This window comes from Nocardia acidivorans NBRC 108247 (assembly GCF_001625085.1).
Taxonomy (GTDB): Bacteria; Actinomycetota; Actinomycetes; order Mycobacteriales; family Mycobacteriaceae; genus Nocardia; species Nocardia acidivorans.
This window is the reverse complement of the sequence record NZ_BDAW01000051.1, coordinates 1-56694: the sequence shown is the minus strand read 5'-3', so window position 1 is coordinate 56694 and position 56694 is coordinate 1. Positions and strand designations below refer to the sequence as shown.

Sequence of the window (56694 nt, the reverse complement as noted above, 5' to 3'; positions counted from 1 at the left end):
GGGCGGGTGGATTGCGCTGGGGGGCAAGGGGTACGGGGTGGGGCGTGGTTAGTGTGGGGTATGGGACCTACGCGGGAGCAGGTTGTCGCGCATTTGATCGCGACGGGGATGGCGGGGCAGGTGGCTACGCCGCGCGAGAACAATTTGGATCATTATCAGCGGTTGGCCTATCGGGATCCGGACTATATGTTCGGGTTGAATCCGGGGCGGGAGTGGGATCAGGACGCGATTCTGGCGCTGATGGCGCGGAAGGTGGGGGTGGATCCGCGCGCGAGTTTTCGGTACGGGGCGGACACCATTGATCCGGAATTGACGGTGGCGGCGCTGGATCGGTACGCGGCGCGGTTCGACAAGGCGTTGCGGGAGAAGCAGCGGGTGTTGTTCGCCACCGGGCATCCTCGGACGCTGGCTCGGCTTTATCAGCGGTTGGCGGCGGCGCTGGTCGAAGCCGGTGGGACCGGGCTCGAGGCGGGAGCGGGCTCGGGGTATGACGGGTATACGCGGCGCGGCTGGCAGCAGCTCGAGGTCGGCTTCTCGCTCGGGGTGGCGACGCTCGGGGATGCGGGCGGGGCGGTGCACACGCATTCGGATCGGCCGATTCGGCTGGTGCTGGCGGCGCTGGAGAAGGCGGGTGAGGGAATGCCGGATCTCGTTGTCGCGGACCATGGTTGGTGCGGGGGCGCGGCGTTCGCGGGGGTCGACGCCATCGGTTTCGCCGACTGCAATGATCCGGCGCTGTTCGTCGGCGAGGAGGAAGGCACGGTCGCTGTCGCGGTGCCCCTGGATGACGGGATAGATCCCGAACGGTACGACCTGCTCGGCGAATACATTCTCGGCAGCGGACTAGCGTAGGCGCACAACGGCTTCGGCGGAGCCACGCTCCCCTCGATACGGCGCGCCCCCGATACACACGATGCCCGTCGGTTCCGCCCCGCCGGGTAGCGCGGGTAATTGCCTTCGGCCGCAGGCTCTTATGATCGGCGTCGAAGAGCGCTGCGGCCTGTAGCGATAGTCCGGTTGTCAGTGGGTGATCACCTCGTGACGGGTGCTGCGGTGGGAGCGGCGGTATTCGCTCGGGGACAGACCCACTTCGCGGCCGAAGTGGGTGCGGAGGTTGGCGGCGGTGCCGAGGCCGCAGCGGTCGGCCACCATGTCGACCGGTAAGTCGGTGGCTTCCAAGAGTTCTCGGGCGCGGATGACGCGTTGGGTGAGGAGCCATTGCAGCGGGGTGCCGCCGAGTTCGGCGTGGAAGCGGCGGGCCAGGGTGCGTTCACTGGTGTTGGCGTGCCGGGCCAGGTCGGCGACGGTGAGTGGTTGGTCCAGGCGGTGGATGGCCCACTGCAGGGTGGCGGACAGACCGGAGTCGGCGGGGTAGGTGGGGACGGGGGATTCCAGGTATTGGGCTTGGCCGCCCGCTCGGTGCGGGGGGACGACCAGATAGCGGGCGGCGGCATTCGCCGCGCCGGCGCCCAGATCCTTGCGAATCAGGTGGATGCACAGGTCCATTCCGGCCATGGTGCCCGCGCTGGTGAGGATGCGGCCGTCGTCGATGTACAGGACGGTGGGGTCGATTTCCAAGTGCGGGAAGCGTTCTCGCATCGCGGTGATATGCCGCCAGTGCGTGGTCATGCGGCGGCCGTCCAGCAGGCCCGCCTCGGCGAGCACGAACGCGCCGGTGCACAGCGAGGCAATGCGGGCACCGGCCTCGTAGGCGGCGCGGACCGCGGCCACCAGGTCGGCGGGCGGGGCTCGGTGCACGCTCGGGGTGGACGGGACGATCACCGTATCAGCCCGGATCAGATCGTCGTAGTCGTGAGCGGTCAAGGCCACGAAGGGATCTCGCAGTTCGGCCGTATCGGCACCGCGGGGACCGCAGAGCTGGAAGCGATACCAGGTATCCGGGTCGACACCCAGCGGAGGCTCGTAGAACACCTGGTATGGAATCGCGACCTCGAAGATCGGCATACCCGGAGCCACCGCGACCGCGATGGTCCCGGCCGAGGTGGGCGTTTCGAGCGGTGCGGCGGTGTCGCGGCGCTCGGATGCTGCGGGGTGGTACGGCTCCATATTTTCACGCTAACCCCGGTCTTGTCAGAAATCTAGCGCATCATGGCATTTCTGCCACTGGTTAGGTGAATGTCTACGTCAGATAGTCGAACTCATGACTATGACGACGGAAAACGAAGCAGGTCAGCGGCTCGAGGCCGCACCGGACGGGCGGCGATGGCGGGTGCTGGCGATTGCCGGGGTCGCCCAGTATCTGGCCATACTCGATCTCTTCGCGGTCACGGTCGCCTTTCCGACGCTGCGGGAGTCGTTCGACAGTTCCACGAGCGCGGTGTCCTGGACGTTGAACGCGTACACGATCGTCATGGCGGCGCTGCTGGTGCCAGCGGGGCGGCTGGCCGACGACACCGGGCGCAAGCGCGGCTTCCTCATCGGCATAGCGCTTTTCGGGCTGGCGTCGATCGCCTGCGGGGCCGCGCCGAATCTGACGGTCTTGGTCATCGCCCGCATCGCGCAGGCGGTGGCGGCGGCGCTGCTGGTGCCGACCGGGCTCGGGCTGGTGCTGCCGAGCTTTCCACGGCGGGAGCACGCGACCGTCATGGGCATCTGGACGGCGATCGCGGCGGCGGGCGCGGCCAGTGGGCCGGTGCTGGGCGGATTGCTGTTGCAGGCCGGGTGGCGGTGGATCTTCTTTCTGAATGTGCCGTTCACGGTCGCGGCGTTCGCACTGGGTCTCCGGGTGCTGCCGGATATCGCTCCGGGTGTGCGGCGGCGGCTGGATCCCCTTGGCGCACTGTTGATTCTGGGTGCGACGGCAGGCTTCACCACCGTCTTCGTCCAGGCCGCGGAATGGGGTTATACGGGACCGGCGACGCTCGGCATGCTGGCGGTTTCCCTGGCGCTCGCGGTGTGGTTCGGCTGGCATATCGGGCATCACCCGGATCCGGTGGTGAGCCCGGTGGTGCTGCGGCACAAGCTGTTCCGCACCGCGACGCTCGGAGTGTTCTGCTACTACCTGGCTTTCGCGGCCATGATCCTGGAGATCACGCTGTTCCTCACCGAACGCCTGCACTACTCGGTACTGGCCGCCAGCCTCGGAGTCGCACCGCTGCCGATCAGTTGCCTTCTCATGTCACCGTTCTCGGGCCGGTTCGTCGCCCGATTCGGTGCCCGCACTTCGGCCGCGCTGGGCGGGGCCTGTCTGGCGGTCGGCTGCGCGTGGTGGATGCTGGCCAGTGGATTCACCGACTCCTACGTGGTGATCATCCTGCCCGGCGGCATCCTGGCCGGTGCCAGTACGGCGTTGTTGCAGCCGCCACTGTTCGGATCGGCCGCACTGCTGCCCGCCGACCAAACCTCGCTGGGCTCAGGCACTCTCATGATGGCGAGGCAGACGAGCTCGGCCCTCGGCGTGGCCGTCCTGACCGCCATCCTCGGCGCGGGCACGCATCACACCCTGGGCGAATACCGCGCGGGCTGGCTCTTCATGACGATCGCCGGCATAGCGGCCATGTTCGCCGGACTGGCCTACCGCCCCGATCGCGTGCGGGTCTGGACCGACGAGAAGAGCCCGGCCGCAATGGAATTGCGGCCGGGCTCTGTCGGTAGCGGGTTACTTGTCGCCGAACAGGCGGCGATGGTCGCGTTCCTCGGCCTCGGCGGCGGCGATGCGACGCTGCTCCTCGGCGGCCAGGTGCACCGAGGTGCGGCTCCAGACCACGCGGATCCAGTGGAAGGTCAGCACCATGATCGCGATGGTGGACAGGATCAGGCCGATACCCGGGCCCGCGCCATGGTAATTGCCCAGGCCGGGGGTGTTGCGATGCCAGATCGAGAAGACGCCGAACACGCTGCCGACGGCCGATCCGGCGACCGCGATCCAGGCCAGCACCCAGCGCCGGGTGGTCAGCGCGAGCAGTGAGAAGCCGATGCCGAAGACCACCACGAACCATTCGAACACCCGCGAGGGCAGTCCGATGTGCTCGGTCCGCGCGGCAGCGTCGTACAGGATCACATCGAATCCGCGCGCCTTGCCCGCATGCGGCAGCACCAGCGAGAACAGCAGCGCGAAGACCGCACCGGCGACCACCAGGGCGCGCACACCCGGATCGATCTCACCCGCGATCTTGCGCTCGACGGCCTCCAGATCGGCCCGGAACTGCTCGAAGTCCTGACTGTCCTCGGCCGACTTCATCTTCTCCTCATTCGCCTCGGGCACGCCAGCACGCGCCGAATCTGATTGTGCGGCCGGATCTTCCGGATGCGCCTCCGGCACACCACCGCGCACCGAACTTGATCGTGGGGCCGCCCCGCCCGGCGCGGACTCCGCGCCGCCCTGCCCACCCGCGACGGTCTCGCCGTCCACCGGCGTGCCGCGCGTCTCGTGGCCCGAATCCGCCCGCTCAGCACCCTCGGACCCGCCGCCCGTCGCTGCGGGATCTGGAACAGGGTCGCGGGGATCGCGGGCATCGTCGGGGCCGGTCGGCTGCTGCTCGGTCATTTGTGGTGATCCTGAGTCATGCGGGAGTGGTGTCGCCCCATCATGCACCGCCCCGATTTCCGACTACTACGCGGTGTCGGATCAGAGCCGTGCCGGACCCGCTCACGGCAGGAAACGCGCTCCGCCGCCGCCCCGCGCAGCGACCCATCCGACAGTATGGATTGTGCTCGCGCCGCGGAAACCGGGGTCGGGCGCGGCCGAGCACCGACGGGTGGAGCGGCCGTCGCGCGCCGCAAGTGACCCATCCGAATGCCGCCTGGACTGTGCTCACGCATCACGGAAAGCGGGGTCGTGCACGGCCGAGCACCGACGGGCCGATGCGCCGTCACGCGCTGCATTCGGTGCCGCAGCCCGCGGCGGCGGTCTCGACGACGAGGGGTTTGCCGATGCTCGGCAGGCCGAGGCCGACGCCGATGGGCGCGGTCTTGGGGGTGATGCCGCGTTCGTGGGCATCGCCCGCGCGGGTGCGGCGGTGGGATTGGATGGGCGCGTCGGCGATGAGGTGGTGCGGAGCCGCTTCGGTGACCGCGACGGTGACAATGTCCCCGGGGCGGATCTCGGAGCCGGGCGGGAGATCGGCGGGCGGGCGGAAGTGCACCAGGCGGCCGTCCCGGGCGCGGCCGCTCATGCGGGCGGTGGCGGCGTTCTTCTTGCCCGCGCCCTCGGCGACCAGGAGTTCGACGGTGGTGCCGATGAGTTCCTGATTGGCCTCGAGCGAGACCTGCTCCTGGAGCGCGATGAGGCGCATATAGCGCTCCTGCACCACTTCCTTGGGCAGCTGATCGGGCATCTCCGCGGCGGGCGTGCCGGGGCGGATGGAGTACTGGAAGGTGAAGGCACTGGTGAAGCGCGCCTGCCGGACCACATCCAGGGTGGCCTGGAAATCCTCTTCGGTCTCCCCCGGGAAGCCGACGATGATGTCGGTGGTGATGGCCGCGTGCGGCATGGCCGCGCGCACCTTCTCGATGATGCCGAGAAACTTGGTGCTCCGGTACGACCGCTTCATGGCCTTGAGCACGCGATCCGAACCCGATTGCAGCGGCATATGCAGCTGCGGGCAGACGTTCGGCGTCTCGGCCATGGCCACGATGACGTCATCGGTGAACTCCGCGGGATGCGGGGAGGTGAAGCGCACGCGCTCCAGGCCCTCGATGGCACCGCAGGCGCGCAGCAGCTTCGCGAAGGCTCCGCGATCGCGCTCCTCGGAGGGATCGGCGAAGGAGACGCCGTACGCGTTGACGTTCTGCCCGAGCAGCGTCACCTCCATGACGCCCTGGTCGACCAGCGCCTGCACCTCGGCGAGCACATCACCGGGCCGCCGATCGACCTCTTTACCGCGCAGCGACGGCACAATGCAGAACGTGCAGGTGTTGTTGCAGCCCACCGAGATCGACACCCATCCGGCGTACGCGGATTCGCGCTTGGCGGGCAGCGTGGACGGGAACGCCTCCAGCGATTCGATGATCTCGACCTGGGCTTCGGCATTGTGGCGGGCCCGCTCCAGCAGCACCGGCAGCGCTCCGATGTTGTGGGTGCCGAACACCACATCCACGTACGGCGCCTTCTTGACCACGGTGTCGCGGTCCTTCTGCGCCAGGCAGCCGCCCACGGCGATCTGCATCCCGGGCCGCTCGGCCTTGATGGGCGCGAGGTGGCTGAGCGTGCCGTACAGCTTGTTGTCGGCGTTCTCGCGCACCGCGCAGGTATTGAAGACGACCAGGTCGGCGGTGTCACCGGTGCCGGCCTTCACATAACCGGCGTCTTCGAGCAGGCCCGAAAGTCGTTCGGAGTCGTGCACATTCATCTGGCAGCCGTAGGTGCGCACCTCATAGGTGCGCACATCTTGCTCGGCTACCGCGCCACGTGCTGAAATCTGCCCCAACGAATTCACCCAATCAGGGTAATGGCTGGGCTCTCGGGCCCATAAACCCCGTCCCGTCGCGGTGACCTGCGTCTCCGCGATCACTGCGGCGTCAATCCCGGGTTACAGGAGCATGTCGAGTGGAGGCACAGTACCGGTGCTGGGACCAAAGACGAGCATTTCGGGCACAGTCCCTCTAAGGTCACAGGTCATGACCGACGCGCCTGTATCCATCAGCAAGTCCGCGCCGATGATCTCGATGCGGAGTGTGGACAAGCACTTCGGCTCGCTGCACGTGCTGCGTGACATCAATCTCGAAGTGCCCACCGGGCAGGTCGTGATCGTGGTGGGACCATCCGGCTCCGGCAAGTCGACCCTGTGCCGCACCATCAATCGGCTGGAGACCATCGACTCCGGGGAAATCGCCATCGACGGGGTGAACCTGCCCGATGAGGGCAAGGCCCTGGCCAAACTGCGCGCCGATGTGGGGATGGTGTTCCAGTCCTTCAATCTGTTCGCGCACAAGACGATTGTCGAGAACGTCATGCTCGCGCCGGTGAAGGTGCGCGGCACCGACAAGACGCGGGCGCGGGCGCACGCCATGGAATTGCTCGAACGAGTCGGTATCGCCGATCAGGCGGACAAGTATCCGGCGCAGTTGTCCGGTGGGCAGCAGCAGCGGGTGGCGATCGCCCGCGCGCTGGCTATGAATCCGAAGGTGATGCTCTTCGACGAGCCCACCTCCGCACTCGACCCGGAGATGGTCTCCGAGGTGCTCGAGGTGATGGTGCAGCTGGCCAAGGACGGTATGACGATGGTCGTGGTCACGCACGAGATGGGCTTCGCGCGCCGCGCGGGCAATCGCGTGCTGTTCATGGCCGATGGGCAGATCGTCGAGGACACCGACCCGGACGCCTTCTTCACCGCACCCAAATCCGATCGCGCCAAGGATTTCCTGGGCAAGATCCTGAGCCACTGATCCATTCGCTACAGAGCCTGATTTCCCTACACGAGAAGGACTCCCGATGCGTTTCAACAAAGTTCTCCAGGTCGCGGCCGGGGCACTCGCCCTGGCCGTCGTCGCCACCGGATGCGGTGGGGGCAGCGACAAGTCGGCCGGTGACAATGCGGCCAGCGGCAAGCTCACCGTCGGCATCAAGTACGACCAGCCGGGTCTGGGCCTGCACAACAAGGACGGCTCGTTCAGCGGTTTCGATGTGGATGTGGCCAAGTACATCGGCACGAAGCTGGGCGTGAAGCCGGAGAACATCACCTTCAAGGAAGCGCCGTCGGCGCAGCGCGAAACGCTCATCCAGAACGGGCAGGTCGATTTCATCGCCGCGACCTACTCGATCACCGATAAGCGCAAGGAGAAGATCGATTTCGCGGGCCCGTACTACCTCACCGGGCAGTCGCTGCTGGTGCGTTCGGACAATACCGATATCACCGGTGTGGAATCGCTCAACGGCAATAAGAAGCTGTGCTCGGTGAAGGGTTCGACCCCGGCGCAGAACATCAAGGACAAGTACGCCAAGGATGTGCAACTGCAGGAGTACGACACGTACTCGCTGTGCGTCGAGGCGCTCAAGTCCGGTTCCGTGGACGCGCTGACCACCGATGACATCATTCTGCGCGGTTACGCGGCGCAGTCGCCGGGCGCGCTGAAGGTGGTCGGCAAGCCGTTCACCACCGAGAAGTACGGCATCGGCGTCAAGAAGGGCGACACCGAGATCCGCAACAAGATCAATGACGCCATCGAGGCCATGATCGCGGACGGCTCCTGGAAGGCGGCGCTCGAAAAGAACTTCGCCGGAACCGGTTTCGAGGCGCCCGCGCCGCCGCAGGTGGACCGGTACTGAGTTGAGCCGACGTGCCGGGCGGTGAATCCGCCCGGCACGCTTTGTATTTCGCTGAGAAGTACTGTGAACGGAGGGACGCGCGCGCCGTGTTCAACTTGATCTCGGACTACCACACCCAGCTGCTGGACTCGTTCTGGGTGACCATCAAACTGACGCTGTACTCGGCGGTGCTGGCGCTGGTTCTGGGCACGATCGTGGCCGGAATGCGGGTCGCACCGGTACCGGTCGCGCGGTGGCTCGGCACGGCGTACGTCAATATCTTCCGCAATACCCCACTCACGCTGATCGTCATCTTCTGCTCGATCGGGTTGTACTCGACCCTCGGCGTCAAACTCGCCGCCGCGGGCACGAATGACATCGCGGAGAACAACTTTCGCTACGCGGTACTCGGATTGGGTGTCTACACGGCGGCTTTCGTCTGCGAATCACTGCGCTCGGGCATCAATACGGTGCCGCTGGGGCAGTCCGAGGCGGGCCGCTCGCTCGGGCTGACCTTTATGCAGAATCTGCGACTCGTGGTGCTGCCGCAGGCTTTTCGCGCCACCATCGGCCCGCTCGGCAGTGTGTTCATCGCGCTGACCAAGAACTCCACCGTCGCCTCGGTGATCGGTGTCGGGGAAGCCGCGCTGCTGATGGACACCATGAACGAGAACGAGGCCATGCCACTGGCCATCGGCGCGATCTTCGCGCTCGGCTTCGTGCTGCTGACCCTGCCCACCGGCCTGCTCTTCGGCTGGCTGGCCAAACGATATGAGGTTGCGCGATGAGCTCGGCATCGGTTCTGTACGACGCTCCGGGGCCCCGCGCGCGGCTGCGGTATCGGATCTACTCGGGCGTGGTCGTCGTCGTCGCGGCGGCGGTGCTGTGGTTCATCTACCGCGCGCTCAGCGATAAGGGGCAGTTCGAGGCCGCGAAGTGGAAGCCGTTCCTGGAAGGGGACATCTGGTCCACCTATCTGCTGCCGGGTCTGCGCGGGACCATCGAGGCGGCGGTGCTGTCGATTGTCTTCGCCCTGATCATCGGCATGGTGTTCGGCATTCTGCGAATGTCCGATCATCGCAGTGTGCGGATCTTCGCCGGGACGGTCGTGGAGATCGCGCGCGCCATTCCGGTGCTGATCCTGATGATCTTCCTGTTCGCGGTGTTCTCGCAGAACAATGTGTTCCCCTCGGATCAGCTGGCGCTGGCCGCCGTGGTGATCGCGCTGACCATCTACAACGGCTCGGTCATCGCCGAGATCGTGCGCTCGGGTATTCGCTCGCTGCCGCGCGGGCAATCCGAGGCGGCGGTCGCGCTGGGCCTGCGCAAGAACCAGGTCATGCGCATCGTGCTGCTGCCGCAGGCGATCACCGCCATGCTGCCCGCCCTGGTCTCGCAAATGGTTGTGGCACTGAAGGATTCAGCCCTCGGCTACCAGATCACCTACGTGGAGGTGGTGCGCGCCGGTAAACAGCTCGGCGCGGCCGAACAGAACACCATCCCCGCACTGCTGGTGATCGCGGCCATCATGATCACCCTCAACTACACCCTGAGCGTGGTCGCCACCCGCCTCGAACGCTGGCTCCGCACCCGCAAACGCGGTTCCCGCGCAGCCCTTCCCGCCAACGCCCTCAACGCGGCGCCCGGGATGGATCTCACCGGCAACCGCCCCTGATTCTCTCGTTCGGCCCGGGTGAGTTGCTGGCCCGGGCCGAACGGCGTCCGGAACGAGGGCATTCTCAGCGCATATCGCGCCCGTTCCCGCGATCCTTGCCTCGAGGATCGCCGAACTCCCCGGTCTCGGGCCGCCTCCGCATTGTTCCGGCGGGCCATCGAATTCCTACTTCAGGCCAATGTCCGCCGAGCCTCGGACAGCAGACCGCCCGAACTCGCATACTGGCCTACATGACCGAAGCGGACAGCGCCCGAAGACAATTCCGCCTGGGCCTGCTCTTGCTCGCCTGCGCCACCCCCTTGGCCGCCCTCTGTACAGCCTTGGTCGCCGCCGTCGGCGCGGTCATGCTCGCAGAGGCCCGCGCCCGCCGCAGCCAGCCGGCTCCAGCCCCGGCAGGCTCCCGAACCTCATCTCCCCGCCTGGCAACTCCCCGCCCGGCTCCGCGCGCCGACACCCGCCGCCCCCGTCGCGGCCCCCGTCACCACGGCCGAATTCCGCACTGACACAGCGGCGCAGCGCATTCAAACCGTCGCGGCGAGGTCGAATGCCTGCGCGAATTCGTCGCCCCAATCCATGGCATGATCGCGCTCGAATGCCCGGAAAAGGCGTTCCCGCACCGGTTCACACCGCAGCCACGCGGTCGTCGCGGCGTCTGAACCCCGGTGATACACCGTGTCGATCACCAGCTCCGCGAGATGCCGATCGGCGGCCCGTCCCGCGTTCGACTCCCAAACCCGTAGGAACCGAGCAGATTCGATGTGTGCCGCCGCGATTCCGCGCAGGAATTCGGCCGCGCTGGTGAACGCTCCCATCGGGGAGGGGAATTCGGCCAGCAGTCGCACCCACACCGCATCGAGATACTCCTCGATGGGACTGCCCCGGGACCAAACCCACCACTACCGATCAAACTCAGCAGCGGCAATCTCAGCTTTAACGATCGAATACGCATCCGACTGGTTGTACCCCCGACGAGCAAGCATCCCCACCAACCGAGTAATCACCTTCTGCCGATCCAGATTCGAAGGAAAGCTTCGAAGCTTGCGACGAACCAGCTCAGCGGCCGGATCGGACTCAGCTTCCTCGGACTCGTCGAGCGACTCTCCCGATGGCCCGGCAGCAGCGGAGCCGGAGAAGCGCGGCGCAGGCTTGGCCGCGGCGGTGAAACCACCGGCATCCACCTCGGGCGAGACGATCGCGAAGGCGGTTGACGAGTTGTACCCGCGCCTGGCGAGCATGCCCACCAACCGGATGATCGCCTTCTGGCGGTCCAGGGTCGAGGGGAAGGTGCGGAGCTTACGACGGACGAGTTCCCTCGCGGCGTCCACGTCGGGCTCGGTGAACTCGGCTGCGGCGGAATTCGATTCGCCCGCGGTGGGATCGAAATGCGGGGAACCGGAGCCTGCGGCATTGCGACCGTTGTCGACTACGTCGTCGGCGGAGGTCCCGCGCTCGGGCGGGCGATGTCGCGGCGGGTCCGGGAGATCGACCGACTTCAAGGCGGTCGCCACCACCCCGAACGCGGTGCCGGGGTCATAGCCTTTGCGGGCGAGCAGAGACACCAGGCGGCGGGTTGCCTTGTCGCGGTCCATGGTTGGCGGCAGCGAGCCGAGTGTCTGGCGGACCAGCTCTTCGGCGCGAGAGGACTCGGCCTCGGGTGTGAGGGCGGCCAGGGCCTCGTCGGCGTGCTGCTGGGAGATGCCTTTGCGGCGGAGCTCCTCGGCCAGCACCTTCTTGCCCTTGCCGGAGTATGTATGGCGGGAGTAAACCCACTGCTGAGCGAAGGCGGCGTCATTGATGAGACCGACCTCGGTGAGGCGGTTCAGGACTCGATCCGCCACCTCGGTGCTGTATCCTTTGGCGGCCAAACGATCCGCGAGTTCGGCGCGGCTGCGATCGCGGTCGGTGAGCAGGCGCAGGCAGATTTCCTTGGCCTGGGCATCTTTACCACCGCCGGGCAGCGGTTCGACCGGACCATATCCGTAGCGCCGACTACGTCGCCCACCCCGGGCACCACCGGACTCGCGGGAATCCCCTTCACCCGCACCGTTCGCCGCAGCCCCTTCCTCGCCCCGCCGCCGAGACCGGCGGCCCCGTCGCCTCTCCCCCGGTTCGCCATTGTCGGCGGTCGCCCTCTCGCCCCAGGGATCGGAGCGGCGGGCACGACGTCCACCGCCCGAATCGTCATCAGCGGCAGCTGTCCTGCCACCGCGATGATCGACATCGGCGGAGGCAGCAGTCCTGTCATGTCGAGGATCGGCGCGGCGGGTGGGCGGCCGCCGGACATCAGCCGATTCGTCATCACCTGCGGCAGCGGTCTTGCCATCCCGATTGTCGAAATCGGCGGGGACAGTGGCCCTGTCGCGCCGAGAATCGGAGTGGGAGGCGGGGTCGCGATAGTGGCTGTCCAAGTCCGCTTGCCCGGGATCAGCGGAATCCGCAGAGGGTGCCGACCTCTTCGAAGCTGCCGTGCGACGGCGCGGCTCAGGTCCCTCGGTGGATTGATCGTCGTCGTCCGTCGCCGGCCCGGGCTGCTCGCTCCGGCGGGGGCGGGTGACACCAGGTTGGCGGCGTTCCACCCAGAGCTGGGCATCGGAATCCGTCGCGGATTCGGCCCAGCGGGAGGGGGAATCCGTGCTCGACTCCAACCATGTGGTGGAGTCGGAGTCCGCGCCCGAATTGGTCCAGCGGGTCGGGGCCGCCTTGGAGCCGGAGTCGTCCCACGAGCTCGGGGAATCCCATACGCCGCCTTGGGATCCCGATCTACCCGAACCGCCTCGCGAGCCGCCGCGCTTGGAAGCGGAACGTCTGCTGCGGGATTCGAGGGCGTCGAGTTGGCGGCGGAGGCGCTCCACCGCGTCGAGGCGGGAGTCCTCGGGCCCCGGCCGGGTGGGCCGGGGCTCGGGGTCGGGGTCGGACCTGTCGGTCATCCGGATCAGAAGTCGGCGGGAGCCTCGGCGTCGGCGGCGGTGACATCCGCACCGATGCCGAGCTTCTCCTTGATCTTCTTCTCGATCTCGTCCCGCACATCGGTGTTCTCGAGCAGGAACTTACGGGCGTTCTCCTTGCCCTGGCCGAGTTGATCGCCCTCGTAGGTGTACCAGGAGCCGGACTTGCGGATGAAGCCGTGCTCGACACCCATATCGATGATCGAGCCCTCCTTGGAGATGCCGACACCGTAGAGAATGTCGAACTCGGCCTGCTTGAACGGCGGGCTGACCTTGTTCTTGACGACCTTCACACGGGTGCGGTTACCGACCGCGTCGGTGCCGTCCTTCAGCGTTTCGATACGGCGCACATCCAGTCGGACCGAGGCGTAGAACTTCAGCGCCTTACCACCTGTGGTGGTCTCGGGCGAGCCGAACATGACGCCGATCTTCTCGCGCAGCTGGTTGATGAAGATGGCGGTGGTGCCCGAGTTGTTCAGCGCGCCCGTCATCTTGCGCAGCGCCTGGCTCATCAGGCGGGCCTGCAGGCCGACGTGGCTGTCACCCATTTCGCCTTCGATTTCCGCGCGCGGCACCAGGGCGGCGACGGAGTCGATGACGATGATGTCGATGGCGCCGGAGCGCACCAGCATATCGGCGATTTCCAGGGCCTGCTCACCGGTGTCGGGCTGCGAGACCAGCAGTGCGTCGGTGTCGACACCCAGCTTGCGGGCATATTCCGGATCGAGCGCGTGCTCGGCGTCGATGAAGGCGGCGACGCCGCCGAGGGCCTGGGCATTGGCGACCGCGTGCAGGGCGACGGTGGTCTTACCGGACGATTCCGGACCGTAGATCTCGACGACGCGGCCACGCGGCAGACCGCCGATGCCGAGGGCGACGTCCAGTGCGATGGAACCCGTCGGAATCACCGAAATGGGCTGGCGCACCTCCTCGCCGAGGCGCATGACCGCGCCCTTGCCGAAGCCCTTCTCGATCTGGGCCAACGCCAGTTCGAGCGCCTTGTCGCGGTCAAAAGGCTGTGGTGCCATCCTCTGGTTCCCCTTTTCGACGGGTTGTCTCGTGCTGTGGTTGGCGCTCACGTTAGAGGGAGCCACCGACAAGTTCCGAGGCCGAGCTTAAACGAACAGATGTTCGAGGCAAACACCACACCCGCCGACACGCGGGACAGAAATTTTCCGGACCGCGAACCGACCCGCGACCGTAATACAGGTCAGCGGACCAGTGTGATCCGCCCGCCATCCATCAGCACCTGCGCCTGTTTGAACAGCCGCAGCGCGGACGTCACCTCCACATCGGTGATTCCGTCCAGCGCACCCAGCCGCTCGGTGACGAAGCGATACAGGTGCGCGGTGTCGCGACAGACCAGCGCGGCCGTCATGCTGGTCGGCCCGGTGGTGGCCGCGACGTAGGTGACCTCCGGACAGGTGGCCAGCGCCGCACCCACCGCCGCGAGATCGGCGGGCCGCACGCGCAGCCAAATCGCCGCGCGCACAGTGACTCCCATGTGTTCGAGCGCGAAATCCAGATCGAAGTACAACACCCCGGATTCGAGCAGTTCGGCCATGCGGCGCGCCACTCGCGGCGCACTCCAGCCCGTAGCCGTCGCGAGTTGCGCGTAGGGCGCGCGACCGTCCCGCGCCAGGATGGACAGCATGAGCTCATCCTCGGGCGTCAGCGCGACGGGCGCGTCCTGGACCGCCGTGTCCTTCACCGGGCGGCCGGGGCCGAGCGCGCGCAACTGTTCGGCGGTGAGCATTCGGCTGTAGCGCGGCCAGTCCTCGTCCAGCGGGAAATGATGCATGACCTCGTGCGCTATCAGTTCGGTCACCTGCGGGGTGCTCGGAATCAGTTTGAGCAGCAAGGCATCTCGCCGCTCCGCGGTGCGCGCACGGCTCACGCACATCACCTCCGAACCGGACGAGAGCAGTGAGACCCAACTGAGTTCGGGCAGTCGCGCGAGCGCCTCCGCGAGGCGGAACGCGCCGCTGGGAGTGGAGCGAATACGCAGAATCCACCGCGCGTGCCCGAGCGGGACGACATTGATCTGCCCGGAGATGTGCAGTACACCGCGCTGCCGCATCGCACGATAGCGCCGCGCCACGGTCTGCTCCGAAACATCAAGAATGGCAGCGAGTTTCGCGAAGGGGATGCGGGCATCCACGACGAGCCCGTGCACGATTCGCCTGTCGAGGTCATCGAGAATGGAGGATTCTCCAGGAAATTCGATACCCATAGGTGGAATCTAACGGAAACCTCGCTGCGAGTGTGCAGAAAGCGACGCAGGTCGCACGCTGAACGTCGAAATCGTTCACTCTTCTCGGAGGTCTCCCCGTGCGGAAATGGCTCCCCCTGTTCGCCGCGTGCCTGGGCACGCTGATGCTCCTCATAGACGTCACCATCGTCAATGTCGCGCTGCCGGCTATCGCCGCTGATCTCGATTCGGGTCTGTCGGGCCTGCAATGGATCGTCGACGGCTACGCCTTGGCACTGGCCGCGCTATTGCTGGTAGTCGGCTCGCTCGCCGACCGACTCGGTGCGAAGCCCGTCTACCTGACCGGTCTGATCGTCTTCGCGATCTCCTCGCTGATCTGCGGAATGGCCGGAGACACCGGCGTTCTCGTGTTCGCGCGAGTTCTGCAGGGCATCGGCGGCGCGGCCATGTTCGCGACCACGTTGTCGCTGCTGCACGCCACCTATACCGGCCGCGATCGTGGTATCGCGTTCGGCGCGTGGGGCGCGGTGAGCGGTGCGGCCGCCGCGCTCGGCGTGGTGCTGGGCGGCGTACTGACCGATCTGCTGTCCTGGCGGTGGATATTCTTCGTCAACCTGCCGGTCGCCGCGGTGACCATCGCGCTGTCGGCGGTGGCTTTCCCCGCCTCACAACGACATTCGGGTCACCGGGCGGATCTGCCGGGTATGGCTACCTTCACCGTGGCGGCGACCGGCGTGACATTCGGCATCATCCGAGGCGGTGAACACGGCTGGACCGATGCCGCAGCCGTGGTCGCCATGGTGATCGGCGCTGTCGCCGCCGCACTGTTCGCGATCGCCGAAAATCGCAGTGCCGCACCCATGTTCCCGCTTCCGCTGCTGCGCAATCGCACCTTCGCGGGCACGCTCCTCGGTGCATCCGGCCAAACCTTCGCCGCCTTCGCCGCCTCACCACTCATCTCGCTGTGGTTGCAGCAGGCGCTCCATATGAGTCCGCTCCGCACCGGCCTGGCTATGCTGCCGATGGCGGGCGCGGCCTTCCTGGTCGCCGGTGCGACGGGCCGCTTCCTGCATGATGCCTCGCCCGCGTGGACGATCGGCTTCGGCCTGGTGATCATCGGGGTCGGCGCGGGCCTGCTGACCCTCGTCGACACCGGATCCTCCTGGACCGCTTTGATGCCCGGCCTGGTGGTGATCGGGGCGGGCGTGGGCGTGAATGCTCCCGCCCTGGTGTCGACTGCCATGGCCGCGGTGCCACCCCACCAGGGAGGCACGGCCGCCGGTGCGGTGAATACCGCCCGCCAACTGGGCTTGGCACTGGGAGTCGCGGTGCTGGGCACCGTCTTTCGCGGCACAGCGGGCGAAGGGCATCCACTCCCGCTGGCGCACTTCGCGGATGGGCTCGACACCGCCTTCACGGTCGCATGCGTCGTCGGCGTGGCCTTCGGCGCGCTGTCCTTCGCCCTGTTCCACCGGGCGCGGGCACAAGTCACGCCGATATCCGCGCAACCCGCGCTGGTCGATTGAGCTGACACGCCCGGGTCTGAGCAATGGATGCTCCGCCACTGTCCTGACCACGCCATTGCTCTTCGCCTCGCGTGCGGATCGAGGTGGTGTGGTTGGGGCAGGTGGTGCTGGCACTACCGTGATGAGTGGTGCGGGCAGGCTGCCGCGCGGGCGGGAGATCGCCGAGTATTGGTGAGGCCGAGGCAATTCCGCTTCGGCGCTCACCCGCCCCACTGGCCATCGCGGCACTGCCCGCCGCGATGGCCGAGCGGGACAGGGGCTTTCGATGCGGCCGGGAAATCGGCCGCGGTGATCAGACCTCTTTCAGATGTGCCCAGTCACCGGGGCCCACACTCGCGGTGTGATGGCCGCGAAGACCAGGTTCACGAATGCGCGCCCGGCCGCGGCATCGTGGCGCTGGAGGTTGGCTACCAGGCTCGGGGGCTTCTGCTCGTGTCGGGAGGGCTGTGGCGAATCGAGGTTCAGGTGTCCGCGGCTTATTCGAGGGGCAGGTCCCAGTTGGCGTCTTCGGGGGTGCGGGGGCCGAAGATGCGGCGGTCGGATTGCTGGATGGGGGTGTCGTTGATGCTGGCTTCGCGGCGGGACATCAGGCCCTCGGGGGTGAATTCCCAGAGTTCGTTGCCGTAGCTGCGCCACCATTGACCGGATTCGTCATGCCATTCGTATTGGAAGCGGACCGCGATGTGGTTGTCGTGAAAGCTCCAGAGTTGTTTGCGCAGGGCGTAGCCGTTCTCGGTGGACCATTTGCGCTTCAGGAAGTCCACGATTTCGGTGCGGCCGGTCATGAATTCGTCGCGATTGCGCCAGCGGGAATCCTCGGTGTACGCCTGTGCGACCTTCTCGGGATCGCGGGTGTTCCAGGCGTTTTCGGCGGCGCGGACCTTCAGCTTGGCCGATTCCAGGTCGAAGGGAGGCAGTGGGGGTCGCATGGAGAGAGCCTTTCAGGGGTTGACGGGTGAGAGTTCGGGGGCGCTCCAGCGCAGCGGGATCGTGCCGGAGATGTGCATCACCTCGGTGATTCGGCCTGACCGAGCCGATGCTGCGCGGCCAGTTCACCGGGGTGATAGGCGATGGTCATGGTGCGCCCTCACCGTGCGCCACCACGCCGTCGTGCGCGAACACCACGCGGAGTTCCTTCATACCGACTCCACCTCGCGGACCTGGTCGATGGTATCGACCTGACAGGAAAGGTGTTGCAGGCCGGGCGTTTTCGCCGAGAACTCACCGTCGCGCCGCTGCCACGGCGTCACCTGTAGCTTGCCGTCGGCCCCGAGGAAGTCGAAGCGGTGATCGCCCTCACCGCCGACGCCGAGCTGCTCGAAGCCGAGTGCGCGGCGACAGAAGTCGACCGAGCGGCCGAGGTCGGTGACATTGAGGCCGATATGGCCGGTGGCGAGCGCGGGTGCGGTCACTGGCGAACCCTCCGGAAGATATAACTAGCTTTGATGGTTTGACTAGTTAGAAACTAGGGCTACGGCAATCCTGCTGTCAACCCCCATAATGGTTAACACCGGTTAGGGAGGAGGTGTTCCGGCAATGACCGACCCTGGGCAGTTACCCTCAGGCGTGTCCGTTCCACGCCCCCACCTCGGTGAACCACTCGCGCTGGACCTGCTCAACACCCGCTGGATCGACGCGCAGGGACCACGGGATCTCCTGACGGACATCACCGGATTGCGGCAGTGGCTGGCCGAGAACACTCTCACCGGCGAGGCGAGCGAAACCATGCTGCACGCCGTCGTCATCGCTCGCGAGGCGATTCTGCGCACGGTCCGCGGTGAATCCGCCGACGAGTTGAACGGGGTGCTCGAACACGGGCGCATCCGCCGCACCCTCACCCCCGACGGGCCGGTCGCCGAACCCGATGTCCGGCAGGCCGAATGGCTCCCCGCCTGGCTGGCGGCCGACAATCTGCTGGATCTACTGACCGCGACGCCCGATCGGATCAAACAGTGCGCGCACCCCAACTGCGTGCTCTGGTTCCACGACACCTCGAAGAACGGCGCCCGCCGCTGGCATTCGATGGCGACCTGCGGCAATCGCGCCAAGGCGACCCGGCACTACGCCAAGAAGACGCACCCGGACGAGTAGTCCGTCACCCGCGAGAACCGCTCACCACCGGGTACGCGGAACGTCGAACTCCGAGCACAGCGCCCGCCACACATCGCGCGGATCGATCCCCGCGTCGATGGCCTGGGCACCCGTCGTCCCGATCCGCGGCAGCACATGATCGGTGAGCAGGGCATCACCACGCGCGGTACCGAATTCGGTATGCAACAGCTCCTGGAACTCCGTCAATCGCACGGCCGCGAGCCTACGCCACGGCCCCCACCCGGCGCGCACCCCTGCGCTCTGCGCGCACACTCCCGTCCGAGTGTGACCGCGCGGTCCGGGCTGAATCCGCTGGAGCCCCGGTGGTGTGGATCCCGGCCGAAAACATGCCGGGATGACGTGGCTGCCGGGTGTTGCCGGTGTGTTGGGCTAGCGTCTGGCGGGTTTGGCGTCGTGCGCCTGCGGGGTGGCGGCCTCGAGTTCGCCGCCCGCGTGGGTGGGCGGAGGTCCGCGTGCACGAGCGGAGGTCCGCGTGCGCTGGCCGCGGCCGTGGCGATCGGTGCGATCACGCTGCTCTACGGCGCGATCATCGGTTACGCCGAGGACGACATCAAGAAAGCCCTGGCCGCATCGACCATGAGCCAGATCGGGCACCGCGCCCAGGGCCACGGCCACGGCCAGGGCCAGGGCCATCGAGACGAATAGCGCGAGCGGAGGTCTGCGCGCGGAAGCTGGAGGTCCGTGTGCGCGAGCGGACGTCTGCGGGAGGGAGCGGGGTCTATGGGTGGGCGGCGTCGCGGATGTCGTGGCAGATCTGGACCGGGTCCGAGACGACCGCCGCTGCGGACGCGGCGGATTGGGCCGCCGCGGTGTAGGCCGGGTCGTCGAGGATTTGTTTGACCGCGTCCCGGACGGCCTCGGGGGTGAGGGGGCGCACCAGGATCGAACTGCCTTGGCGGACCGCGCGATTCGCGAGTTCCCACTGGTCGCCGCCGCCGGGGATGGTGACCACGGGGACGCCCGCGAGCAGGGATTTGGCGAGCAGGCCGTGGCCGCCGCCACCGATCACGACCGCGGCGTGGCGCAGCAGTTCGTCCTGACGGCCCAATCCGGCGGTGGCCCAGGAGGGCAGGGCGGCGGGCGGGGTGTCGAGGGTGGAGACGGCGACTCGGACACCGGAGCCTTCGAGGGCTTCCAGGACGGTGTCGACCATTCCCGCGATACCGGTGTGTGCGGTGGAGGGCGCGACCATGACCAGCGGTTCGTCGCCGGGCGGCAGGTCCAGGATCTGGTCGGTGGGTTCCCACAGCAGCGGTCCGACCAGGTGCGCGTTCTCCGGCCAGTCCGGGCGCGGCACCTCGAGCGCGGGCAGGGTGGCGATCAATCGCGCCGCCGGACCCGGATCCTCTTCCGGCAGACCGATACTCGCGCGCGCCGCACCGCGCTGGGATTCACCGCGCCGAATATCGCGCGCGGTGAACGTGCGCAGCACCGAATCCCGGGCGCGCCCGCGCATCCCCTCCCCCGGCGCGAGCCCACTTCCGATGGGCGGCAACCCCTTCGACGGCAGGTAGAGCGGATGCGGGGACAACTCCACCCACGGCAATCCGAGCCGTTCGGCCGCCATACCGCCGCCCGCGGTGAGCACATCGGACACCACCAGTTCGGGCAGCATGGCGCTCAACTCGGGCATGATCTCGGTCGAAATGAATGCTGCCCGTTGATGGATGCGCGCTCCGGCGTCCGCATCGTCGTCCTCGGCGCGCGGGGCCAACCCCTTCAGCCGCCGCACCCCGATGCCCGCTTCCCGCGCCGCGTCGAACCAGCGCGGACTGGTGAACAGCACCGGATCATCCCCCGCCGCCAGCATTCGCAGGCACAGGGCGATCGCCGGAAAGGCATGTCCCGGATCAGGCCCGGCCACCACCGCTACTCGCACACGCGTAGCTTCGCACACCACCCGCCCGCGCCCACCAAGCGGCGTCGTGCGATGTGCATGTCATGGCGCAGGGGGCTACTCGGCCGCTGCCCGCGTCATCACATGCACGTGGGCATCAGCCGAAGTTGTAGAGCTCGAAGGAGAGGGCCCGGGCGGCGGGGAAGCCTTCTTTCGGGCCCGCGGTCATGTCGATGACGGCTCGGGCCTGGTCGGCGACGGGGGTGTCGCTGAGGGCGGCGAGGTAGCGGGTGTGGGCGGTGAGGGATTCGACGGCGACTTCGATGGTGTCGGTGACGTCCACCCCGTGGCTGCCGTCGGCGACGCCGTAGACCGCGGCCCAGCGCGGGGAGTGGGCGGGGAGGCCGAGATCGGTGTGGATCCACTCGTTACCGGCATCGGAGACGGCGTCCAGGGCGGCGCGGCCGACCGCGCGATGGTCGGCGCTGTTGGCGTAGCCGCGGGCCCAGACATCGCCGAAGTTGAAGAGCACCACCAACTCCGGTTGATGGCGGCGGATGGCCGCGGCGAGATCGCGGCGCAGCGCGAGGCTCTCCTCGATCCGGCCGTCCGGATAGCCGAGGAATTCGACCTGGGTGACGCCGACGATCTTGGCGCTGGCCCGCTCCTCCTCCTCGCGGAGCGGCCCGGCCTCGGCGGGCGGCAGTCCCGCGATACCCGCTTCACCGCTGCTGACCAGCACATAGCGAATGTCCTTGCCCTGCCGTGTCCATCGCGCGACCGCGGCGGCGGCACCGTATTCGATGTCATCGGGGTGGGCGACGATCACGATGCCGCGCTGCCAGTCCTCGGGAAGCTGCTCCATGCCCTGCATTGAACACCATCTCGAATCCGGCCCGTATCGGTCACTTGCCCTACGCATTCGGCCGCCCTGAAACCTCGAGCACTGCCGCGCCGGTCCCACCCGCTCGGGAGCGGCGATGCGGAATACACGAACATCGAACGCGCGGCGCGAGTCCGGCGCACCATCGCGGTCAGCACGACCGGGAGTGCGCGGCACCGGGACCCGACTCGATCGGCGCGAGCGGACTAGAGCGCGGCCAGGACTCCGTCGAAGGCGGCTTCGGCGGCTCCGAGCAGTTTCAGATCCGCGCCCAGGCGGGACTTTTCGACCCGGACGCCGCCGAGCGCGCGGCTGACCATACTGCGGCGGCGGACCTGTTCACCGATTCCCGCGACCGTCGTATCCGGGAGGGCGGTGAAGAGATCACCGAGAACGACCAGTTCGGGGCCGAGGATATTCACCACATTGACCAGGCCGAGAATGAGCCAATCGAGGTATTCGGCGAGGCGGGTGTCGCAATCCTCTTGCAGGGCACGGAGTTCGGCGACGATGGCACCGCGCGGACCGTGTTCGGGCAGGCCCAGCGCACGGCAGAGGGCGGCCTCGCCGACCTCGGTCTCCCAGCAGCCCTCATTGCCGCAGTGGCAGGGGCGGCCGCCGGGTCGCACTGTCATATGGCCGATTTCGCCGAGGTAGCCCGCCGATCCGCGCAGCAGTGCGCCCTGTGCGATCAGGCCGCCGCCGACACCGATATCCGCGGAGACGAAGACCGCATCGCTCGCGCCCTTGCCCGCCCCGCGCACATGCTCTGCGAGCGCACCGAATTCGGCGTCATTGCCGATGATGACCGGCAACTCCAGCACCGCGCCCAGGCGCTGCCCGAGGGCGACTTCCGTCCAGCGCAGATTCTCCGAGGTGCGGACCAGACCGTCCGCGCGCCGCACCACCCCCGGCACCGAAACCCCCGCCGAGAGCGGCCGCAGGCCGAGATCATCGGCGAGCAGCGCCGCGGATTCGGCGACGTGCGTGATCACTTCATCCGGTTCCCGTTGCCGCCCATGCAGATTCCAGCTGTTGCGCCCGAGCACCTGGCCGCCGAAGCCGACCAGCGCGATACCGGCGTGCTCGGCGCGCACATCCACCGCCAGCACCACCGCGGCCTGCGGTTGCGGGAGCACCAGCAGTGACGGCCGCCCGGCGCCGCCGGCCAGGCGCGGGACCCGCTCCTCCACCAGTCCGGCCTCGGCCAAGCCGTCGACCAGCATTTTGATGGTGGAGCGATTGAGCCCCAGCGCGGTGGCGAGAGCCGCCCGGGTGGTGGGGCCTCCGGTATGCAGCATCCGCAGGAGGCTGGACCGGTTGAAGCGGCGCACCTCGTCCGGGCGGGCGACGGTCATGGACTTAGCAATACCATTGCCGCACCGGGTGACCCTCCTGCGGAGTGCGTGTTCGGGTCCTCGCCGCGCGTGTTCGGCCAATTCATCGCTGCACCACCGCCGCTCGGCGACGGGACAGCGCGTCGACGGTCGCGGCGAGCAGCAGCACCAGACCGGTGACGATGGAGACCACGGCGGCCGGTTGCTGGAGCAGGCCGAGACCGTTGGACACGACCGCCAAGACCGCACCGCCGATGACGGCGTCGGCCACCCGGCCCTTGCCACCGAAGAGCGAGGTGCCGCCGATCACCGCCGCGCCGACCGCGAACAGCAGGGTGTTGAGCCCGCCCGCCTGCGGGTCGACCGAACCGACCTTGGAGGAGTAGACGATCGCGCCGACCGCCGCGCAGGACGAACAGATGACGAAAACGCTTGCGCGCAACTGGGTTACGTTGATGCCCGCCCGGCGAGCGGCTTCGGCGTTACCGCCGACGGCGTAGATGTGGCGGCCGTACCGCGTGCGATTGAGCACGAATGTGCCGGCCACCAACAGCGCCAACACGATCGGCACCACGTACGGCACACCCGAGATGACGATCAGCTTGCTCGGGGACCGGTTGACGGTCAGGAACGCGGTCACGACCGCGGCGAAAACGGTGAGCGCCAATACCTTCGCGACCACCAGCGGTGTCGGCTGGGTGACCAGACCGCGCCTGCGGCGCAGTGCGTGTCCGCCCAGGGTGACCGCCGCGTACCCTCCGGCCGCCACCACGAACAGCACCCAACTACCCACCGTCGACAGATTCCCGTTCGCCACCTGATCGAGCACGTGCGAGGAACTGATGCCGAGCACCCCGCCCTCGCCGATGAGCTGCAAAATCACGCCCTGCCAGGCCAGGAACAGGGCGAGCGTCACCACGAAGGACGGCATCCCGATCTTGGCGATCAGAAATCCGGTGATGCAGCCGATCGCCGCGCCCACGCAGACCGCGAGCAGCATCTCCACCCACGGATTCTCCTTGAACCCGATCACCGTGATCAGCACACCGAGCAGCGACATGGCCACACCCGGCCAGATCCGCAGCAGCGCGGCCAATACCGCCGCCAGTATCAGCAAGCCGTTGAACAGGAAGAACACCGTCGACCCCATCCCGGTCAACAGATTCCCGTCGTGCACGTAGTGCATGGCCAGCACCGCGCCCGCGACGCCGGACGCGGTGCCCGCGGACAGGTCGATCTCCCCGATCAACAGCACATAGACGATGCCGATGGCGATGATCGTCTGCCCGGCGCCCTGGGCCAGCAGGTTGGCGATGTTGTTGAGCGAGAAGAACACATCCGACAGCACCGAGAACAGCACCACCAGCGCGACCAGACCCAATAACGCCGGGAGGGAACCGATCTCGCCTCCCCTCAAACGGGCGAGATACTCCCCCACCGCTTCTCGGGTGGATCGTGTGGTGGTGTCGATCCCGAAATCGGTGATCGCGGTGTCGGATTGCTCCGAAACCTTGCTCATATCAATGGCTTTCTCGCTCACAACACCGCTGCTTCCGGACGGGCCAGGCCGAGGTCACCCGAGCGGCCGGCGGTGATCAACTCCACCACCTGACTGTGCGTGACATCGGCGGTGCGCACCTGAGCGGCCATGCGACCCAGGTAGAGCACGGCGATTCGGTCGGCGACCTCGAAGACATCGACCAGGTTATGGCTGATCAGTACGACGCCCAGGCCCTGTTCGGCCAGGCGGCGCACCAGATCCAGCACCTGCCGGGTCTGTGCCACGCCCAGTGCCGCGGTGGGTTCGTCCAGCAGGACGAGATTGCTGTTCCACAGCACGGCCTTGGCGATGGCGACGGTCTGACGCTGTCCGCCCGAGAGCGAAGCGACCGGTGTGCGAACGGATTTCACCGTCCGCACCCCCAGTGAGGCGAGCGTCGAGCGCGCCGCCTCCTCCATACTCGCCTCGTCCAGCAACCACGACCTACCGCGTTCGCGGCCCAGGAACATATTGGCCACGATATCGAGATTGTCGGCCAGGGCCAGGTCCTGGTAGACGACCTCGATGCCGAGCGCCGCCGCGTCCTTGGGACCGCGCAGATGCACGGTCTCACCCCGGAATCTCACCTCTCCGGAGTCCGAAGCGTGAATTCCGGCAACGCATTTCACCAATGTGGTCTTACCCGCACCGTTATCGCCGACCAACGCTGTGACCTCGCCCGCGGGCACGGTCAGATCCACATCGTGCAATACGTGCACCGGACCGAAACTCTTGTTCAGACCGGTGATTTGGAGCAGCGGCTCACTCATCACAATACTTTCTGGCTCGCCAGGGCGCCGTCAGGAGATGCCGAGTTCGGTGCAGGCGGCCTTGAGATCGCCACCGCAAATATCGGCGGCCTTGACGAATCCGGCATCGGTCACCTGCTTGACATCGGCGCGGGTGATGGTCTGCGGGGTCAGCAGGACAGACTTCACCTCACGCTTTCCCTTGGGATCCTGACTCACGCCCTGCGCCAGCGCATTCGCTGCGGCGGTATCACCCTTGGCAAGTGCCACAGCGAGTTTGGCGGCGGATTCGGCCTCGTCCTTGATGGGCTTGAAGACCGTCATGTACTGGTCGCCGCGCAGCACCGCCTTCAAACCGTCGGCGGTGGCGTCCTGGCCGGTGACCGGCACCTTGCCATTGAGGCCGTTCTTCTTCAGCACGGTGATGACCGCGCCCGCGAGCCCGTCATTGGCCGCGACAACACCGTCGACCTTGCCGCCGTTGCCGGTGAGGATCTGCTCGAAGGTGCTGCCGCCCTTCTGGTTGTCCCAGCCGTCGATGGCCTGGCTGCGGACCAGTTTCAGCGCGCCCGAATCATACAGCGGCTGAAGGGCTTTGAGCTGTCCCTGATGGAACAGGGTGGCGTTGTTGTCGGTCGGCGCGCCCTCGATCTCGATGACCTGTGCGGCGGGCTTGTCCTTGAGCGCGGTGATCAGGGCCTGGCCCTGGAGTTCACCGACGCGCACATTGTCGAAGGAGACGTAGTAGTCCGAGGATCCGCCGAGATTGAGCCGGTCGTAGTCGATGGTCGGAATACCGGCCTTCTTGGCCTTGGCGGCGACCGCGCCGCCGACCTCGCTGTTGATCGAGGCGACGATGAGCACCTTGACGCCCTTGGCGATCATGCCGTCGGCGAGGGTGGTGAACTTCTGGACATCACCCTGCGCGTTCTGCACGTCGGCGTCGAATCCCTGTGCGCGCAGGGCCTGTTGGAGCATGGGTTTGTCGAAGGATTCCCAGCGGGCCGAGGTGGCGGTCTCGGGTAGGATGACCCCGACCGTGCCATTGCCGCCGCCACCCGAGGGTGCGGAGGACGATTCGCTGGTGCTGGTGGAGTTGGATCCGCACGCGGTGAACGTCAGCAGACCCGATAGTGCCACCGCGACAGCGATTGTCCCGGACCGCAGGCGGCGGGAATGCTGGAGCGGCAGCGTGTTCTTCGTCCTCATCAGGGTGACCCTTTCCAGTGGCGGCCACCGGATTGCGGCCGCCCGGGGATATGTTGTGGGCAACAACATATGCCAAGCGGGTCACCCTGAAGGGACAATTCGCCGAAATCAGGGCAGTAGAACAACCTTTCCACCGGCATGGCCCGCAATCACGAACTCATGCGCGGCCCTGGCCTCGGTCAACGGGTAGGTCGCGGCGATGACGAGATCCAATTTTCCGGAGGCGACCAGGGGCAGCAGTTCGCGCCAGGCGGCATCGCGAATCTCGGTGCCGGGATCCGCGCCGGGCCCGCCACCGAGCACCTGCAAGCCCTCCTGGAAACCGCGGGCGAAGGCGGCGATGGTGGCGATGCGCTGCCGATCGGCGACCAGCGCGAGCGAAACATCCACGGCCTCATCGGATCCGATGGTGTCGATCGCCACGTCCACGCCCTGTGGGGCCAGAGCCCGGACGCGGTCGGCCAATCCGGTGCCGTACTCGACCGGTTCGACGCCGTAGCCGCGCAGGCGGTCGTGGCGAGCGGGCGCGGCGGTGCCGATGACTCGGGCGCCGCGAGCGACCGCGAGCTGGGCCACCAGCGCGCCGACGCTGCCCGCGGCGCTGTGCACCAGCACGGTGTCGCCCGGACCCACGCCGGTCGCGGCAATTAGATGCACCGCGGTATTTCCCACCGCCAGCAGTCCGGCGGCGACCTCCCAACTCACCTCGGCGGGCTTGGGAATGACGGCGGTGGCGGGGACGGTGAGCGCGGTCGTATAGCCCGAATCGGTGCGCACGATCACCTCTTCGCCGACCTGAATCGGACCCGCCGGACCGATCGCGTCCGGGCCGACTGCGGTCACCACGCCCGCCGCCTCCAATCCCAGCCGGAGCGGCAGGCGGGCCGGATCGTTACCGAACGCACCGCTGTAGAGCTTGTAGTCGATCGGATTGACCCCGGCGGCGCGGACCCGCACGGTCACCTCGCCCGGACCGGGATCGGACAGCTCCACCTCGAGTGGAGCGAGTACCTCGGGACCACCGTAATTGGTGGCGACGATCGCAGTAGCAGCCATAGCGCGTGGAACGTACCGCATATCCAGGGGATTCCCGTCCGATACCGATGGATTCGCAAGCGTGACCCGGAAATGGTTGTGGGCCATTCGGAATCGCTTCCGAATGGCCCACCCGCGTGGTTCCGATACCGCTACAGCTTGCTCATCGGGGACTTGTTCGAGCCCGAGACCGCCTTGTACACCAGGTACAGGCCGAAAACCACCAAGCTGATCATGAGGATCGGGAACAGTCCTTTGATCAGCGCACCGATAATGGCGAGCGCGATCCAGACAACCGCGACTATGCCGATGATCTTCCAAAGCATTCCGTGCCTCCCGTAGTTCCCGAACCGCGATCAGCGCGATCCGTTGCTTCGATTCTGCGGGTTCGAGGCCAGAAAATCACCAGGTCAGCGCCGATATCGGGGAAAGTTCAGGGTTGTCCCCGAGGACGCTATCCGGGCAGGATCACCGTCTTGCCGCGCGAGCGCGCGGTCCGCAGCGCCGATGCGCGGGCGGCGACCTCGGACAATGGGACCGCCGCGTCGATGCGCACCTTCAGGGTACCGGCGGCGGCCATGGCGACCAGGGTGGTGAGCAGTTCATTGCTCGACTTGTTCTGGAAGTTGACGCCGAGCACACCCATATCCGCGAGCGCGTCCCGGTCCAGGCCGCCGACGGTGCTCACGAGCGTGCCGCCGGTATCGAGCAATCCCGCGACGCGCAGGGCGTCGGCCGGGTTGCTCACCAGGTCCAGGACGGCGTCCAGGCCCTCGGGATGCGCGGCGCGGACCTGATCGACGGTATCGCCCCGGGCGCGGTCGACGAGTTCGGCGGCGCCGAGTTCGGCGAGGTAGTCGGCCATATCCGGTCCGGCCGTGGCGATGACGCGCAGGCCGCGCTGGGCGGCGAACTGAACGGCGAATTGGCCGACGCCGCCGGTCGCGCCATTGATGAGAATGGTCCGGTCATCGGCTCCGCAGGCGGCGTCGACGGCGTTGTAGGCGGACATTCCGGCGGTCGGCAGTGCGGCGGCGATATCGAACGGCAGGTCCGCGGGGAGGACGACCGCATAGCTCTTCTCGGAGATGACCGCGTACTCGGCGTAGCCGCCGCGGCCGTGGCGCACGCTCATGAACTGCCCGCACACCCGATCGCCCGGCCGGAAGCGGACCACATTCGCACCGGCCCGCTCGACCACCCCGGCGGCGTCATTGCCGAGCACCAGCGGAAACTGATGCGGCACAAACTCTTTCAACGCCCCGTCGACAACTTTCCAGTCGAAGGGATTGACCGCCGCCGCCTCGATGCGAACCAGCACCTCATCGGCCCCCGGCTCGGGCACCGGCAGCTCACTCAACTCGGGCTCGGCACCGAAATCGGAGATGGTCACCGCACGCATGCTGTCCATGGGACCCACGCTAGACGGCATCGCCCGCCAGGCGCGGTGCGGGTCGAGGCGCGGTCCCACCCCGTCATTCCGGGGCGGTCCCACCCCGTCATTCCGGCGCAGTCGCACCCCGTCAATCCAGCGCAGTCGCACCCCGTCAATCCAGCGCAGTCCCACCCCGTCAATCCAGCGCAGTCCCACCCCGTCAATCCGGCATGCTTTTGGCCGGAATCCATGCGGGCCGTTAAGGCATTGCGGTGTATAGATTTCGGCCAAAAACGTGCCGGGATGACGGGGGATTCCGATCGGCGGGTTTGGCTCGGCCTACTGGCGCGGGAGCCTGCTGGCGCGGTGGCCGTCAGGGGTTGGCGCGGAAGCGGCTGTCGACGAGTTCGGTGAGGGCCTGCGCCCAGCCGTCGAGGCGGTCGGCGGCATCACGCAGATTCACCATGGCCCAGCCGAGATCGTCTGCCACGGCGGCGCTTTCCGGGACGGCGAGTACGCGCGCGGCGGCCGCGACCATGCCCTCGAATTCGGCGACGCCGCCATCGAGGCGCACCGAAACGGCCCGAACATGCTCTGTCAGTGGCGAACTGCTCGACCCGAGCACGCCCGGCGCCTGCTCCATGGCGACCACGTCGGCGGCCAGCGCGTGCAGTGCGGCAGCGCCCGAGGAGGCCGTCTCCAACGTATCGCTCAAATCCTCGACCGGCAGCCGACCCGAGCGCGCGATCTGCGCCCCGAGCCCATGCAGGGCCCGTTCGGCCCGGACCAGCCGGGCAATGGATGCGCGTGCGGCCGACCGCGGGGGCGGCAGCTTCCGCGGCATGAACGCCGCCTGCGGCAGCGGCTCCTTCCGCAGCTGCAAATACTTCTTGGCGGTCACCACGGTCCCGGTAACCAATGCCACCGCGCCGCCGCCGACCACGATCACGGCCCAGGCGGGTGCCGAAATCAACACCAGACCAACGGTGCCCGCGGTGGTCAACCCGCCCGCGGTGCCGAGTCGCATACTCCGCCGCCTAGCCCGCCGTCGCTTGCGCAACTCCCGCTCCCGCGGATCGGCCCACTTGCGCACGGCGACCAGCGCCTGCTCCCCCACCCCGCGCAGGGTGTCCGGCAGCCGCTGCGCCAGCTCCTCCGGCCCAACCCCGGTGGGCGCCAACATCTCCCGCGCCACCCGAGCGGCCTTACCGCGCTTCCCCCGTCCGACAGAATGCTCGTTCGCCCCCGAAGCCTCGCGAAATCCAGTCGCCCCGGAAGCCGCCGAGCCCGAAGCGGCCCAGCCCGAAGCCGCCCAGCCATAACCACTGTCGAAACCTCGCTGCTGACCCGATGCCGAGGCAGCGCCGTAGGCCAGCGGATTCGGTCCGGGCTGCGCGGGCGGCATCCACGCCGCCTGCGGGGCTGTCGGCCCGAACTGCGGCGAAGTCGCTTCGGGAGGGCCGGAAGTATGGGCCCCATAACCGCTTTCGAAGCCCTGCGGCGGATTCCGCGGCACGGCGTTGCGGTCGGGAGGTATCGCGTCGCCGCGCAATCCTGCCTCCGACTGCGGTCGAGCACCGGCCCGCGATGCCCGCCACCCGCCGCCGCGCGTCGAGGTCCGCTCCGCGCCTGCCGCCGAATCGGCTCCCGCCGAACGGCTTCCAGGCTGCGAGTAGGTCTGGGATGCGTCGCCACCGAGTCCCGCGGTATTGCTCCGACCGCGAGGCGAGGCTGAATCGGCTGCCGGAGAGGCTGTTTCGGGACGATGCGGTGGCACGGCCGGATGGGGGCCCTGAGTCGTGCGGGCCTCGTCGGGACGGGGGCGGCCTGCCGCCCAACCGGGTGCTGCGAAGACCTCGTCCGGCCGGGGTTGCGCCGCCGTGGACACCTCGGGATGGGGATGCTCGGTCGAACCGACGCTCGTTGTGGGGGCGGTGTCCGGCCGGAGGTCGCCGGGAGACCCGGGACCCGGGACGTCCCGGGGTGGTTGCCCGAAGGGGTCCGGGAGGCCGGGGATGGGTGCTTGGCGGGAGCGGCGCAGGAAGCGGGCAGGGGAGGTCGCGGGGGTGTTGTGCGCCCGCGATCTCCCCATCGTCGTAATGCCTTTCGCTACCGCTGATCTACTGCTGGGCCGCCTGGCCCTTGTTGGTGTTGATCTGCGGCGTCGCCGCGGGGTTCGGGACCGCGGCCTGCTGGCTGTTGCCGCCGGCGGGCAGGGCGTCACCGCGCATGGAGGCGCGGATCTGCTCGAGGCGGCTGTGGCCGGCCATCTGGATGCTGGCCTGCTGGACCTCCATCATGCGACCCTGCACGGTGTTCTGGGCCAGCTCGGCGGCGCCGAGGGCATTGGCGTAGCGGCGCTCGATCTTCTCGCGCACCGCGTCCAGGCTGGGGGTGGTGCCGGGAGCCGAGAGGGTGGAGTCCATCTGCTGCAGCGAGGCCGAGACCTGCTCCTGCATCTTGGCCTGCTCCAGCTGGGACAGCAGCTTGGTGCGCTCGGCGACCTTCTGCTGCAGTAGCATGGCGTTCTGCTCGACGGCCTTCTTGGCCTGGGCGGCGGCCTGCAGCGACTGGTCGTGCAGCACCTTCAGATCCTCCACCGCCTGCTCGGCGGTGACCAGCTGCGCGGCGAAAGCCTCTGCGGCATTGGTGTATTGGATCGCCTTCTCGGTGTCGCCCGCACCCGCGGCCTGATCGGCGAGCATGACCGCCTGGCGCGCATTGGCATTGAGCTTCTCGACCTCGTCGAGCGAGCGGTTCAGCTTCATCTCCAGCTGACGCTGGTTGCCGATCACCGACGCCGCCTGCTGCGACAGCGCCTGGTGCTGCCGCTGGGCCTCCTCGATGGCCTGCTGGATCTGGACCTTCGGATCCGCATGCTCCTCGATCTTGGAATCGAAGAGGGCCATCATGTACTTCCAGGCCTTCACGAACGGATTAGCCATCGATTGATCCCGCCTCCATCTGACGTGCCGCGCGCCTTCGCGCGACATAGTGCGCGACCGTCACGCACCCGGTTGTCCCTATCCTCCACTGCGCGGCGGCGGACCGGAAAACCCGCACCCGCACGGCGCCTCCGGCACGAAGCCTACAGAGAATTTATCCCTTTCGGCTGCTGCGCACCGTAATCACGTGCTGTACGTACAACCATCACTTGGCCGCCACCAGAACCAACCGATCCGATTTCGGGGCCGGAATGACGATGCGCGGCCCGAAACCGGCATCCCCGGCGCGCGGCACATCGCCGTCCCCACCCCGCGGCCGGACCCCGGCACCGGCGCTCGCCAGCGCGGGATTGGCCGTGGCCACAGCCTTTTTGGCGGCGGCCCGATCGGCATCGGCCATGGTCGCGCTGACATCGACGAGCACCTGCGCCAGCGGCACGTCCAGGGCCTGGCAGATGGCGGCCAGCAGCTCGCTGGAGGCCTCCTTGCGTCCCCGTTCGACCTCCGACAGGTACCCCAGGCTCACTCGCGCCGAGGTCGAGACCTCACGCAGCGTCCGGCTCTGGGCGACGCGAGCGCGCCGCAGACTCTCCCCGATCGCTTCTCGCAGCAGCGTCATCCCGTTCTCCTCACACTCGTCTCGCCGGACCCAGCGTTTGGCTGGACAACGTCCGGCGTCGGCCGCGCGTTCCCGGCCACTTCACCCGCCTCGAATACTCCGGACGAGTTCGGCGACCGCGACGCGGACCGAGCCCACCCTGATCGTCCACCGGTCGCCCGACAGTTTCAACCGGATGACCTCCGTGCCCTCGGCACCGGCGATGCCGAGGAATACCGTTCCGACCTCGCGGCCGTCCTGTGGATCGGGTCCGGCGACACCGGTGACCCCGATTCCCCAGTCCGCTCCGCAGGTGGTTCTGGCACCCACCGCCAGCTGTTCGGCGGTGCTCGCGGCGACCGGACCGTCGGTGGCGAGGGTGGCCGCGCTCACACCGGCCAAATCGTGCTTGAGATCGGTGGCGTACACGATCAGTCCCCCGCGCAACACCGCACTCGCGCCCGGAATTCCCGCGATGGTGGCGGCGAGCAGGCCCGCGGTCAGCGATTCCGCGGTCGCGACGGTCTGTCCGGCGGCCTTCAGGGCCGCGACGAGTTCCCCCGCGGGGACCAGGGCGGTCAAGGGATCGGGCACAACTGTCTCGGAAACGGGCGCGGCCGAGTCGAGATCAGGCGGCACGGCTGCCGCCGGGGGAACCGAACCAGAGCCGGCCCGCCTGCACCACATAGTCCAGACCGGTCACCACCGTGAGCACCAGGGCGACATACATCAAAGCCATTCCGGCGCTGGCGAATCCGCCGGAAAGCGGGAGCAAAAGCACAGCAATGGCGACGGACTGCACGAGGGTCTTGAGCTTGCCGCCGCGTCCGGCCGGGATCACGCCGCGGCGCACCACCGCCAGGCGCAGCAGGGTCACGCCGAGTTCGCGGGCCACGATCACGATCGTCATCCACCACGGCAGATCGCCCAGCATGGACAGGCCGATCAGCGCGGCGCCGATCAACGCCTTGTCCGCGATCGGATCGGCGAGCTTGCCGAAGTCGGTGACCAGGCCGTATTTCCGTGCCAACTGACCGTCGATGCGATCGGTGATGGCGGCGATGCCGAACAGCGCCGCGGCGCCCCAGCGCCATTGCGGATCATGACCGTCGGCGGCGAACAGGGCGGCCAGGAACAGCGGAACGATCGCGATGCGCAGCACCGTCAGCACATTCGCGATATTCATCAGCGGGACCGCCGCGGGTTCGACTACTCCCGGGGCGGCGGGAGCGAAACCGGATCGCGGCGGACCCGCATCACCCCAGCGACCTTCCACCTCATCACGCTGCACGGTCACCAGCGCCCCCAACGGCCGTGACACCGGCCATGGTTTCCGGACCATTCCGGTATGCGGGGAGGCTGGATGTACGACACACCCCAAGCCTATCGGTACCGGGGCCGACTACTGTGCACCCCATGACAACACGGGCACCCCACAGCGGTTCGGCAGACGGTATGACGGCCACGGCGCCGATCATCCGTCGCGCCCGAACCACTGACGTGCCCCGGATAAAGCGACTCATCGACTTCTACGCGGGCAAGATTCTGCTGGAAAAGAACCTGGTCACACTGTACGAGGCGATTCAGGAATTCTGGGTCGCCGAACGCGACGGGGAAGTCATCGGCTGCGGGGCGCTGCATGTGCTGTGGGCGGACCTCGGCGAGATCCGCACCGTCGCCGTGCACCCGGAGATCAAGGGCACCGGCGCGGGGCATCTGCTGGTGCAGCAGTTGATCAGCGTGGCGCGGGAACTGTCGCTGAGCCGGGTCTTCGTGCTGACCTTCGAGGTCGACTTCTTCGCCCGGCACGGTTTCGTGGAGATCGAGGGCACGCCCGTCACCGCCGAGGTGTACGCCGAGATGTGCCGGTCCTACGACACCGGTGTCGCCGAATTCCTCGACCTGAGCTACGTGAAGCCCAATACCCTCGGCAATACCCGAATGCTGTTGACGCTCTGATCCATTCGAACCTCTGAGAAAGCGATAACCGTGCCGATCTTCGCCGTCCACTACACCTACTCCGAAGCCACCGTCCCCGGCCGCGACGAGATCCGTCCCGTGCACCGGGAGTATCTGGCCGGGCTCGCCGCCGAGGGCACCCTGCTGGCCCGCGGACCGTACCCGGACGGGTCCGGCGCGCTGCTGATCTTCGATGCGGCCGATGCCGATGCGGTCGGCAAGCTGCTCGCGGCCGATCCGTTCCAGGTGGGCAACCTCGTCGATGAGACTCGCGTGGTGGAGTGGCTGCCGACCGACGGGTTCCCGTCCAAGTAGTCCGCTGCCGCTACCGATCGGCGGGTGCGCTGGTTCGCACCCGCCGACCCGTTTCGGCGGACTGCCGGATCGCGTCGAGTAAGCGGTGCGGTGTGCAGGCCGGTTCCGAAGTCCGGGACGGTGGATGCGACGTTGCGGAAATCCTCGGCCAGGTGGGCGTAAAACCGTGCCGCATTGCGAGATTCGTTCGCGGGCGCGCACCATGGCGGGTGAGAATCGGGCCTGTAACCGATGACGTGGCGGCCGGGCGCGGCGCTCGCCAGGGCCGTGACCTCGTGCGCCGCCGCGGTGGTTCGGGTGGCGCGCTGATCAGCCTTCCGCGATGGCTCGCCAGGTATCTTCCACGATCACGTCGATGTCGGAATGCTTTGGTGCCCAACCGAGTTCGGACAGAGCCCGTCCCGGATCACCGATCAACCGCGCGGGCTCGGCAGCCGCCGCCCCGTGCACGCGCCGCACCGGACGGCCGGTCACCCGTTCGACCGCCGCCACGACATCGAGAATGCTTGTCCCGCAACCACTCCCGATGACGTATCGAGCACTCGCGCCGGGCTCCGGGCACTGCTCGACACACGCGGCGAACGCTGCCGCCGCGTCCCGCACATGCACATAGTCCCGTACGGCACTCCCATCCCCATTGATCCGCAAGACCGACTCCCCCATCGCCGCCGCGAGCACACGTGGAATCAACCGGCTCGGCTCCGGATCCGCTCCCCCGGCCACATTCATCAACCGCACCGCCACGGCACCGGCCACCCCCGCCCGAGCCTGCGCGTCCACCACGAACTCCGCCGCGAGTTTGCTGCTCGCGTACGGATGCGGCGGCGCATCGGGCGTCCCCTCATCCATCGGCTGCCGCGCCGGCGACCCGTAGATCGCCCCCGTGGAAGCCAAGACGATCCGCGAAACCCCCTCCGCCGCCATCGCCTCCAGAACCGCCACCGTCCCACCCACATTCACCCGAAAGAACGGCACCGGATCCCCCACCGACTCCCGTGCCCGCCCCAACCCCGCCAAATGACACACCACCTCCACCCCCGCCACCGCAGCCCGTAACCCCACCACATCCCCGATATCAGCCACCCGAACCGCACCGGCACCCTCGATCCGCCGCCCACTCGCACCCCCCGGCCGCACCAGCGCGATCGGCTCATGCCCACCGGCCCGCAACGCCCCCACCACAGCCCGCCCCACATACCCCGCCGCCCCGGTAACCAGCACCTTCATAACCCCACTCTCCCAATCGATTGTCGAGTGGTGGCGATCAGGGTCCCGGCAGAGGAACGGACACGCATGTCATGGCGCTGGCAACGGTCGAGTGGGGGGCCGCGTGAGTGCACGGATGCGTGCGTACCCAGGGGGTTACGTGGTGGGTTACGTGGTGAGCACGGATGTGGGGTGGGGTGGTCTCGGGCGAAGCTTGTAGCACGCCGGGATGAGCCGGTGGAGGTCTCACCACCAAGGAGATGTCATGGGTACCAGTAGCACGTCCGCCGTTGCTTTTTCCGCTGATGAGCGTGCGGCGATGAAGGAACATGCCAGGGAGCTCAAGGCGGGGGCTCGGCGCAATCCGCGTAATGCCAAGGTTGACGGGGAGCGGGATGTGCTTGCCAAGATTGCCGAGATGGAGGGATCCGATCGGGTTCTGGGCGAGAAGATCCATGCCATTGTGACGGCCAATGCGCCGGAATTGACCGCGAAGCTCTGGTACGGGATGCCCGCGTATGCGCGGGACGGGAAGGTCGTGGTGCACTTTCAGTGTGCGGCGAAGTTCAAATCCCGTTATGCCACACTCGGGTTCAGCGATCCGGCGCAATTGGATGACGGGACCGTGTGGCCGGTGGCGTTCGCGTTGACCTCGCTCACCGCCGAGGACGAGGCGCGGATCGGTGAGCTGGTGAAGAAGGCCGCGAGCTGAGTTCGGGTGAGGTCGGACCGAGCTCATGGGAAACCACGGTATAAGCCCGTGCGCACCCCCTGTGATCCCCACGCACAGCGCAGTGCGGTGATCTACAGTGCGCCGACGGGGCGGCAGGACCTCGGCTCGGGCGGTCTCGCAATCGATCTCGGCAATCGCGAGTTGTATGTCGCCAACGGTCAGGACCGCTCGATCTCGATCATCGATCTGGCGCAGAACGTGGTCACCGCGACGATTCCGGTGGCCGATCCCCCGGACCGTCTCGCCCTGGACCACACCACCAAACACCCTCTACGTGACCAGTGAAGCCGCGAAATCACTGACCATCCCGCACCCGTGACCCGCCGCCGAGAACCGTCGGCCGCACCCGCGACGGCGGCCGTCGAACGGCGTGCGTTTCAATGGGCTCATGCTTCCCACCGACCATTTGGCTCAGGCCGAGCGTCGTCCCGCCGTGATCGATACGCCCCTCGGGGTGGTCGGGTTCTCCGTCACGCTCGGCGACGACGTGCTACCGGCCGGCCCGAATACCGTGTGGCGCTTGGCGAATGGGTCGCATCTGCATCGGTGGCGACATCGGGGTGCGACGGTCGATCTACTGATCGGGAGTATCGATGTCCCCGCCTGGGACGGGGGCGCGCCGGTGCCGATGTGGGCGGGGATCTGGCAGGTGCAGGCCCGGGACGGCGTATCCGGACTTGTTATCTCGGCTGAGATGACCGATCTGCCCGCCGATGCGTACGGCGGCCCGGATTCCGGGCAATGCCTCGCCGCCGTTACCGTGGAGAACGAACAGTTCATGGTGTCGATCGGCGGACCGGACACCGAACTCCTGGCCCTACAGGCCGCCGACGCCCGGCTCATGCCGTACAGCTGGGCGCACCTGCTGCCCACCGATGAGACCGAATCCGCCGAATACGGTGTGCGCTACGCGGACCCGGCCGGAATCGCCTGGCATCTGCCGGGCCTGGCCGGCACCGAGGTGGCGCGGCTCTGCATCGCGACCGCCTGGTGCCCGCGCGACGACGACCGCCCGGCCGCCTGGTTCGCCGTCGACATCCCCCTCGACACCGCCTACCACCACCTCACGATGGATCGAGCGGAGTGACCCGAGGGGCCGTGGCTCTCGGACATCTTCCGGGTTCCGGATCCGCGATTCGCCGGACTCGGTGCGGAGCTGCCGCGCCTGGTTATCGCCGAGGCTGCCGGTGCGGGCCTGCCGACCCTCGGATCGGCGGTGACCGACACCAACCCCGCCCAAGCGGTCTGCGAGCGAATCATCTTCCGCCACAACGGATCTTGGACGGATTTCCTCTTCCCGACCGCGAGCTGGCGCTGGAATCGTCTCGGCGGCAGAAGACAACTGCTGAGCGAAAGCCTCGGCCTGGCCGCCATCGCCATCGCCGAGATGATCGAGCGGGCCCCGGCGACCGGACCGGAGGAGGCGCTGCGCGCTTCGTCGCATTCCGGCGAAAACTCCTGCACGCCTAAGGCTTCCACGCCGTATGCCCCGCCGTCGCGGTGGCGGTCAGCGGTACCGAGGACGACCGCGCGCTGCACCCAGAAGTGGCAGCCATCATCGAACGCCGCATACCGCCATCGCGGCGTCACTGACGGCCACCGGCCGCCCCGACTCTCGAGCGAATCACCTTGCCACCCCGATCATCTCATCGGTCGAGGGTGCGATCATCCTGTGCCGAATCGGTCGCTCGACCCAACCTGGACGAGGTCGCCATCGAACTCGGGGCGCTGCCGGGCGCCACCGTGGCGCGATAAATAGGTGGCAGGGTCCGAAATGCCGGTGCTACCGTCGTGACAGCGAATCGATACGGGAACGGGAAGGTGGGGAACATGGCCGGGCAGCAGATGATGCGGCGGCAACGCCTGATCGGCGGTGCTCGGATGCCTCGTACCGTTCTTTTCGTATCGCTTTCGCGGCGGCGTCTTCGCGGCGGTTCCTAGGTCTACCGGTTGACCTTTCAGGGCCGCTCCGACGAAATCGTCACCGAGCGGCCCTTTTTCGTTGTTCGACCGACCACCTCCACCAACCCCGCGCACCTCGGTGCCGAGCAGATGTCGATGGCGACATTCGCGCGGGGTCAGGTGCCCGTAGCTCAGAAGGATAGAGCGCCTGCCTACGAAGCAGGAGGTCGCAGGTTCAATTCCTGCCGGGCATACCGACTTTCGATGAGATGTGGTGTAACCGGCAGCACGGCGAGCTCTGACCTCGTCGGTCCAGGTTCGAATCCTGGCATCTCAGCACTGTGCCCGTAGCTCAATCGGAGAGAACACCTGCCTTCGAAGCAGGGGGTTGAGGGTTCGAATCCTTCCGGGCACACCGCTTTTCGATGAGGCGTGGTGTAAGCGGCAGCATGGCGAATTTTGGTTTCGCCGGTTCAGGTTCGAATCCTGGCGCCTCAGCTCGGAGTGCGGCTCTCAGGCTTCCCGCGCGATGCCGAGGGCGCGAACCGCACTGCGCCACAATGTAGGTCGCGGGGACTCGGCGGGTGGGAGCGGGGTTTGCGCCGAGGCCGGGCGTGCGGCGTCGCGGCGGACGAAGGCCGGGCGGATATTCGGGTTCGGCGGATCGTAGTAGCGGTGGAAGGTCGGGGTGAGGCTGGCGGACAGGGGCGGGTTGATCCAGGTCCAGTCGGTGGGGCAGGAACGGCCCGCGGCCTGCTCGCGGTCCACGTGGTCGAGGAATTGTTTGGCCACGGTGTGGTGGTCGACCAGGTGCACCCGGGATCGCTTGTAGCTGTGCAGGATCGCGCGGCTGAGTTCGATCAGGGCGCGGTCCCGCCAGAGGGTGCGGTCGCTGGTGCGGTCCAAGCCCATACGGTCCGCGATCGCGGGCAGCATGTCGTAGCGATCGCCGTCGCCGAGATTGCGGCCGATCTCGGAGGAGACGTACCAGCCGTTGAACGGCGCGCACGCGTAGGTGAGGCCGCCGATCTCCAGGTCCATATTCGAAACCGCCGGAACCGCATGCCATTTCAGTCCGAGGTCGGCGAACCAGCCGTGCTCGGGATGACGCAGCGGCACCTCGAGCACGAGCGCCGGTGGGATGTCGAAGCAGTGCGTACCACCGTCGGGAGACTGAATCAGCAGGGGCAGCACATCGAATCGGCCGCCCCGGCCCCGCCAGCCGTGCTCATAGGCGAGATCGGTGAGGTCGACATTCGCGGGATCGCCCACGATGCCCGCACTGGTGCGGTACCCGGCATAGCGGATGAACTGCGAGTTGAGAATGCGGAAACCACGCCCGCTCACCCCGGTGGGCGGTCCGATGGTGATGACCGAACGCACCGCGCCGTGATTGGTGGCGACGCGCAGATGCTCCCAGCAGGCGGCGGCGATATCGGCGGGTGTGGCGGCGGTGCGCGCGTCCCGCACCTCGAGCGCTCGCCAGTGTTTGCGGCCGACGCAGCGATCATGGTTACGCCACGCCAGTTTCGTCCCGATGCCCAATTCCTCGAGCGTGTGCCGATACGTGCCCGCCGCGCGCAACTGCCGCACCGCCTGTTCGGCCCGCTCGGGTCGCAGATGCTCCAATTCGGGTTGGGCGAAGAACCTCTCACACTCGCGCACGCGGTCCTGGATCGATGCCGCGCGGCGCGCCGGCATCGCATGCGCCGGTGAGTTGCGGTGCGGGCAGCCGGACTCCGCCGCAGCGACGAGATCGGACTGTGCGGCAACGGAGTGGGTTGTCATCGAACCTGTGCCTCCACGGGTTGTGCCGGTGGCCACTGACCGATCGGGCCACCCGCTCCACATCACTTTTCCCGCAGACCAATATCGCACGGTTGTGCCCGAGATTTGCCTGAATCACCGAGACCGAACCGGAACCCGCGTACGCAAACACCCAGCGACACAGACGATCTACCCGCACTCGCCGCGAGTGGATCGAGGGAATTCCGGCTTCTAGCGGTAGTAGGTCTGCTTGTGATCGGCCGCACGCGCACAGGCGCATTCCCGATCGAGGCCGCCGGACACCGTGGCGGAGCAGTACCTGAGTCCTATCGAGTCATGAGCTGTCGAGTCGTGCGGACATACCGCACACGAGGGTTCGAGAGTGGTGGTAGTCACCGGATCAGACCTTCCAGTTGAGGACAATTCCTCGCCCTGGCGAATCTCTACGCCGTAGACGTACAGCGCGGATATCCCCCAACGTACACCGTCGCGGTATCCGGTCTGGGCGGGGTTGTGCGCTTGCCCGGATACGCGCTGGAGATGTCGGCGCACTGCACCCGGCGGACGGGCAGTCCGGCCGCCGACTTCAGCCGAGAGGTCTGCGATGGGGTCGGCGGGCATATCGAATGGATTATGAAGTCTGGTCGGTACTCTCAGCTTCCACTCGATCTCTCAGTCGGATTCGATCAGTAGTCGGGTTGGATCAGTAGTCGGGTTCGGAAGCGCCCGAATCCGATTCGGGCGGTGCGCCATCGCCGCCGCGAATGGTCCAGAGCAGCCCCTCGAGCTCATCGGGCTTGATGAGCACATCGCGAGCCTTGGAGCCTTCCGAGGGGCCGACCACGCCCCTGGTTTCCATCAGGTCCATGAGGCGGCCCGCCTTGGCGAAGCCGACGCGGAGTTTGCGCTGAAGCATCGAGGTGGAGCCGAATTGGGAGGTGACGACCAGTTCGGTGGCTTGCAGAAGCAGATCGAGGTCGTCGCCGATATCGGGATCGACATCCTTCTTCTCGCCGGTCTTGGCGGCGGTGATGCCCTCCTGATATTCGGGTTCGGCCTGGGTCTTGGCGAAGTCGACCACGGCCTGGATCTCCTCATCGGAGATGAAGGCGCCCTGCAGGCGGGTCGGCTTGCTCGCGCCCATGGGCAGGAACAGACCGTCACCCATACCGATGAGCTTCTCCGCACCGGGCTGGTCCAGGATGACCCGGGAATCGGTCAAAGACGAAGTGGCGAAGGCCAATCGGGATGGCACATTGGTCTTGATCAGGCCGGTGACCACGTCCACCGACGGGCGCTGCGTCGCCAGCACCAAGTGGATGCCCGCGGCACGGGCCTTCTGGGTGATGCGGACGATGGCGTCCTCCACATCACGCGGCGCGGTCATCATGAGGTCGGCGAGCTCGTCGACGATCGCCAGGATGTACGGGTACGGCCGGTAGACGCGTTCGCTGCCCAGCGGAGTGGTGATCTGCCCGGACTTGACCTTGCGGTTGAAGTCGTCGATATGGCGAACCTTGTTGGCCTGCATGTCCTGATACCGCTGCTCCATCTCCTCCACCAGCCAGGCCAGCGCGGCGGCGGCCTTCTTGGGCTGGGTGATGATGGGGGTGATCAGATGCGGAATGCCCTCGTACGGTGTGAGTTCCACCATCTTGGGGTCGATGAGGATCATCCGGACCTCATCGGGTGTGGCGCGATGCAACAGCGAAATCAGCATCGAGTTCACGAAACTCGACTTACCCGAGCCGGTGGAACCCGCCACCAGCAGATGCGGCATCTTGGCCAGATTCGCCGAGAGGTATTCGCCCTCGATGTTCTTGCCGAGGCCGATCACCAACGGGTGGTGGTCATTTCGGGTCGAAGGCGCCTTGAGCACATCGGCCAGGCGCACCAATTCCCGGTCGGCATTGGGTACTTCGATACCCACGGCCGACTTGCCCGGAATAGGCGCGAGCAGGCGCACATTCTCGGTCGCCACCGCGTACGCGATATTGCGGGCCAGTGCGGTGATCTTCTCGACCTTCACGCCCGGGCCGAGCTCCACCTCGTAGCGGGTGACCGTCGGACCGCGCACGAAACCCGTGACGGCGGCGTCGATCTTGAACTGGACCAGCACCTCGGTGATGGCCTCGATCATGGAATCGTTTGCGGCGCTGCGCTTCTTGGGCGGTTCGCCATCGGTGAGCAGCGATAGCGGCGGCAGATTGTAATCGCCGTCCACCTCGCGCTCGGTGACGAACTCCAACTGCTGCGGCGGCGGAGGCGGCGGGGTCTGATCGACGACCTTGGGCGGAGCCTTGCGCGGCTTGGCCTTCGGCTTGTCCTCGACCGCGATCTCCTTGGCGTCCTGCAGCGGGGGTTCCCCGATGACCTCGGTGATCGCATCGGACCCGCCGAATTCGCCGGGCGGATAGTTCTCCGACGGACTGCGGCCGCGGCGACGCGATTTCACGCCCTCGTGGCGCGGGAAGCCGTCCTCGTCGTAGTTGGCGGGATCGTAGAGGCCGGGTTCGTCGGAGTAGCGCTCGTATTCGTCGCCGCGACTGCCGGTGCCGAAGAGTTCGCGCAGTGCGTCCGGTACCTCGCGCACGGTGGTGCCGGTGAGCAGCAGCAGCCCGAAACCGATGGCCAGCAACAGCAGTGGCACCGCCAGCCAGGGGCTCAAACCGTTTCCCAGCGGACCGCCCATGACATAGCCGACGAAGCCCGCGGCATGCGCGCGACCGTGCGCGTCGGTCGGCGAACCCGCCGCCAGGTGCCACAGGCCCAGCAGCGGCAGCCCGGTGAGCAGGCCGCCCAGCACCAGGCGCGGCCGGATCTCCGGATGCGCCTCGGTGCGCATGAGGATCACCGCGATACCGATGGTCACGAACGGCAGTGCCGCCGAGGCCGATCCGGAGATGGCGCGAATCGCGGTATCCACCGCGCGCCCGACCGGCCCGCCCGCGGACAACCACACCGCCGCCGCGATGACGATGCCGAATCCGACCAGCCCCAGCGCGATCCCGTCGCGCCGATGCCCGTGCTCGATCTCCCCCGCCCGGCTCAATGCCCGGGTGCTCGCGCCGAGTCCGCGCGCCAGCATGTTCCAGCCGCTGCTCACGCCCCGCGTGACCACCGCCAGCGGCGCGGTATCGGACCTGCGGCGCGGTGCGGGCCGCCGGGTGGGCGCGGCCCGTTTCGGGCTTCGAACACGACCGGCGCTAGCGGTCCGACCGCCCGCGGCGGTACGCGGAGTTCGCGCCCGGGACCGTGCAGGAGTCTGTCCCCGCGTCGATCCCGCTCGCGAACGTGACGTTGCGGCACCGCGGGACTTACCTGGCATGACCCCCAGGCTAGCCGTAAACGCCCCACCCGGACCATCCGCAACACTCGACCCACCCACAACAACCGTGTGGGATAGGCAACGTCAATCGCCGCTTCGGCCCCCGGCCAGCACCCGCATCCCATGCTCCCGCATCCCCGACCGGAATTCATGCGTGGGCACTTCGGGCGGGAACCCACGGCGTGTCGTCGCCCGCGGCGGCCGCACCCGAGCCGGACCACCGAAGCCGAGGCAGCGTCGCTTCGCGGCGGACCGCATCAACTCGCGACGGGAACGACCGCCGCTCCGGCGGGCACCGGGGTGGGCGTGGACACCGCGCTCCACCGGGTCAGGGCCTGGTCGAAATCGGGGATCTGGGTGGAGGCCGTGCGATAGCACTCGGCGGCATCGACATTGCGGCCCATGCGGCGCAGCGCCGTATAGCGGACCAGCAGATTGTAGGTGTGCAGCACGTCGAGGCGATGTGAATCGCGGGTGGCTTCGGCGCGTTCGGCGTGTTCGGCGGCCTGCGGGAGCCGGCCCGCGTGGAAGTGCACCAGGGCCGCGCGGGAATGGACGGCGGATTCGAAGCGGGTGGAACCGGCGCGGCGGGCGGCCCGCAACGCGGCGTCGAAGAGGTGGGCGCCGAGTTCGGGCTCACCCTGTTCGCTGATGATCGCCGCGGCTTCGGTCAACGCCCACATGACATTGCGGCGCGCACCGGGGTGACTGTCGGCGACGACGGCACGCGCGGCCGCGGCCAGCGAATCGCGGTCCCGCCCGGCGGCCGAATACGCCTTGGACAGCGCCGAATACGCCACTCGCACGCATTCGGGACTGGAACCGAACCGGTACAGGCGCAATGCGGTGGCGAAATGGCCGACCGCGCACGTGGGATCCCGCCGATGCATACCGAGCAGACCCGCGAAAATATGCGAGGTGCCCGCGACCCACGGTTCGGACTCGGCGTCGACGTCCTCGGCGAGCCTGCGCACATGTCCGGCCGCGCGCTCGGGTTCGCCGAATTCGGAGACCAGGGCGAAGACCAGGGCCAGACGCGCACGACTCGCGGCGACCCGATTGCCGTCGAGCTCGCAGGCGCGGATCAACTCCTCGAGCGCCTTCTCGATATCCACGGTGGGATCACTGGCGAGCATGGTCTCGGCCACGGCCAGGGCCAGATCCGCGGCCAGCACCCGGTGCTCGCGGGTGCCCGCGGTGGCCAGCCGGTACAGCGCGATCACATTGCGGCGCTCCACATTCAGGAAATCGCGCGTGCTATCGAGATCGGCGAGTCGCGTACCCGGATGCCCCGTCGGCGCGAGCCGGAGCCGCAGCCCCGGATGCCGCACTCGCAGCACGGTTTTCATGGTCGCCAGGTAATAGTCGAGCAGGCGTGCGGTGGCGTCCACGGCGGTATCCCCGCGTCGGCAGGCGGCGGTGCGCCCGGCGGCCTCGCCGTCCGGTTGCCCCGTCGCGCGCACGGGTGCGGTGACCGGCACGGATCCCGTGCGCTCGAAACCGGCCGCGTACAGACGCATGAGGTCGTGATAGTGGTAGCGGCCGCGACCGACCGTCTCGAGCATGCCGCGATCCACCAGTTCCTCGCAGAGGTCCTCGGCCAGCGCCTCGGTGGTGTCGAGCACCGCGGCGGTGGCCGCCAGCGGCAGATCCGGGAGTTCGGCGACCGCGAGCAGTCGGAAGGCGCGGGCGGCCTCGGCCGGGAGTTGTTCGTATCCGGCCCGGAAGGCCGCGGTCAGCGCCAGTTCCCCGGCCCGGAATCGGTCCAGGTCATGACGTTCGGCGCCGAGACGATCGGCCTCGGAGACGATCGTCCACTGCGGCCGCGCCGCCACCCGCGCCGCCACGATCCGCACCGCCATGGGCAAGCGCCCGCACAACTCGACAATGCGGCGGGTCGATTCGGCCTCGGCCGCAACCCGGGCCGCCCCGACGATACGGGCGAAAAGCGCCGTCGCCTCATCGGTTTCGAGCACCTTGAGCGCGACCTGCCGCACCCCGGGCAGGGCCGTCAGCGGCCGCCGGGCGGTCATCAGCACCGCGCACCCGGGTTCCCCGGGCAGCAGCGGCATGACCTGCGCCGCGTCACAGGCATTGTCGAGCACCACCAGCATGCGCCGCCCGCTCACCACGGACCGGAACAGCGCCGCCCGCTCGGCGACCCCGGCGGGCACTTCGCGCTGCGGCACGCTCAGCGCGCGCAGGAACGCGCCCAGCACGTGTTCGGGTTCGGCCGGATCCGCGCCCGCGCCCTGGAGATCGACATACAGCTGCCCGTCCGGATACCGATCGCGAATCCGGTGCGCCACATGCAGCGCCAGCGCGGTCTTGCCGACCCCGCCCATTCCGGAGAGGGCCACGATCGGGGTGCGGGTGTCACCGAGGGCCGCGCTCAGCTCGCGCACCAATTCCTGGCGACCGGTGAAATCGGCGGTGTCCGGCGGCAATTGGGCCGGTTTCGGCGTGGTCGCGCCGGCCGAATGACCGGGCAGGTCGTCGGCGAGGATCTGCCGGTGCAGTTCCAGCAGCGCCGGACCCGGTTCGATGCCCTGTTCGGCGACGAGCAAGCGGCGAATGCGCTGATACTCCTCGAGCGCCTCGGTGCGCCGCCCGGCGCGATAGAGCGCGGTCATCATGAGCCCGCGCAGCCGCTCACTGTGCGGATCACCGGTGATCAACGCCTCCAGATCGGCGATGGCCCGCGAATGATCACCGCGCTGCACCGTGATCTCGATGAGGTCCTCGTGCAGCACCCGCTGCAATCGCCGCAGGCGCGCCCGCTCGGCCCCGGCCCACGGACCGGGCACGCCGCTGAGCGGATCGCCGCGCCACTGCCGCAGCAGCGCTCGCAGTCCCGCGTCGGCCTGCTCCAAATGCCCTGCGGCGCGCGCCTTCTCGGCCTCGGCGCGGCAGCGGTCGATGCGATCGACATCGAGTTCGAGCAGCCCTTCGAGGCGATATCCGCGCGATTCGGAGGACAGCCGCACCGTGCCCGGATGCGCCGCGAGGAGTTTGCGCAGCGCCCAGGCGTAATTGCGCAGCGCGCCGACCGCGGAGGAGGGCCGGTCCACACCCCAGATGCCGTCTGCGAGCTCTTCGATCGATACCGTGCGCCCGCGGGCGCAGGCGAGCATGACCAGGGCAGCCTGCTGTTTGGGTGGCATGGCCGGGGTGGGGACACCATCCGATACCAACTCGACCGGTCCGAGAACCGCCAGTTGCCAAGACATTGCCTACCACCTCATCACACCACGGGCTTCTGCCGAGCACAGAAATTACCGTCCGTCGCGTGATCGTTTCATGATCGGAGCTCCGGTTGCCACTCGGTCTGGCACCCGCGTCCCAGGTGGCGGGATGTCAGACGCTGCGATCGAGGGCGTACACGGCCTCCACATCGGCCGGTTCACCGGTGGCCTCCAGCCGCACGGCATTTCGGCCGAAGGCGTGAAAGAGCAGTTCGGACGGCGTGCCCGCCAGGACCACGGTGCGGTCGCCTTTCCGGTGCGCGATGGTGCGACGGCCGTCCGGGGTGGCGAGCGCTACGGTAACCGAGGATTTGCGGTATGCCATGCGAGCCAGGCCCGTCAGCACCTTCCAGAGCTTGTCCTCATCGGCGGCGTCGAGTTCGCGCGGTTCCCAACCGGGTTCGGCACGGCGCACGTCCTCGTGGTGGACGTACATTTCGGTGAGGTTCATCAGCGAGTCGACCGGGCGCAGGAACCAGGGCGGACCGCCCGCGATCTTGGCGAGCAGCTCCGGGAAGGGGCGCGCGGCCACCTTGTTCTGCACCCGCTCGAGGTAGGGGGCGAAGGGTTTCAGCATGATGCCGGGGGCGGCGTCCGGCCGGGATTCGCGAACTATCAAGTGCGCGGCCAGATCTCGCACCGTCCACGTACCGCACAGGGTGGGCGCGTCCGGACCGGCGGCGGTCATGGTCCGCACCAGGGCCTGGCGTTCGCGTTGGGCCATACTCATACAGGCAACCCTAACCCGATGGGCAACCCGATGCATCATCCCGATGCACAGGTCACGGGCCGCGCGCCGTAGCGCCGTGCCCCCAATTCCCGGGTCCGCGGGTCACATGATCGCGTCGGTTCGGTAGCGCCTCAATTGCTGGACGGCCCGGCTCGTTAAGCCAACCGCCTGGTCTGCCATAAGGTCGCCCCTTGATCATGAACGCGGCAATGAGACACCGCCCCGGAGGCGGCGCCGGGAAGCGCCGCCGCCGAGGCGGTTCCGGGTTGGCGTCGGCGAATCCGGGTCGGTAGCTTGATCACTCGGTCCATAGGGGAATGGATCCTCTGTCATAAGAAGGGCAACACCTTGAAAAAGATCGTCAGTGGCGCCGCCGTGATGGTCGCGGCCGTCGGCTCCCTGCTGGTGGGCACCGCGGCTCCGGCCGGGGCCTATACCGACAATTTCGGCGCGATCGCGCTGTCGCCGTCGACGGGCCGGATCGGCTACTCCTACGACTACTCGGACCGCGATTCGGCGAAGGACGGCGCCATGCAGTCCTGCACCTTCGATGACTGCCGGGTCGTGGCCAGCTTCGCCAACGGTTGCGGAGCGGTTGCCTACTCCCGTCGCGCCGGGCTCTACACCTACGGTGCGGCCTACTCGCGCTCCGCCGCGCGCACCCAGGCACTGAATCGGAACAGCTCCGACGCCACCATCATTCACTGGAATTGCACCACGGGCTACGAGCTCTAAATTCCGTTCAGGGGAGAAAATTCGTTGAAGCACAGCATCTTCCGCGCTACCGCCGCCGTGGCGCTGGCCGCCGCCGCGTTCGGCCTGGTCGCCTGCAGCAGCAGTGAGACCAAGTCGGACGGCCCGGCCACCACCACCAGCGCGGCCGCGTCCAACAACAAGTTCCAGGGCACCACCGACGACAGCAAGGAGACCGGCGCGCCGCCGTCCACCACCCCGGCGCCCAACCTGCCCAAGCCGACCGTGGCCGAACTGAACGACAAGCTCACCAAGGCGTTCGATCCGTCCATCGACGCCAAGACCAAGGTCGACTGGATCGAGAACGCCGGTCAGGACCCGCAGCTGGTCGCCAAGCTGGTCGACGCCGCGAAGAAGAACGACGTCAAGGTCGAGATCACCAATGTCCCCGATGCGGTGGACGGCAAGATCAAGGCCGACGCCAAGGTCACCATCGGCGGGTCGCCGGTGGACAAGGCCACCGTCTCCTTCGTCGCCGACGGCGCCGAGTGGAAGGTCGACCACGCCTTCGCGTGCAGCATCGTCAAGGCCGCCAAGCTCGATTCGGCCGCCTGCCAGGACAACTAGCCACACTGCGCGGTACCGCCCGACTGCCGGACCGTCGGGGCGGCCGACGCAAAAGAACCCGGCAGCTGCTGCTGCCGGGTTCTCTCATGCTGTGGCGCTGACGGTTTCGGCTCAGACGCCCATGACCGTCGGGACGATCATCGGACGGCGGCGGTACTTGTCCGCCACCCACTTGCCGACCACCCGGCGCACGCTCTGGGCGATGCGATGGGTGTCGGTGACACCCTCGCTGGCCAGTCGGCGCAGCTCCGCCTCGACGAGTTCATGCGCGTCGATGAGCGCGTCCGGATCATCGGAGAAGCCGCGGCCGGTGACCTCCGGCGCGCTGACGGCCTTACCTGTGGTGGAGTCGACGGCCACGGTGATGGAGATGAAACCGCCCTCGCCCAGCACCAGGCGATCCGAGAGCGTGGACTCGCCGACATCGCCGACCGAAAGACCGTCGACGTACACCTGGCCGACCGGAACCCGGCCGGTGATGGTGGCGATACCGTCCACCAGATCCACCACGACACCGTTCTCGGCGAGCATGACGCGCTCCTCCGGAACACCGGTCGCCACCGCGAGCGCGGCATTGGCGCGCAGATGCCGCCATTCACCGTGCACGGGCATGGCATTGGTGGGTCGCACCGCGTTGTACAGGTACAGCAGCTCACCGGCCGAAGCGTGTCCGGAGACATGGACTTTGGCGTTCTGCTGGGTGATGACGGTCGCGCCGATCCGGGTCAGCCCGTTCACCACGGTGAAGACGGCGTTCTCATTGCCCGGGATAAGCGAGGAGGCCAGCACCACGAGATCATCGGGGCGGATATTGATCTGCCGGTGATCACCACGCGCCATCCGGGACAGCGCCGAGAGCGGCTCGCCCTGCGAACCGGTGGAGATCAGCACCAGCTTGTGCACCGGCAGATTCGCCGCCTGGTCGATATCGACGACCAGGCCGTCCGGCACATCGAGGTAGCCCAGGTCCTGCGCGATCTGCATATTGCGGACCATGGAGCGCCCGACGAAGCAGATGCGGCGGTCGTAGCGCTGGGCCACCTCCACCACCTGCTGAATACGGTGCACATGAGAGGCGAAGGAGGCCACGATGACTCGGCCCTTGGCCTTGCCGATCACATTGTCCAGCACCGGGCCGATCTCACGCTCGGGCGTGACGAAGCCGGGCACCTCGGCATTGGTGGAGTCCACCAGGAACAGGTCCACACCCTCGTCGCCGAGGCGGGAGAAGCCCGCGAGGTCGGTGAGACGACCATCCAGGGGCAGCTGATCCAGCTTGATATCGCCGGTGTGCAGCACCATGCCCGCGGGCGTGCGCACCGCGACGGCGATGGCATCGGGAATCGAGTGGTTGACCGCGAAATACTCGCAGTCGAACGAGCCGTGCTGGGTGCGCTGGCCCTCGGTGACCTCGATCAGCTTGGGCTGCAAGCGGTGTTCACGGCATTTGGCCGCCACCAGCGCGAGGGTGAACTTGGCGCTGATCACCGGGATGTCGCGGCGCAGGCGCAGCAGGAACGGCACCGCGCCGATGTGATCCTCGTGCCCGTGCGTGAGGATGACGGCCTCGACATCGTCGATGCGGTCCTCGATAGGGCCGAAATCGGGCAGGATCAGGTCGACGCCGGGCTGCTGATCCTCGGGGAAGAGCACACCGCAGTCGATGATCAGCAGTTTGCCGTTGTATTCGAAAACGGTCATATTGCGGCCGATTTCGCCGATGCCGCCGAGCGCGAAGACGCGTAGGCCGCCCTTGGCGAGCTTCGGCGGCGGGTTCAGCTTCGGCCGTTCGACCCGCGGCTGCGCGGTGGTCTCGGAGCGATCGTTGCGACCGCCGCCCTGGCGGGAACGCCCGCCGGGCTTGCGATTGCGCTCACCCTGGCGCGAACGCGGGGCGGACTCGTCCTGCCGGGCCCGGGCGGGCGCGGCGGATTCGGTCTTGGCGGGCGCGGTGTCGACGGCGGCAGCGGCCGCGGTACGCGCGCCCCGGGCGCTGCCGTTGCGTCCGCGCGCGCGAGTCTCCTGCGGCGCGGCGCTGTCGGCGGCTACGCCCTGGTTACCGGTGGCCTGCACTTCCCCGGCGGCACCCGCCGCGGCGATCGCGCTGTGCTCGGCGGCAGCGGCCCTGGGCGCGGATTCCGCCGCCTTCGGCTGTGCGGCAACGGTTTCCGGTACCGGAGCCGGGGCTCCCGCGGCACGGGAGGCGGTACGACGCGGGCGACGTCCCTCGGGGCTGGTCATGCAAGCACCCCCGCCGCTCGCAGATCGACCGCGAGTTCCGCGAGCTGCTCGCTATTGGGCATGATTTGTGGCAAACGTGGCTCCCCTGTTTCGACCCCGAGCAGCCGCAGCGCGCCCTTGGTCATGGCGACCCCGCCCAGTCGGGCCATGGCCCGGTTGAGCGGAATCATGCTGACATTGATTTCACGAGCCCGCGCCACGTCACCGGCCGCGTATGCGGTGGCGAGCGCGCGCAGACGATCGGGCACCAGATGCCCGATGACGCTGATGAATCCGGTGGCGCCGACGGACAACCAGGGCAGGTTGAGCACGTCGTCGCCGGAATAGAAGGACAGGCCGGTCTCGGCGATCAGCTCAGCGCCCGCGTTCAGGTCGCCCTTGGCGTCCTTCACCGCGACGATGCGCGGGTGCTCGGCGAGCCGCCGAATGGTGTCCGGTGCGATGGCCACGACCGAGCGCGGCGGAATGTCGTACAGCGTCACGGGCAGATCGGTGCTGTCCGCGACGGCGGTGAAGTGCGCGATCAGCCCGTCCTGGGTGGGACGCGAGTAGTACGGGGTGACGACCAGCAGCCCGTGCGCGCCCGCGCGCTGCGCGTTGCGTGCCAGCTCGATGCTGTGGGCGGTGTCGTAGGTGCCCGCGCCCGCGATGACGGTGGCGCGATCACCGACGGCGTCGACGACGGCGTGCAGCAGATCGAACTTCTCGGACTCGGTGGTGGTGGGCGATTCGCCGGTGGTTCCGGAGATCGCGAGCAGGTCGACACCGCCGTCGACCAGGCGGGCGGCGAGTGCCACCCCGGCATCGACATCGAGCTTGCCTTCGGCGGTAAAGGGGGTCACCATCGCGACACCGACTGTGCCGGACGCGCGCAGCTCGATCCGCGTCGATTCACCGTTCGTCATAGCCAGAAGGCTACCCGGTCATCGAAACACCGTTTGCATCGTTATACCCGAACCGGCCCGGCGGCGACGGTGATTCGCATCGCCGACCCCAGCGTGACGTCAAATGTTTCCTTGCGTGACATCATTGATGACAGCACACTGGTGTCATGAACCTGGATAAGTACACCGCTCAGCTGCGCGAGAACCTCATCGCGGCCGCCGCGCTCGGGGATGAGAAGACCCAGTCCACCGCCGCCGCCTTGGCGGCGGCCACCGAGAGTTCGGCGCGGCTGGTCTTGCTCGCGGCGCTCTCGGAGCTGGCGGGCGAGGTGAGCACGGCGGTCGGCGATCGCACCGTGCACGTCTCGGTCGACGGCACCGACGCGCATATCGACGTGCGCAAGGCCGCGACAGCGGAAGAAGAGGAACATCAGCCCACCTTCGAGGAGATGACCGGCGATATCAGCCGCGTCACCCTGCGCCTGGTCGAGCAGATCAAGTCCCGCGCCGAGGAAGCCGCGGCCCAGAGCGGGCAATCACTGAACTCCTGGATGGCCACCGCCGTCCAGGGCGCCCTGCGCGATCAGATGAAGAAGGGCGGCCCGGGCCGCTGGGATATGCCGCCGCGCGAACCGAAGAACCCCGAAAACTGAGCACACCCCGTGATTCCGGGTGCGATCCCCCCGCCCCGCCAAGCCGCCTCGATCCACCCTTGCTTCCCGGCGCAATCCCCCTCGTCCCTGCGAGGTCCACTCCCGTCATCCCGGCATACTTGTGGCCGGGATCCACGCCTCAGTCGGTGACGCTGACCTTGCCGTCGGTGTCGATCTCCGTCCGCCGGTCGTGATCCGGGGCGTGTGCGAGGACCGTGGCGAGCACGCTGCGTCCGAGGGGTAGGACTCGCACCGTCACCGATCCAGCATTGGCGGCATCCAATTCCCTTGTGGCGGCGTCGATCACCCGTCGGCGCACCCATTCGGGCACACCCGCGAAACCGCCGTCGTCCAGGAGTACGACCTCGACGCCCCGCGTGCGCGCGCCGCGGGCCGCACCGCTGAGTTCATCGGTGACCAGTTGCGGTGCGCGCAAGCCGTCGCGCAGTTCGGCCTCGAGCAGGCGACACTCTTCCCGTTCCGCCGCGGTGAGTTCCGCGCCCTCGGCGATGCGCTCCAGTATCGGCCGCGCCACCCGGTCGAGCCGGGCGAGTTGCCGGGTGCGCTCGCTGTCGGCGGCGGCCATGGTGGCTTCGGCGGCCGCGCGAATCATGGCGTCTTCGCGCAGTAACAGCAGTGAGCGCTGCATCGGCCGCATGACCGCGGCGAAGACCGAGATCGCCGCCACCGTGCCGATCGGCACGAGAGTGCCTACGACGGTGCGGGATTCGAGTTGCGCGCCGAGCCCGGCCAAGAGGATCACACCCGCTACCGCGGCCACGCCCGCCCACGCCAATCGCGCGCGCCCGCGTAAAACCAAGACGGTCAAGACATATGAGGACGCGAACGCCGACCACACCGACTGGTGCGCGCGATCCGGCGACGGCGTGATGATGGTCAGCGCGGTGGCCAGCGGTCCCGCCGCGGCGGCGTACAGCGCGACCGGCAGCGGCAGCGGATCCACCGGCATGACGATCACCAGCGCACCCGCGCTCAGAATCACCACCATGCCCAGAAGTGCTGCCCACCGCGGTGATTCACCGAAATTGCGCAGCATGTACAGCCCGATGGTGGCTTCCAGGATCAGCAGGAAGAGCCAGGCGGTGCGCCCGCGCAGGCCGAGCAGATCACGCAGTCCGAAGCGCGCGTCCAATTCGGCGACGTGATAGTCAACGGGAACCATCGCCACCCCACACCAGCGTCACGGTGGTGCCCTCACCCGGCTGGGATTCCACGAAGGCCGAGCCGCCGGCCAGTTGGCGCATGCGCCCAAGAATGCTCATGGAGATGCCGAGGCGATCTGCGGAGACCTTGGCGAGGTCGAAACCCGCTCCGTCATCGGTGAATACGATGCGGATACTGCCCGCGCTGACGGTCGCGGTGACAACGCGCCGCACCTCGCGTCCGGGCATCTGGGCGTGCCGCAGGCTGTTGCGCACCGCCTCGGTGAGGGCGGCGGCAATGGTGCTGGCCGAGTGCACCGGCATGCGCAGATCGTCGTAGCCGGGCCAGGTGCGGGTGGCGAAGCGGATACCCGGATTCACCTCGTGCACGGCCGAGCGCAGGAACAGCACCGCCGAGCGCGCGTCGAGGAGATCGGGATCGCGGTCACTGCCCCGGCATTCTTCGAGTTGTTCCAGGGTTCGTTCGGCTTGCCGGCGGAGCACGGAGGACTGGGTGCCCGCGCGCGAGGCCTCCAAAAGCGTTGAGAGCACGGCATCGTGGATGAGCGCGGCGAACCGCGCGCGTTCGCGGTCCCGGCCCTGGGCGGCGGCGGCCGCGGCCGCGCGGCGACTGGCTATGGCCGATTCGCGGTCGACGCGGGCGGCCGCGCCGGTGGCGGCGGTACCGCACCAGACGAACAGGGCCGCCAATCCCGCCGCGCGCAGGAAGTTCTCGACCACGCCCAGCGGGGTGACCGTGGTGACCGTGTAGATCGAGGCCAGCGCCGCCGAGGTGGAGGCGATCAGCAGATAGGTGACGGCCCAGCGCGCGGGCCAGGCCAGTACGCCCGCCGTCACGGCCAATGCCGTGACCCGATACGGCCATACCGTGCCGGCATCGACCGAGTGCACGTTCAACGCGAAGGGGATGGTGGCGAACGCGCCGAGGAAACTCAGTGCGGCACAACCGGATACGATGCGAATCGCCCGCGGTCCGGCCAGCGCGGAGACCACCGCGAGCACCGGATACCAGCCGAAGGCCAGCGCCACGGCGGTGACCGTCCACCAGGTGGCGGCGACCCGCCCCTGTTCGGCGATCTCCGGCAGTTCCATACCGCCGACAATGATTCCGGCGACGCCCACGGAGATGCCGAGCCGCCGCATGATCCGGTCGTACGCGGCGGTGGCCGGATCCTCCTGCGGGACGGTCAGCCCGCCCCGCACCCGCTGCAGGAAACCGGTGAGCGCGGACATCGAAGGCGTCGCGGGCGCGGAATCCAGCGTGCCCGACGCGGTCATGCGCGCGGGTGCCGCTCGGGAACGGGCAGCCAGCCGTCCTCGACGGCCCGCTTGTAGAGATCGGTTTTGGTCGGCGCCGGACGGCCCGCGTCGGCGTATTTCTGCCGGATGCGGCCGAGATAGTCATTGACGGTCTGTTCGGACAGACCGGTCATGCGCGCCACCCGGGACGCCTTCTCACCGGAGGCATACAGCTGGAGCACCTGCTGCTGGCGGGGGCTCAATCCGACATTGGACAGCTGCGGATCACCGTCGATGGCGGCGGCCCAGTCGGTGGTCACCACCTGTTCGCCGTGCGCGGCGCGGCGCACCGCGGCCACCACGGTCGGCACATCCTCGGATTTGCGGACCACACCCAGCACACCCGCGCGGGCGGCCTCGCGCACCAGGAACGGATTGTCGGCGCCGGTGAAGACCAGCACCTCGGCCCCGTGATCGCGCAACGCGCGCACATTGTCATCCGGTGAGGATCCGTCGGCCAGCCGCAGATCCAGTACCACCAGGTCCAAACGCGGGTTCGCCGACAACAACTCGGCCACCGTGCCCGCGGTGATCACCAACTCCAGATCGGCCTCCGGGGCCAGCATGGCAGCGAGCCCGATCGCCACCGATTCATGATCCTCGACCAGCCCGATACGGCGTATCCCCGATTCCTGCGCCTCCACGGCCGACCCTCACCTCTTCCCACAACCGAATATTCGTATCGAGTATGACGGTAAGACGGGCGGATTCGTCAGCCACCAGAATTCGGGGGGAAAACCCGTGCACCGCTTTGTAGGGTTTCGAGTGAGTGCCGCGAGCGTGTGAAGGGACGGGGAGATGCCGAACGAAGTGCTGCTGGACGACTTCGAGGACACCGAGAAGTGGGAGCTGGCCGGGGCGGGTGCGAACAAAGCGCATGTGACCACGTTCGCCGAGGGTGCGCCGATCAAGGATCCGGGGGTGTACGGCGATGGCGTGCCGGGCGCGGATCGGCGGGCGCTGGCGCTGCTGGTGCGCGGGGCGGCCGAGGGGCATGAGATCGAGTTGGTGGCCAGGGCCGGGCAGGCGTTCGCGCTGCCGGGCGAGGTGTCCGGACTGGATCTGTATGTGCGGTCGCCGCACGCCGCGATCTGGGTGTACGGGTTCATCGCCGGGGCCGGTCAGGACAGTGCCGAGGTGTTGCTGGGGCGGGTCGCCGCGAAGGGCGAATGGCAGCGCATCGGTGCGGAATTGATCGAGGTGCTGACCGGGGCGGAATTGCTCGGATTGAAGATCCGGCTCGTCGAGGTGGTGAAAGAGGCGGGTGAGGTCATGATCTTGCTGGACGATTTGACCGTACGCTCATCGGTATGAGCGAGAGATCAGAACTACCGGGTGCCGGGCGGGGAACCGCGCGGGCGCTGTCGGCCTTTCTATTCGGAATGGGGACACTGCATTTCGTGGCCCCGAAACCATTCGATGCGTTGATTCCGCCGCAGTTGCCGGGATCCGCGCGGGCGTACACGCTGGGCTCGGGGGCCGCCGAGCTCGCGGTGGCCGCCGCTGTGGCGGTGCCGCGGACCCGGCGGCTCGGCGGCCTGCTGGCCATGCTGCTGTTCATCGGGGTGTTCCCGGGCAATGTGCAGATGGCCCGGGACTGGGTGCGCAGCAACAAGCCGCTGCCGTTGAAGGCCGGGGCCATTGCCCGTCTGCCGCTGCAGATTCCGATGATTCTGGTGGCGCGGAAGGTGTACCGACAGGCTCGATGAGCCGAGGTCAGCGACGGGTGATCGCCTCGAATACC

General features: G+C 67.8%; 53 protein-coding genes, 4 tRNA genes and 3 pseudogenes. 24 read left to right on the top strand and 36 right to left on the bottom strand.

Annotation, left to right across the window (positions count from 1 at the left end; genetic code table 11):
• Positions 1 to 60 precede the first annotated feature (60 nt).
• Positions 61 to 852, top strand: coding sequence for a phosphatase (locus NA10_RS25130; protein WP_067572145.1), 792 nt, complete (start codon positions 61 to 63; stop codon positions 850 to 852).
• 168 nt (positions 853 to 1020) lie between these two features.
• Here NA10_RS25130 and NA10_RS25125 read toward each other — a convergent pair whose 3' ends face one another.
• The gene (locus NA10_RS25125) at positions 1021 to 2067 is read right to left on the bottom strand and encodes a GlxA family transcriptional regulator (RefSeq protein WP_084515219.1); all 1047 of its coding nucleotides are present in this window, start codon (positions 2065 to 2067) and stop codon (positions 1021 to 1023) included.
• 94 nt (positions 2068 to 2161) lie between these two features.
• Between NA10_RS25125 and NA10_RS25120 the strand changes: the two are divergent.
• Positions 2162 to 3565, top strand: a pseudogene (locus NA10_RS25120) (MFS transporter); the annotation flags it as partial.
• A 54-nt stretch (positions 3566 to 3619) separates the two neighbouring features.
• Here the strand turns inward: NA10_RS25120 and NA10_RS35945 are convergent.
• The gene (locus tag NA10_RS35945; RefSeq protein ID WP_084515222.1) at positions 3620 to 4201 is read right to left on the bottom strand and encodes an Rv2732c family membrane protein; all 582 of its coding nucleotides are present in this window, start codon (positions 4199 to 4201) and stop codon (positions 3620 to 3622) included.
• A gap of 631 nt (positions 4202 to 4832) precedes the next feature.
• Entirely contained in the window at positions 4833 to 6398 is a 1566-nt protein-coding gene (gene miaB, locus NA10_RS25110; protein ID WP_084515218.1) for a tRNA (N6-isopentenyl adenosine(37)-C2)-methylthiotransferase MiaB, read from the bottom strand.
• A 220-nt stretch (positions 6399 to 6618) separates the two neighbouring features.
• Between miaB and NA10_RS25105 the strand changes: the two genes are divergently transcribed.
• The 4 genes from NA10_RS25105 to NA10_RS25090 all read left to right on the top strand — a co-directional run bounded on the left by NA10_RS25105 (position 6619) and on the right by NA10_RS25090 (position 9881).
• On the top strand, positions 6619 to 7347 hold the full coding sequence (locus tag NA10_RS25105) for an amino acid ABC transporter ATP-binding protein (protein WP_157556725.1): 729 nt from the start codon (positions 6619 to 6621) through the stop codon (positions 7345 to 7347).
• 46 nt (positions 7348 to 7393) lie between these two features.
• Complete coding sequence (locus NA10_RS25100; protein WP_067572136.1) at positions 7394 to 8227, top strand: glutamate ABC transporter substrate-binding protein; 834 nt, start codon at positions 7394 to 7396, stop codon at positions 8225 to 8227.
• Between the two features lie 86 nt (positions 8228 to 8313).
• Complete coding sequence (locus tag NA10_RS25095) at positions 8314 to 8994, top strand: amino acid ABC transporter permease (RefSeq protein ID WP_067572134.1); 681 nt, start codon at positions 8314 to 8316, stop codon at positions 8992 to 8994.
• Positions 8991 to 9881 (top strand): amino acid ABC transporter permease, encoded by an 891-nt coding sequence (locus tag NA10_RS25090; RefSeq protein ID WP_067572132.1) that lies wholly within the window; start codon positions 8991 to 8993, stop codon positions 9879 to 9881. Before NA10_RS25095 ends, NA10_RS25090 begins: the two co-directional genes overlap by 4 nt.
• A 521-nt stretch (positions 9882 to 10402) precedes the next feature.
• Here the strand turns inward: NA10_RS25090 and NA10_RS25085 are convergent.
• The 5 genes and pseudogenes from NA10_RS25085 to NA10_RS25070 all read right to left on the bottom strand — a co-directional run bounded on the left by NA10_RS25085 (position 10403) and on the right by NA10_RS25070 (position 15059).
• Complete coding sequence (locus tag NA10_RS25085) at positions 10403 to 10729, bottom strand: hypothetical protein (RefSeq protein ID WP_067572130.1); 327 nt, start codon at positions 10727 to 10729, stop codon at positions 10403 to 10405.
• 48 nt (positions 10730 to 10777) lie between these two features.
• Positions 10778 to 11197: pseudogene (locus NA10_RS39585) on the bottom strand (regulatory protein RecX); the annotation flags it as partial.
• Positions 11198 to 11374: 177 nt separating this feature from the next.
• A pseudogene (locus NA10_RS38855) lies at positions 11375 to 11839 on the bottom strand (regulatory protein RecX); the annotation flags it as partial.
• 974 nt (positions 11840 to 12813) lie between these two features.
• The gene (gene recA / locus NA10_RS25075) at positions 12814 to 13854 is read right to left on the bottom strand and encodes a recombinase RecA (RefSeq protein ID WP_067572126.1); all 1041 of its coding nucleotides are present in this window, start codon (positions 13852 to 13854) and stop codon (positions 12814 to 12816) included.
• A 182-nt stretch (positions 13855 to 14036) separates the two neighbouring features.
• A complete protein-coding gene (locus tag NA10_RS25070; protein ID WP_067572123.1) occupies positions 14037 to 15059 on the bottom strand; it encodes an Lrp/AsnC family transcriptional regulator in 1023 nt (340 codons plus the stop codon).
• Between the two features lie 98 nt (positions 15060 to 15157).
• Here NA10_RS25070 and NA10_RS25065 point away from each other — a divergent pair, with 98 nt between their 5' ends.
• Positions 15158 to 16564, top strand: coding sequence for an MFS transporter (locus tag NA10_RS25065; protein WP_067572121.1), 1407 nt, complete (start codon positions 15158 to 15160; stop codon positions 16562 to 16564).
• A gap of 476 nt (positions 16565 to 17040) precedes the next feature.
• Here the strand turns inward: NA10_RS25065 and NA10_RS25060 are convergent, their stop codons facing one another.
• Positions 17041 to 17493, bottom strand: a complete 453-nt coding sequence (locus NA10_RS25060; protein WP_067572119.1) for a nuclear transport factor 2 family protein — start codon at positions 17491 to 17493, stop codon at positions 17041 to 17043.
• A 207-nt stretch (positions 17494 to 17700) separates the two neighbouring features.
• Positions 17701 to 17976: a VOC family protein gene (locus NA10_RS25055; RefSeq protein ID WP_067572117.1), complete on the bottom strand. Its 276-nt coding sequence runs from the start codon at positions 17974 to 17976 to the stop codon at positions 17701 to 17703.
• A gap of 154 nt (positions 17977 to 18130) precedes the next feature.
• On the opposite strand from NA10_RS25055, the gene NA10_RS25050 reads away from it, so the two are divergent.
• The gene (locus NA10_RS25050; RefSeq protein ID WP_067572115.1) at positions 18131 to 18655 is read left to right on the top strand and encodes a CGNR zinc finger domain-containing protein; all 525 of its coding nucleotides are present in this window, start codon (positions 18131 to 18133) and stop codon (positions 18653 to 18655) included.
• A gap of 21 nt (positions 18656 to 18676) precedes the next feature.
• Here NA10_RS25050 and NA10_RS25045 read toward each other — a convergent pair whose 3' ends face one another.
• The gene (locus NA10_RS25045; RefSeq protein WP_067572113.1) at positions 18677 to 18868 is read right to left on the bottom strand and encodes a DUF3046 domain-containing protein; all 192 of its coding nucleotides are present in this window, start codon (positions 18866 to 18868) and stop codon (positions 18677 to 18679) included.
• A gap of 240 nt (positions 18869 to 19108) precedes the next feature.
• Here NA10_RS25045 and NA10_RS39580 point away from each other — a divergent pair, with 240 nt between their 5' ends.
• Positions 19109 to 19321 (top strand): proton-conducting transporter transmembrane domain-containing protein, encoded by a 213-nt coding sequence (locus tag NA10_RS39580; RefSeq protein ID WP_245677872.1) that lies wholly within the window; start codon positions 19109 to 19111, stop codon positions 19319 to 19321.
• A 73-nt stretch (positions 19322 to 19394) separates the two neighbouring features.
• On the opposite strand, the gene NA10_RS25035 is transcribed toward NA10_RS39580, so the two are convergent.
• From NA10_RS25035 to pgsA, 14 genes are all read right to left on the bottom strand, one after another.
• The gene (locus NA10_RS25035) at positions 19395 to 20555 is read right to left on the bottom strand and encodes a glycosyltransferase (protein WP_067572109.1); all 1161 of its coding nucleotides are present in this window, start codon (positions 20553 to 20555) and stop codon (positions 19395 to 19397) included.
• Positions 20556 to 20670: 115 nt separating this feature from the next.
• Complete coding sequence (locus NA10_RS25030; RefSeq protein ID WP_067572187.1) at positions 20671 to 21378, bottom strand: PIG-L deacetylase family protein; 708 nt, start codon at positions 21376 to 21378, stop codon at positions 20671 to 20673.
• Between the two features lie 224 nt (positions 21379 to 21602).
• The gene (locus NA10_RS25025; RefSeq protein WP_157556724.1) at positions 21603 to 22754 is read right to left on the bottom strand and encodes an ROK family transcriptional regulator; all 1152 of its coding nucleotides are present in this window, start codon (positions 22752 to 22754) and stop codon (positions 21603 to 21605) included.
• An 82-nt stretch (positions 22755 to 22836) separates the two neighbouring features.
• A complete protein-coding gene (locus NA10_RS25020; protein ID WP_245677864.1) occupies positions 22837 to 24273 on the bottom strand; it encodes a sugar ABC transporter permease in 1437 nt (478 codons plus the stop codon).
• Positions 24270 to 25043 carry an ATP-binding cassette domain-containing protein gene (locus tag NA10_RS25015; RefSeq protein WP_067572107.1) on the bottom strand — a complete coding sequence of 258 codons (774 nt, stop codon included), beginning with the start codon at positions 25041 to 25043 and terminating at the stop codon, positions 24270 to 24272. The genes NA10_RS25020 and NA10_RS25015 overlap by 4 nt, the downstream gene beginning before the upstream one ends.
• Before the next feature lie 30 nt (positions 25044 to 25073).
• The gene (locus NA10_RS25010; RefSeq protein WP_067572104.1) at positions 25074 to 26231 is read right to left on the bottom strand and encodes a sugar ABC transporter substrate-binding protein; all 1158 of its coding nucleotides are present in this window, start codon (positions 26229 to 26231) and stop codon (positions 25074 to 25076) included.
• Positions 26232 to 26339: 108 nt separating this feature from the next.
• Positions 26340 to 27287 (bottom strand): NADP-dependent oxidoreductase, encoded by a 948-nt coding sequence (locus tag NA10_RS25005; protein ID WP_067572176.1) that lies wholly within the window; start codon positions 27285 to 27287, stop codon positions 26340 to 26342.
• Positions 27288 to 27418: 131 nt separating this feature from the next.
• Positions 27419 to 27592 carry a hypothetical protein gene (locus NA10_RS37680; RefSeq protein WP_169812638.1) on the bottom strand — a complete coding sequence of 58 codons (174 nt, stop codon included), beginning with the start codon at positions 27590 to 27592 and terminating at the stop codon, positions 27419 to 27421.
• A gap of 128 nt (positions 27593 to 27720) precedes the next feature.
• Positions 27721 to 28677, bottom strand: a complete 957-nt coding sequence (locus NA10_RS25000; RefSeq protein WP_218021575.1) for an NADP-dependent oxidoreductase — start codon at positions 28675 to 28677, stop codon at positions 27721 to 27723.
• A gap of 337 nt (positions 28678 to 29014) precedes the next feature.
• Positions 29015 to 30046, bottom strand: coding sequence for a phage shock envelope stress response protein PspM (pspM, locus tag NA10_RS24995; protein WP_245677862.1), 1032 nt, complete (start codon positions 30044 to 30046; stop codon positions 29015 to 29017).
• A 715-nt stretch (positions 30047 to 30761) separates the two neighbouring features.
• On the bottom strand, positions 30762 to 31586 hold the full coding sequence (locus NA10_RS24990; protein WP_067572102.1) for a PspA/IM30 family protein: 825 nt from the start codon (positions 31584 to 31586) through the stop codon (positions 30762 to 30764).
• Between the two features lie 205 nt (positions 31587 to 31791).
• Positions 31792 to 32205, bottom strand: coding sequence for a helix-turn-helix domain-containing protein (locus NA10_RS24985; protein WP_067572101.1), 414 nt, complete (start codon positions 32203 to 32205; stop codon positions 31792 to 31794).
• Positions 32206 to 32286: 81 nt separating this feature from the next.
• Positions 32287 to 32778, bottom strand: coding sequence for a CinA family protein (locus NA10_RS24980; RefSeq protein WP_067572173.1), 492 nt, complete (start codon positions 32776 to 32778; stop codon positions 32287 to 32289).
• Positions 32779 to 32812: 34 nt separating this feature from the next.
• A complete protein-coding gene (gene pgsA / locus NA10_RS24975; RefSeq protein ID WP_245677870.1) occupies positions 32813 to 33370 on the bottom strand; it encodes a CDP-diacylglycerol--glycerol-3-phosphate 3-phosphatidyltransferase in 558 nt (185 codons plus the stop codon).
• Positions 33371 to 33600: 230 nt separating this feature from the next.
• On the opposite strand from pgsA, the gene NA10_RS24970 reads away from it, so the two are divergent.
• Together NA10_RS24970 and NA10_RS24965 are read left to right on the top strand one after the other, a co-directional pair.
• Positions 33601 to 34143, top strand: coding sequence for an amino-acid N-acetyltransferase (locus NA10_RS24970; protein ID WP_084515216.1), 543 nt, complete (start codon positions 33601 to 33603; stop codon positions 34141 to 34143).
• 30 nt (positions 34144 to 34173) lie between these two features.
• Positions 34174 to 34458 (top strand): YciI family protein, encoded by a 285-nt coding sequence (locus NA10_RS24965; RefSeq protein ID WP_067572100.1) that lies wholly within the window; start codon positions 34174 to 34176, stop codon positions 34456 to 34458.
• A gap of 309 nt (positions 34459 to 34767) precedes the next feature.
• Here the strand turns inward: NA10_RS24965 and NA10_RS24960 are convergent, their stop codons facing one another.
• Positions 34768 to 35685 carry an NAD-dependent epimerase/dehydratase family protein gene (locus NA10_RS24960; protein WP_067572099.1) on the bottom strand — a complete coding sequence of 306 codons (918 nt, stop codon included), beginning with the start codon at positions 35683 to 35685 and terminating at the stop codon, positions 34768 to 34770.
• Between the two features lie 244 nt (positions 35686 to 35929).
• Between NA10_RS24960 and NA10_RS24955 the strand changes: the two genes are divergently transcribed.
• The 8 genes from NA10_RS24955 (at position 35930) to NA10_RS24925 (ending at position 38797) form a co-directional block, all read left to right on the top strand.
• Positions 35930 to 36376, top strand: coding sequence for an iron chaperone (locus NA10_RS24955; protein WP_067572097.1), 447 nt, complete (start codon positions 35930 to 35932; stop codon positions 36374 to 36376).
• A 48-nt stretch (positions 36377 to 36424) separates the two neighbouring features.
• Positions 36425 to 36682 carry a YncE family protein gene (locus NA10_RS24950; protein ID WP_067572094.1) on the top strand — a complete coding sequence of 86 codons (258 nt, stop codon included), beginning with the start codon at positions 36425 to 36427 and terminating at the stop codon, positions 36680 to 36682.
• Between the two features lie 103 nt (positions 36683 to 36785).
• Complete coding sequence (locus NA10_RS24945) at positions 36786 to 37484, top strand: hypothetical protein (RefSeq protein WP_067572092.1); 699 nt, start codon at positions 36786 to 36788, stop codon at positions 37482 to 37484.
• A 397-nt stretch (positions 37485 to 37881) separates the two neighbouring features.
• Positions 37882 to 38502: an LmrA/YxaF family transcription factor gene (locus tag NA10_RS39575; protein ID WP_373862416.1), complete on the top strand. Its 621-nt coding sequence runs from the start codon at positions 37882 to 37884 to the stop codon at positions 38500 to 38502.
• Positions 38480 to 38553, top strand: a tRNA-Arg gene (locus tag NA10_RS24940). Before NA10_RS39575 ends, NA10_RS24940 begins: the two co-directional genes overlap by 23 nt.
• A gap of 11 nt (positions 38554 to 38564) precedes the next feature.
• Positions 38565 to 38636: transfer RNA gene (locus NA10_RS24935), tRNA-Gln, on the top strand.
• Positions 38637 to 38640: 4 nt separating this feature from the next.
• Positions 38641 to 38714: transfer RNA gene (locus tag NA10_RS24930), tRNA-Arg, on the top strand.
• A gap of 11 nt (positions 38715 to 38725) precedes the next feature.
• Positions 38726 to 38797 (top strand) — tRNA-Gln (locus NA10_RS24925).
• A 15-nt stretch (positions 38798 to 38812) separates the two neighbouring features.
• Here the strand turns inward: NA10_RS24925 and NA10_RS24920 are convergent.
• The 5 genes from NA10_RS24920 to NA10_RS24905 form a co-directional block, all read right to left on the bottom strand.
• The gene (locus NA10_RS24920) at positions 38813 to 40000 is read right to left on the bottom strand and encodes a nitric oxide synthase oxygenase (RefSeq protein ID WP_067572090.1); all 1188 of its coding nucleotides are present in this window, start codon (positions 39998 to 40000) and stop codon (positions 38813 to 38815) included.
• A 297-nt stretch (positions 40001 to 40297) separates the two neighbouring features.
• Complete coding sequence (locus NA10_RS39570; protein ID WP_373862415.1) at positions 40298 to 40687, bottom strand: RGCVC family protein; 390 nt, start codon at positions 40685 to 40687, stop codon at positions 40298 to 40300.
• 82 nt (positions 40688 to 40769) lie between these two features.
• The gene (locus tag NA10_RS24915; RefSeq protein ID WP_067572084.1) at positions 40770 to 43394 is read right to left on the bottom strand and encodes a DNA translocase FtsK; all 2625 of its coding nucleotides are present in this window, start codon (positions 43392 to 43394) and stop codon (positions 40770 to 40772) included.
• A gap of 257 nt (positions 43395 to 43651) precedes the next feature.
• Positions 43652 to 46624, bottom strand: a complete 2973-nt coding sequence (locus tag NA10_RS24910; RefSeq protein WP_067572082.1) for an AfsR/SARP family transcriptional regulator — start codon at positions 46622 to 46624, stop codon at positions 43652 to 43654.
• Between the two features lie 127 nt (positions 46625 to 46751).
• Positions 46752 to 47369: a TIGR03085 family metal-binding protein gene (locus NA10_RS24905; protein ID WP_067572080.1), complete on the bottom strand. Its 618-nt coding sequence runs from the start codon at positions 47367 to 47369 to the stop codon at positions 46752 to 46754.
• Positions 47370 to 47717: 348 nt separating this feature from the next.
• Between NA10_RS24905 and NA10_RS24900 the strand changes: the two genes are divergently transcribed.
• Both NA10_RS24900 and NA10_RS24895 read left to right on the top strand, forming a co-directional pair.
• Positions 47718 to 48104, top strand: coding sequence for a DUF4189 domain-containing protein (locus NA10_RS24900; RefSeq protein ID WP_157556722.1), 387 nt, complete (start codon positions 47718 to 47720; stop codon positions 48102 to 48104).
• A gap of 24 nt (positions 48105 to 48128) precedes the next feature.
• Complete coding sequence (locus NA10_RS24895) at positions 48129 to 48689, top strand: WKL family lipoprotein (protein WP_067572076.1); 561 nt, start codon at positions 48129 to 48131, stop codon at positions 48687 to 48689.
• A gap of 111 nt (positions 48690 to 48800) precedes the next feature.
• Here NA10_RS24895 and NA10_RS24890 read toward each other — a convergent pair whose 3' ends face one another.
• Positions 48801 to 50930: a ribonuclease J gene (locus NA10_RS24890; RefSeq protein ID WP_067572074.1), complete on the bottom strand. Its 2130-nt coding sequence runs from the start codon at positions 50928 to 50930 to the stop codon at positions 48801 to 48803.
• Positions 50927 to 51835: a 4-hydroxy-tetrahydrodipicolinate synthase gene (gene dapA / locus NA10_RS24885; RefSeq protein WP_067572072.1), complete on the bottom strand. Its 909-nt coding sequence runs from the start codon at positions 51833 to 51835 to the stop codon at positions 50927 to 50929. Before dapA ends, NA10_RS24890 begins: the two co-directional genes overlap by 4 nt.
• Positions 51836 to 51981: 146 nt before the next feature.
• Here dapA and NA10_RS24880 point away from each other — a divergent pair, with 146 nt between their 5' ends.
• Positions 51982 to 52467: a hypothetical protein gene (locus tag NA10_RS24880; protein WP_067572070.1), complete on the top strand. Its 486-nt coding sequence runs from the start codon at positions 51982 to 51984 to the stop codon at positions 52465 to 52467.
• Between the two features lie 139 nt (positions 52468 to 52606).
• On the opposite strand, the gene NA10_RS24875 is transcribed toward NA10_RS24880, so the two are convergent.
• The 3 genes from NA10_RS24875 to NA10_RS24865 are packed head-to-tail and all read right to left on the bottom strand — an operon-like array spanning position 52607 to position 55594.
• The gene (locus tag NA10_RS24875) at positions 52607 to 53650 is read right to left on the bottom strand and encodes a DUF8320 family protein (RefSeq protein ID WP_067572167.1); all 1044 of its coding nucleotides are present in this window, start codon (positions 53648 to 53650) and stop codon (positions 52607 to 52609) included.
• A complete protein-coding gene (locus NA10_RS24870; RefSeq protein WP_067572068.1) occupies positions 53637 to 54929 on the bottom strand; it encodes a sensor histidine kinase in 1293 nt (430 codons plus the stop codon). The genes NA10_RS24875 and NA10_RS24870 overlap by 14 nt, the downstream gene beginning before the upstream one ends.
• Complete coding sequence (locus NA10_RS24865; protein ID WP_067572066.1) at positions 54926 to 55594, bottom strand: response regulator transcription factor; 669 nt, start codon at positions 55592 to 55594, stop codon at positions 54926 to 54928. Before NA10_RS24865 ends, NA10_RS24870 begins: the two co-directional genes overlap by 4 nt.
• A gap of 154 nt (positions 55595 to 55748) precedes the next feature.
• On the opposite strand from NA10_RS24865, the gene NA10_RS24860 reads away from it, so the two are divergent.
• Together NA10_RS24860 and NA10_RS24855 are read left to right on the top strand one after the other, a co-directional pair.
• Positions 55749 to 56264: a hypothetical protein gene (locus NA10_RS24860; protein ID WP_067572064.1), complete on the top strand. Its 516-nt coding sequence runs from the start codon at positions 55749 to 55751 to the stop codon at positions 56262 to 56264.
• A complete protein-coding gene (locus NA10_RS24855) occupies positions 56261 to 56659 on the top strand; it encodes a DoxX family protein (protein ID WP_067572062.1) in 399 nt (132 codons plus the stop codon). The genes NA10_RS24860 and NA10_RS24855 overlap by 4 nt, the downstream gene beginning before the upstream one ends.
• Positions 56660 to 56694: the final 35 nt, after the last annotated feature.

Coding starts and splice junctions, on each gene's coding strand:
- NA10_RS25130 (WP_067572145.1), top strand. CDS start 61: ATGGGACCTACGCGGGAGCAGGTTGTCGCGCATTTGATCGCGACGGGG.
- NA10_RS25125 (WP_084515219.1), bottom strand. CDS start 2,067: ATGGAGCCGTACCACCCCGCAGCATCCGAGCGCCGCGACACCGCCGCA.
- NA10_RS35945 (WP_084515222.1), bottom strand. CDS start 4,201: ATGAAGTCGGCCGAGGACAGTCAGGACTTCGAGCAGTTCCGGGCCGAT.
- NA10_RS25105 (WP_157556725.1), top strand. CDS start 6,619: ATGATCTCGATGCGGAGTGTGGACAAGCACTTCGGCTCGCTGCACGTG.
- NA10_RS25100 (WP_067572136.1), top strand. CDS start 7,394: ATGCGTTTCAACAAAGTTCTCCAGGTCGCGGCCGGGGCACTCGCCCTG.
- NA10_RS25090 (WP_067572132.1), top strand. CDS start 8,991: ATGAGCTCGGCATCGGTTCTGTACGACGCTCCGGGGCCCCGCGCGCGG.
- recA (WP_067572126.1), bottom strand. CDS start 13,854: ATGGCACCACAGCCTTTTGACCGCGACAAGGCGCTCGAACTGGCGTTG.
- NA10_RS25070 (WP_067572123.1), bottom strand. CDS start 15,059: ATGGGTATCGAATTTCCTGGAGAATCCTCCATTCTCGATGACCTCGAC.
- NA10_RS25060 (WP_067572119.1), bottom strand. CDS start 17,493: ATGCGACCCCCACTGCCTCCCTTCGACCTGGAATCGGCCAAGCTGAAG.
- NA10_RS25030 (WP_067572187.1), bottom strand. CDS start 21,378: ATGGAGCAGCTTCCCGAGGACTGGCAGCGCGGCATCGTGATCGTCGCC.
- NA10_RS25025 (WP_157556724.1), bottom strand. CDS start 22,754: ATGACCGTCGCCCGCCCGGACGAGGTGCGCCGCTTCAACCGGTCCAGC.
- NA10_RS25015 (WP_067572107.1), bottom strand. CDS start 25,043: ATGAGTGAGCCGCTGCTCCAAATCACCGGTCTGAACAAGAGTTTCGGT.
- NA10_RS25010 (WP_067572104.1), bottom strand. CDS start 26,231: ATGAGGACGAAGAACACGCTGCCGCTCCAGCATTCCCGCCGCCTGCGG.
- NA10_RS25005 (WP_067572176.1), bottom strand. CDS start 27,287: ATGGCTGCTACTGCGATCGTCGCCACCAATTACGGTGGTCCCGAGGTA.
- NA10_RS37680 (WP_169812638.1), bottom strand. CDS start 27,592: ATGCTTTGGAAGATCATCGGCATAGTCGCGGTTGTCTGGATCGCGCTC.
- NA10_RS25000 (WP_218021575.1), bottom strand. CDS start 28,677: ATGGACAGCATGCGTGCGGTGACCATCTCCGATTTCGGTGCCGAGCCC.
- pspM (WP_245677862.1), bottom strand. CDS start 30,046: ATGCCGCCCGCGCAGCCCGGACCGAATCCGCTGGCCTACGGCGCTGCC.
- NA10_RS24990 (WP_067572102.1), bottom strand. CDS start 31,586: ATGGCTAATCCGTTCGTGAAGGCCTGGAAGTACATGATGGCCCTCTTC.
- NA10_RS24985 (WP_067572101.1), bottom strand. CDS start 32,205: ATGACGCTGCTGCGAGAAGCGATCGGGGAGAGTCTGCGGCGCGCTCGC.
- pgsA (WP_245677870.1), bottom strand. CDS start 33,370: ATGAATATCGCGAATGTGCTGACGGTGCTGCGCATCGCGATCGTTCCG.
- NA10_RS24970 (WP_084515216.1), top strand. CDS start 33,601: ATGACAACACGGGCACCCCACAGCGGTTCGGCAGACGGTATGACGGCC.
- NA10_RS24960 (WP_067572099.1), bottom strand. CDS start 35,685: ATGAAGGTGCTGGTTACCGGGGCGGCGGGGTATGTGGGGCGGGCTGTG.
- NA10_RS24955 (WP_067572097.1), top strand. CDS start 35,930: ATGGGTACCAGTAGCACGTCCGCCGTTGCTTTTTCCGCTGATGAGCGT.
- NA10_RS24945 (WP_067572092.1), top strand. CDS start 36,786: ATGCTTCCCACCGACCATTTGGCTCAGGCCGAGCGTCGTCCCGCCGTG.
- NA10_RS39575 (WP_373862416.1), top strand. CDS start 37,882: ATGCCCCGCCGTCGCGGTGGCGGTCAGCGGTACCGAGGACGACCGCGC.
- NA10_RS24920 (WP_067572090.1), bottom strand. CDS start 40,000: ATGCCGGCGCGCCGCGCGGCATCGATCCAGGACCGCGTGCGCGAGTGT.
- NA10_RS39570 (WP_373862415.1), bottom strand. CDS start 40,687: ATGCCCGCCGACCCCATCGCAGACCTCTCGGCTGAAGTCGGCGGCCGG.
- NA10_RS24915 (WP_067572084.1), bottom strand. CDS start 43,394: ATGCCAGGTAAGTCCCGCGGTGCCGCAACGTCACGTTCGCGAGCGGGA.
- NA10_RS24910 (WP_067572082.1), bottom strand. CDS start 46,624: ATGTCTTGGCAACTGGCGGTTCTCGGACCGGTCGAGTTGGTATCGGAT.
- NA10_RS24905 (WP_067572080.1), bottom strand. CDS start 47,369: ATGAGTATGGCCCAACGCGAACGCCAGGCCCTGGTGCGGACCATGACC.
- NA10_RS24890 (WP_067572074.1), bottom strand. CDS start 50,930: ATGACCAGCCCCGAGGGACGTCGCCCGCGTCGTACCGCCTCCCGTGCC.
- dapA (WP_067572072.1), bottom strand. CDS start 51,835: ATGACGAACGGTGAATCGACGCGGATCGAGCTGCGCGCGTCCGGCACA.
- NA10_RS24880 (WP_067572070.1), top strand. CDS start 51,982: ATGAACCTGGATAAGTACACCGCTCAGCTGCGCGAGAACCTCATCGCG.
- NA10_RS24875 (WP_067572167.1), bottom strand. CDS start 53,650: ATGGTTCCCGTTGACTATCACGTCGCCGAATTGGACGCGCGCTTCGGA.
- NA10_RS24870 (WP_067572068.1), bottom strand. CDS start 54,929: ATGACCGCGTCGGGCACGCTGGATTCCGCGCCCGCGACGCCTTCGATG.
- NA10_RS24860 (WP_067572064.1), top strand. CDS start 55,749: ATGCCGAACGAAGTGCTGCTGGACGACTTCGAGGACACCGAGAAGTGG.
- NA10_RS24855 (WP_067572062.1), top strand. CDS start 56,261: ATGAGCGAGAGATCAGAACTACCGGGTGCCGGGCGGGGAACCGCGCGG.